The organism is Corynebacterium glucuronolyticum DSM 44120 (assembly GCF_030440595.1).
Lineage (GTDB): Bacteria > Actinomycetota > Actinomycetes > Mycobacteriales > Mycobacteriaceae > Corynebacterium > Corynebacterium glucuronolyticum.
The window spans coordinates 807,403-865,073 of the sequence record NZ_CP047452.1 but is presented as its reverse complement, the minus strand read 5'-3'; the positions used below and the strand labels follow the sequence as shown (position 1 = coordinate 865,073).

Annotated in this window: 46 protein-coding genes, 1 tRNA gene and 3 rRNA genes (1 of these 50 running past the window's edge); 23 read left to right on the top strand and 27 right to left on the bottom strand. The window is 59.3% G+C overall.

What is annotated here, in order from left to right:
* Positions 1–522 precede the first annotated feature (522 nt).
* Entirely contained in the window at positions 523–2,160 is a 1,638-nt protein-coding gene (gene pgi, locus CGLUCO_RS04095; RefSeq protein ID WP_005395783.1) for a glucose-6-phosphate isomerase, read from the top strand.
* A 70-nt stretch (positions 2,161–2,230) separates the two neighbouring features.
* On the opposite strand, the gene CGLUCO_RS04090 is transcribed toward pgi, so the two are convergent.
* A complete protein-coding gene (locus CGLUCO_RS04090; protein WP_005391733.1) occupies positions 2,231–2,644 on the bottom strand; it encodes a YccF domain-containing protein in 414 nt (137 codons plus the stop codon).
* Between the two features lie 123 nt (positions 2,645–2,767).
* On the opposite strand from CGLUCO_RS04090, the gene CGLUCO_RS04085 reads away from it, so the two are divergent.
* Positions 2,768–3,403, top strand: a complete 636-nt coding sequence (locus CGLUCO_RS04085; RefSeq protein WP_084035928.1) for a DedA family protein — start codon at positions 2,768–2,770, stop codon at positions 3,401–3,403.
* Here the strand turns inward: CGLUCO_RS04085 and CGLUCO_RS04080 are convergent.
* Together CGLUCO_RS04080 and CGLUCO_RS04075 are read right to left on the bottom strand one after the other, a co-directional pair.
* The gene (locus CGLUCO_RS04080) at positions 3,395–4,216 is read right to left on the bottom strand and encodes a DNA-formamidopyrimidine glycosylase family protein (protein WP_232621874.1); all 822 of its coding nucleotides are present in this window, start codon (positions 4,214–4,216) and stop codon (positions 3,395–3,397) included. The two genes, CGLUCO_RS04085 and CGLUCO_RS04080, sit on opposite strands and share 9 nt — an antisense overlap.
* Positions 4,203–9,158: an Lhr family ATP-dependent helicase gene (locus tag CGLUCO_RS04075; RefSeq protein ID WP_005395777.1), complete on the bottom strand. Its 4,956-nt coding sequence runs from the start codon at positions 9,156–9,158 to the stop codon at positions 4,203–4,205. Before CGLUCO_RS04075 ends, CGLUCO_RS04080 begins: the two co-directional genes overlap by 14 nt.
* Before the next feature lie 34 nt (positions 9,159–9,192).
* On the opposite strand from CGLUCO_RS04075, the gene CGLUCO_RS04070 reads away from it, so the two are divergent.
* From CGLUCO_RS04070 to CGLUCO_RS04055, 4 genes are read left to right on the top strand one after another with little or no spacing between them, the layout of a single operon-like run.
* Entirely contained in the window at positions 9,193–9,951 is a 759-nt protein-coding gene (locus CGLUCO_RS04070; RefSeq protein WP_005395775.1) for a 3'(2'),5'-bisphosphate nucleotidase CysQ, read from the top strand.
* Positions 9,952–9,987: 36 nt separating this feature from the next.
* Entirely contained in the window at positions 9,988–10,788 is an 801-nt protein-coding gene (locus CGLUCO_RS04065; RefSeq protein WP_005391726.1) for a thymidylate synthase, read from the top strand.
* Complete coding sequence (locus CGLUCO_RS04060; protein ID WP_005395774.1) at positions 10,788–11,291, top strand: dihydrofolate reductase; 504 nt, start codon at positions 10,788–10,790, stop codon at positions 11,289–11,291. The genes CGLUCO_RS04065 and CGLUCO_RS04060 overlap by 1 nt, the downstream gene beginning before the upstream one ends.
* Positions 11,288–11,548 (top strand): mycoredoxin, encoded by a 261-nt coding sequence (locus CGLUCO_RS04055; RefSeq protein ID WP_005395773.1) that lies wholly within the window; start codon positions 11,288–11,290, stop codon positions 11,546–11,548. The genes CGLUCO_RS04060 and CGLUCO_RS04055 overlap by 4 nt, the downstream gene beginning before the upstream one ends.
* A gap of 44 nt (positions 11,549–11,592) precedes the next feature.
* Here the strand turns inward: CGLUCO_RS04055 and cobF are convergent, their stop codons facing one another.
* Positions 11,593–12,318, bottom strand: a complete 726-nt coding sequence (gene cobF / locus CGLUCO_RS04050) for a precorrin-6A synthase (deacetylating) (protein ID WP_005391707.1) — start codon at positions 12,316–12,318, stop codon at positions 11,593–11,595.
* Positions 12,311–12,589, bottom strand: coding sequence for a cg0963 family protein (locus CGLUCO_RS04045; RefSeq protein ID WP_005391706.1), 279 nt, complete (start codon positions 12,587–12,589; stop codon positions 12,311–12,313). The genes cobF and CGLUCO_RS04045 overlap by 8 nt, the downstream gene beginning before the upstream one ends.
* Positions 12,590–12,724: 135 nt before the next feature.
* On the opposite strand from CGLUCO_RS04045, the gene CGLUCO_RS04040 reads away from it, so the two are divergent.
* Positions 12,725–12,797 (top strand) — tRNA-Arg (locus CGLUCO_RS04040).
* Positions 12,798–12,961: 164 nt separating this feature from the next.
* Here CGLUCO_RS04040 and CGLUCO_RS04035 read toward each other — a convergent pair.
* From CGLUCO_RS04035 to CGLUCO_RS04010, 6 genes are all read right to left on the bottom strand, one after another.
* Positions 12,962–14,353: an ABC transporter ATP-binding protein gene (locus CGLUCO_RS04035; protein ID WP_005395772.1), complete on the bottom strand. Its 1,392-nt coding sequence runs from the start codon at positions 14,351–14,353 to the stop codon at positions 12,962–12,964.
* The gene (locus CGLUCO_RS04030) at positions 14,350–15,036 is read right to left on the bottom strand and encodes an energy-coupling factor transporter transmembrane component T family protein (protein WP_005395771.1); all 687 of its coding nucleotides are present in this window, start codon (positions 15,034–15,036) and stop codon (positions 14,350–14,352) included. Before CGLUCO_RS04030 ends, CGLUCO_RS04035 begins: the two co-directional genes overlap by 4 nt.
* Complete coding sequence (locus tag CGLUCO_RS04025) at positions 15,029–15,625, bottom strand: MptD family putative ECF transporter S component (RefSeq protein WP_034989546.1); 597 nt, start codon at positions 15,623–15,625, stop codon at positions 15,029–15,031. Before CGLUCO_RS04025 ends, CGLUCO_RS04030 begins: the two co-directional genes overlap by 8 nt.
* 36 nt (positions 15,626–15,661) lie before the next feature.
* The gene (locus CGLUCO_RS04020; protein ID WP_005395767.1) at positions 15,662–17,410 is read right to left on the bottom strand and encodes an ABC transporter ATP-binding protein; all 1,749 of its coding nucleotides are present in this window, start codon (positions 17,408–17,410) and stop codon (positions 15,662–15,664) included.
* On the bottom strand, positions 17,407–19,194 hold the full coding sequence (locus tag CGLUCO_RS04015) for an ABC transporter ATP-binding protein (RefSeq protein ID WP_005395765.1): 1,788 nt from the start codon (positions 19,192–19,194) through the stop codon (positions 17,407–17,409). The genes CGLUCO_RS04020 and CGLUCO_RS04015 overlap by 4 nt, the downstream gene beginning before the upstream one ends.
* Positions 19,195–19,279: 85 nt before the next feature.
* The gene (locus CGLUCO_RS04010; protein WP_141759675.1) at positions 19,280–19,957 is read right to left on the bottom strand and encodes a recombinase zinc ribbon domain-containing protein; all 678 of its coding nucleotides are present in this window, start codon (positions 19,955–19,957) and stop codon (positions 19,280–19,282) included.
* Between the two features lie 135 nt (positions 19,958–20,092).
* On the opposite strand from CGLUCO_RS04010, the gene CGLUCO_RS04000 reads away from it, so the two are divergent.
* On the top strand, positions 20,093–20,953 hold the full coding sequence (locus tag CGLUCO_RS04000; RefSeq protein WP_232622038.1) for a DUF1906 domain-containing protein: 861 nt from the start codon (positions 20,093–20,095) through the stop codon (positions 20,951–20,953).
* Between the two features lie 496 nt (positions 20,954–21,449).
* Here the strand turns inward: CGLUCO_RS04000 and CGLUCO_RS03995 are convergent, their stop codons facing one another.
* The 4 genes from CGLUCO_RS03995 to CGLUCO_RS03980 all read right to left on the bottom strand — a co-directional run bounded on the left by CGLUCO_RS03995 (position 21,450) and on the right by CGLUCO_RS03980 (position 25,564).
* Positions 21,450–22,508, bottom strand: a complete 1,059-nt coding sequence (locus CGLUCO_RS03995; protein ID WP_084035930.1) for a Cj0069 family protein — start codon at positions 22,506–22,508, stop codon at positions 21,450–21,452.
* 72 nt (positions 22,509–22,580) lie between these two features.
* The gene (locus tag CGLUCO_RS03990; RefSeq protein WP_084035948.1) at positions 22,581–23,975 is read right to left on the bottom strand and encodes a cation:proton antiporter; all 1,395 of its coding nucleotides are present in this window, start codon (positions 23,973–23,975) and stop codon (positions 22,581–22,583) included.
* Positions 23,976–24,022: 47 nt separating this feature from the next.
* The gene (locus CGLUCO_RS03985; protein ID WP_084035932.1) at positions 24,023–24,712 is read right to left on the bottom strand and encodes an enoyl-CoA hydratase-related protein; all 690 of its coding nucleotides are present in this window, start codon (positions 24,710–24,712) and stop codon (positions 24,023–24,025) included.
* 3 nt (positions 24,713–24,715) lie between these two features.
* Positions 24,716–25,564: an aldo/keto reductase gene (locus CGLUCO_RS03980; RefSeq protein ID WP_005395754.1), complete on the bottom strand. Its 849-nt coding sequence runs from the start codon at positions 25,562–25,564 to the stop codon at positions 24,716–24,718.
* Between the two features lie 68 nt (positions 25,565–25,632).
* On the opposite strand from CGLUCO_RS03980, the gene CGLUCO_RS03975 reads away from it, so the two are divergent.
* Entirely contained in the window at positions 25,633–27,123 is a 1,491-nt protein-coding gene (locus CGLUCO_RS03975) for a carboxyl transferase domain-containing protein (RefSeq protein ID WP_084035934.1), read from the top strand.
* Between the two features lie 12 nt (positions 27,124–27,135).
* Here the strand turns inward: CGLUCO_RS03975 and CGLUCO_RS03970 are convergent, their stop codons facing one another.
* On the bottom strand, positions 27,136–27,504 hold the full coding sequence (locus tag CGLUCO_RS03970; RefSeq protein WP_005391686.1) for an FKBP-type peptidyl-prolyl cis-trans isomerase: 369 nt from the start codon (positions 27,502–27,504) through the stop codon (positions 27,136–27,138).
* A 114-nt stretch (positions 27,505–27,618) separates the two neighbouring features.
* Entirely contained in the window at positions 27,619–28,926 is a 1,308-nt protein-coding gene (locus CGLUCO_RS03965; protein ID WP_005395752.1) for a citrate synthase, read from the bottom strand.
* Between the two features lie 408 nt (positions 28,927–29,334).
* On the opposite strand from CGLUCO_RS03965, the gene serC reads away from it, so the two are divergent.
* The 3 genes from serC to CGLUCO_RS03950 all read left to right on the top strand — a co-directional run bounded on the left by serC (position 29,335) and on the right by CGLUCO_RS03950 (position 32,273).
* Positions 29,335–30,450, top strand: coding sequence for a phosphoserine transaminase (gene serC, locus CGLUCO_RS03960; protein WP_232621875.1), 1,116 nt, complete (start codon positions 29,335–29,337; stop codon positions 30,448–30,450).
* A 114-nt stretch (positions 30,451–30,564) separates the two neighbouring features.
* The gene (gene sepH / locus CGLUCO_RS03955) at positions 30,565–31,398 is read left to right on the top strand and encodes a septation protein SepH (RefSeq protein ID WP_084035937.1); all 834 of its coding nucleotides are present in this window, start codon (positions 30,565–30,567) and stop codon (positions 31,396–31,398) included.
* 2 nt (positions 31,399–31,400) lie between these two features.
* Positions 31,401–32,273, top strand: a complete 873-nt coding sequence (locus tag CGLUCO_RS03950) for a DUF6928 family protein (RefSeq protein WP_084035938.1) — start codon at positions 31,401–31,403, stop codon at positions 32,271–32,273.
* Positions 32,274–32,386: 113 nt separating this feature from the next.
* Here CGLUCO_RS03950 and CGLUCO_RS03945 read toward each other — a convergent pair whose 3' ends face one another.
* The 4 genes from CGLUCO_RS03945 to CGLUCO_RS03930 all read right to left on the bottom strand — a co-directional run bounded on the left by CGLUCO_RS03945 (position 32,387) and on the right by CGLUCO_RS03930 (position 37,422).
* Entirely contained in the window at positions 32,387–33,904 is a 1,518-nt protein-coding gene (locus CGLUCO_RS03945) for a peptide MFS transporter (RefSeq protein ID WP_084035949.1), read from the bottom strand.
* 67 nt (positions 33,905–33,971) lie between these two features.
* Positions 33,972–34,802 (bottom strand): TrmH family RNA methyltransferase, encoded by an 831-nt coding sequence (locus CGLUCO_RS03940; RefSeq protein WP_005391678.1) that lies wholly within the window; start codon positions 34,800–34,802, stop codon positions 33,972–33,974.
* Between the two features lie 51 nt (positions 34,803–34,853).
* The gene (locus CGLUCO_RS03935; RefSeq protein ID WP_070739550.1) at positions 34,854–36,332 is read right to left on the bottom strand and encodes an NCS2 family permease; all 1,479 of its coding nucleotides are present in this window, start codon (positions 36,330–36,332) and stop codon (positions 34,854–34,856) included.
* Positions 36,333–36,606: 274 nt separating this feature from the next.
* Positions 36,607–37,422 (bottom strand): DUF3027 domain-containing protein, encoded by an 816-nt coding sequence (locus CGLUCO_RS03930; protein WP_371326111.1) that lies wholly within the window; start codon positions 37,420–37,422, stop codon positions 36,607–36,609.
* Positions 37,423–37,615: 193 nt separating this feature from the next.
* Between CGLUCO_RS03930 and CGLUCO_RS03925 the strand changes: the two genes are divergently transcribed.
* Positions 37,616–38,290, top strand: coding sequence for a glutaminyl-peptide cyclotransferase (locus CGLUCO_RS03925; RefSeq protein WP_005395741.1), 675 nt, complete (start codon positions 37,616–37,618; stop codon positions 38,288–38,290).
* Positions 38,291–38,316: 26 nt separating this feature from the next.
* Positions 38,317–38,829 (top strand): DUF2771 family protein, encoded by a 513-nt coding sequence (locus tag CGLUCO_RS03920; protein WP_005395739.1) that lies wholly within the window; start codon positions 38,317–38,319, stop codon positions 38,827–38,829.
* A 98-nt stretch (positions 38,830–38,927) separates the two neighbouring features.
* Here CGLUCO_RS03920 and CGLUCO_RS03915 read toward each other — a convergent pair whose 3' ends face one another.
* Positions 38,928–39,317: a cold-shock protein gene (locus CGLUCO_RS03915; protein WP_005391669.1), complete on the bottom strand. Its 390-nt coding sequence runs from the start codon at positions 39,315–39,317 to the stop codon at positions 38,928–38,930.
* A gap of 490 nt (positions 39,318–39,807) precedes the next feature.
* Between CGLUCO_RS03915 and CGLUCO_RS03910 the strand changes: the two genes are divergently transcribed.
* Positions 39,808–40,452 (top strand): resuscitation-promoting factor Rpf1 domain-containing protein, encoded by a 645-nt coding sequence (locus CGLUCO_RS03910; protein ID WP_005391668.1) that lies wholly within the window; start codon positions 39,808–39,810, stop codon positions 40,450–40,452.
* A gap of 247 nt (positions 40,453–40,699) precedes the next feature.
* Here CGLUCO_RS03910 and CGLUCO_RS03905 read toward each other — a convergent pair whose 3' ends face one another.
* On the bottom strand, positions 40,700–40,927 hold the full coding sequence (locus CGLUCO_RS03905; protein ID WP_005391667.1) for a hypothetical protein: 228 nt from the start codon (positions 40,925–40,927) through the stop codon (positions 40,700–40,702).
* A 67-nt stretch (positions 40,928–40,994) separates the two neighbouring features.
* Here CGLUCO_RS03905 and CGLUCO_RS03900 point away from each other — a divergent pair, with 67 nt between their 5' ends.
* The 7 genes from CGLUCO_RS03900 to CGLUCO_RS03870 all read left to right on the top strand — a co-directional run bounded on the left by CGLUCO_RS03900 (position 40,995) and on the right by CGLUCO_RS03870 (position 49,613).
* On the top strand, positions 40,995–43,304 hold the full coding sequence (locus tag CGLUCO_RS03900; protein ID WP_084035939.1) for a helicase-associated domain-containing protein: 2,310 nt from the start codon (positions 40,995–40,997) through the stop codon (positions 43,302–43,304).
* 71 nt (positions 43,305–43,375) lie between these two features.
* Positions 43,376–45,043 (top strand): DNA repair helicase XPB, encoded by a 1,668-nt coding sequence (locus CGLUCO_RS03895; protein ID WP_005395733.1) that lies wholly within the window; start codon positions 43,376–43,378, stop codon positions 45,041–45,043.
* Between the two features lie 2 nt (positions 45,044–45,045).
* Positions 45,046–45,675, top strand: coding sequence for a DUF3239 domain-containing protein (locus CGLUCO_RS03890; protein ID WP_084035940.1), 630 nt, complete (start codon positions 45,046–45,048; stop codon positions 45,673–45,675).
* Between the two features lie 235 nt (positions 45,676–45,910).
* Positions 45,911–46,114, top strand: a complete 204-nt coding sequence (locus CGLUCO_RS03885) for a heavy-metal-associated domain-containing protein (RefSeq protein WP_005391663.1) — start codon at positions 45,911–45,913, stop codon at positions 46,112–46,114.
* 27 nt (positions 46,115–46,141) lie between these two features.
* Entirely contained in the window at positions 46,142–48,394 is a 2,253-nt protein-coding gene (locus CGLUCO_RS03880; protein ID WP_084035941.1) for a heavy metal translocating P-type ATPase, read from the top strand.
* Complete coding sequence (locus CGLUCO_RS03875; protein ID WP_005391661.1) at positions 48,391–48,696, top strand: metal-sensitive transcriptional regulator; 306 nt, start codon at positions 48,391–48,393, stop codon at positions 48,694–48,696. The genes CGLUCO_RS03880 and CGLUCO_RS03875 overlap by 4 nt, the downstream gene beginning before the upstream one ends.
* Positions 48,697–48,704: 8 nt before the next feature.
* Complete coding sequence (locus tag CGLUCO_RS03870; protein WP_005395726.1) at positions 48,705–49,613, top strand: cation diffusion facilitator family transporter; 909 nt, start codon at positions 48,705–48,707, stop codon at positions 49,611–49,613.
* A gap of 688 nt (positions 49,614–50,301) precedes the next feature.
* On the opposite strand, the gene rrf is transcribed toward CGLUCO_RS03870, so the two are convergent.
* The 4 genes from rrf to CGLUCO_RS03850 all read right to left on the bottom strand — a co-directional run bounded on the left by rrf (position 50,302) and on the right by CGLUCO_RS03850 (position 56,437).
* Positions 50,302–50,418, bottom strand: a 5S ribosomal RNA gene (rrf, locus tag CGLUCO_RS03865).
* A gap of 136 nt (positions 50,419–50,554) precedes the next feature.
* Positions 50,555–53,650, bottom strand: a 23S ribosomal RNA gene (locus CGLUCO_RS03860).
* 378 nt (positions 53,651–54,028) lie between these two features.
* Positions 54,029–55,553: ribosomal RNA gene (locus tag CGLUCO_RS03855) — 16S ribosomal RNA — on the bottom strand.
* The 16S, 23S and 5S rRNA genes sit together here, the layout of an rRNA operon.
* Positions 55,554–56,071: 518 nt before the next feature.
* On the bottom strand, positions 56,072–56,437 hold the full coding sequence (locus CGLUCO_RS03850) for a YbaN family protein (protein WP_084036563.1): 366 nt from the start codon (positions 56,435–56,437) through the stop codon (positions 56,072–56,074).
* A 137-nt stretch (positions 56,438–56,574) separates the two neighbouring features.
* Between CGLUCO_RS03850 and CGLUCO_RS03845 the strand changes: the two genes are divergently transcribed.
* Positions 56,575–57,671, top strand: the 5' portion of a protein-coding gene (locus tag CGLUCO_RS03845) for a solute carrier family 23 protein (protein ID WP_084036564.1). Its footprint extends 826 nt past the window's final position; only the first 1,097 of its 1,923 coding nucleotides appear in the window; it begins with the start codon at positions 56,575–56,577; its stop codon lies beyond the right edge, outside the window.

Here is a 57,671-nt window from a genome sequence, read left to right as displayed (position 1 = left end):
CTCCTCAGATACAACCATTGACTTAGATACGGATGGGCAAATCGCAGTGGGCACCACCGTTTCTATAATTGCTGCGCTCGGACTCGTCGGTGGATTTCTCTCCCAGATAAACCCGGAGTGGCTGCCGATGCAACTGCGTCTTGTCCTCGCCCCTGTTTTCCCCAACTTGGCACCACCCGCACCGGCACCAGCGCCACCGGCACCGCCTGCACTGCCTGCACCCGCGCCGAAACCACAACCACGCCCGGCTCCGGTCATCAGGTACCGGCCTCCGGCACCCGTGCCGGTACCACAGATTCCCAAGCCAGCACCTGCGCCTGCACCGCGCCCGGTGATTCCCGCCCCGAAACCAGTTCGTCTTCCGAAGGTACACATTGACATCAGGACGAACGGGCCGTTTCCGGGCTAAAGTAATAGGTCATAGGTCTTCTTCGGAAGGCTGGTGTCGGATTACACCACACAGCCAGGCGAGGTAAGGCCGCTGACCAGTGATTTACGTAAAAAAACCACGAAGGAGCGTCCATGTCCACGGATATCAGTACCACGCACGAGTGGAAAGATCTCGAAGCACACCAGACGGAGATGAGCGAAACAAACCTGCGGGAACTGTTCGCCAGCGATCCGGACCGCGCATCCCGGTTCACCTTTGATGCCGCGGGCCTCCACGTGGATCTGTCCAAGAACCTCATCAACGAGGACACGGTGGACAAGCTGGTAGCACTCGCCGAGGCAGCGGGCCTGAAGGAAAAGACCGAGGCCATGTTCACCGGCGAGCACCTGAACAACACCGAGGACCGCGCCGTCCTGCACACGGCGCTGCGCATCCCGGCTGAAGAAGACCTCACCGTCGACGAGCAAGATGTTGCCGCCGACGTTCACGAGGTTCTCGGCCGGATGCGTGATTTCGCCTCGGGGCTGCGCTCCGGTGAATGGCTGGGTTACACCGGCCACACCATCAAGACGGTGGTAAACATCGGTATCGGCGGTTCTGATCTGGGCCCTGCAATGGCCACCAAGGCCCTGCGTAATTACGCGGTCGCCGGTATCCGGGGCAAGTTCGTGTCCAACGTTGACCCAGCGGATCTCGTCGCCACCCTCGACGAGCTCGACCCCGAATCCACGCTGTTCATCATCGCCTCGAAGACATTCACCACGCAGGAGACTCTCGCCAATGCGCACGCCGCCAAGCGGTGGCTCGTGGAGAAGCTCGGCAGCGAGGAGGCTGTGGCGAAGCACTTCGTCGCCGTGTCTACCAACGCCGAGAAGGTCGCGGAGTTCGGAATCGACACGAAGAATATGTTCGGTTTCTGGAACTGGGTCGGTGGCCGCTACTCGGTAGATTCCGCCGTGGGTCTCGCCCTCATGTGCGTTATCGGGCCAATGGACTTCATGCGCTTCCTTGAAGGATTCCACGCCATGGACGTACACTTCCGCGAAACTCCGCTGAAGGAAAACGTCCCCGCCCTTATGGGCCTGCTCGGCGTGTGGTACTCCGATTTCTTCGGCGCTGAAACGCACGCGGTGCTCCCCTACTCTGAGGATCTCTCCCGCTTCCCCGCCTACCTGCAGCAGCTGACGATGGAGTCGAACGGTAAGTCCGTGCGCCACGACGGCACGGTGGTCACCACGAACACGGGTGAGATTTACTGGGGCGAGCCGGGCACCAACGGCCAGCACGCGTTCTACCAGCTCATTCACCAGGGCACGCGACTGATCCCGGCAGATTTCATCGGCTTTGCTCGTCCGGCACAGGATCTCCCCACTGCTGACGGCACAGGTTCAATGCATGACCTGCTGATGAGCAACTTCTTTGCCCAGACGAAGGTTCTTGCCTTTGGTAAGACGGCTCAGGAGATCGCGGCTGAGGGCACCCCGATCGAGCTGGTCAACCACAAGGAGATGCCGGGTAACCGCCCGACGACGACCATTCTTGCGGAGGAGCTCACCCCCCGTGTTCTCGGTGCGCTCATCGCTCTCTACGAGCACATCGTGTTCACGCAGGGTGTCATCTGGGATATCAACTCGTTTGACCAGTGGGGCGTGGAACTGGGCAAGAAGCAGGCCGGCGATCTCCTCCCCGCCGTGACGGGTGCGGAGAAGTCCGATTCCGGCGATGTTTCTACCGACGGTCTCATTGATTGGTACCGCGCCAACAAGTAACCCTGTAACGGGTAACCCCTGTAACAGGTAACCCTGTATAGCTTGTCGACGACCCGTGGTTGAGGTTTCTTTACATCTTGACCACGGGTTCGTAGCCTGCGGGGATATGGTCAGAATCCACGATCTTTTTCCCAAACGGGAAGCACGTAACGGGGATGAGCTTGAGGTTTGCCCAGGCCATGGGGAGGCCAATAATTGTCACGGCGAGGCTCGCCGCTGTAGTTAGGTGCCCGACGGCAAGCCACAGTCCGGCGACGAAGAACCAGATCACGTTGGACACGCCACTTAGCGCACCGGACCCATTGACAGGTTGTACAAGAGTGCGACCAAACGGCCAGACGACGAAGCTCGCCATTCTAAACGATGCCACACCTGCGGGGATTGTGATGATGAAGATGCAGGCGAGGAGTCCAAAAAACACATAGGCGATGGCGAGCCAGAGTCCTGCGAAAAGAAACCAGATGATGTTCAGCAGCGTTTTCATGGTCCCCAGTGTAGCGAGCCATGCCCACGCACTGACGAACGTTTTGGTGCAAAACGTTCCGCCGCTTCTTTGCTATAGTGGCTAGCCACGTCATACACCAGATAGTGGATTGGATTTTATTTGATGCTTGATGCGATAACCACGTGGGTCACCTCACTTATGGAAACGCTGGGAGCACCTGGCGTGGGAATCGCCATCTTCCTGGAATCTGCCTTCCCACCGATCCCCAGCGAGCTTGTCCTCCCCCTGGCGGGCTTCACCGCCTCGCAGGGCTCCATGAGTCTCATCGCCGCCATGGTGTGGGCGACTGCGGGCTCTCTTCTGGGCGCTTACCTGCTGTATTTCGTCGGCCACGCCGTGGGTGCCGAACACCTCCGCAAGGTGGCGGACTGGATGTGGCTGACGGAGGCGGAGGATGTGGACAAGTCCATCGCCTTGTTTGACAAATATGGCTCGGCCTCGGTGTTCATCGGCCGGATGGTGCCGGGGATCCGCTCCCTCGTCTCCATTCCCGCCGGCATCGACCGCATGGGGCTAGTCACCTTCACCGCGTGGACTGTCCTTGGCTCCGCTATCTGGAACATTTTGCTCGTATACCTCGGATTTACGCTCGGGGAAAACTGGCACCGCGTGACGGAGTATATGGAGGAATTCTCCTTCATTGTGAAGATCATCCTCGTCGTCGCCGTCGTGGCGCTGACGGTGTGGCTCGTCCGCCGACAGAGCAAGAAGAAAAACACGCCGCCTGCGTCACAGTAGTGGCTGGCAGTGTGGGCACCACCAGATGACCCGTTCCAGCTCATCCGCGTCGCCCCCGCGATCAACTCCGCCAAGAAATCCCTTCTCAATAAGCGTCCCACAGCGCCTACACGGCTTGTTGTTGCGGCCAAATACGTAACTTGTCTCCCCCACCTTGCGTACCCCCGTGGATACGCGGATGGGGGAGTTTCTGTTTTCCCACATCAGGCGACGGGTCACCGCCAGAATGTCGTGAACTTTGTCGGGGCCGAGCGCCGCGACAGGCGTTGCAGGGTGGACACCGGCGATAAAGCAGATCTCCGCCCGGTATTCGTTTCCCACCCCGGCAAGGTTTTTCTGGTCAAGAAGCGCGGTTCCGATTGGCCTGTCCGGGCGGGCGAGGATCCTTCTGGCGGCCTCGTCTTCATCCCAGTTACCGAGTACGTCCGGGCCAAGATAGCCTACCCTGTGGGCATACTCCACGGTAGGGAAAACCCGCACCAGCCCCAACGAAAAGCCCACCACCTCGATGGGACGCGGGTGCGGGGCGCCCTCCAAACGCAAGACGACGCGGGCTGTAAAACCGGGCTTTGTCCACCTCTTCCCTGCTGGATGCACCGACCACGTCCCCTCCATCTTCAGGTGCGTGTGCAGGATTTTCTCGCCGAACTGCATGAACAAGTGCTTACCGTAGGGCCACACGTTATCGCACAGGCTGCCGTCGAAACGCTCCAGTGCGTAGGCGGGGACGCGCAGCTGCGAATAGAGGACTTCCCTTCCCCGCATGAACTGGAGCCGCGTGGCGAGCTGGTAGACGGAATCACCTTCTGGCACGTGGGTATCCTCCCCTTCTGCGCGTGCGCACAAGAGGCGCATCGTCGGTCTCGTCGCGATCGGGTGCCCGGCGCGCGGTGCCGACGCGACCGCCGATCCGGATACCTTTCGGGGTGATCCCCGCGCCCGCTATGCGGAAGGCCTCCACCAGTGACGAGGTGAGCGCCGTGTCGCCGTCAATCTTCTCCACGATAAACCGCGTACTGGACACGGACTCCAGCGCCTCCACGAGCCGCGCAACAAGCGTTTCCGGCGGCTCGGGAAGACCGTCAAAGAAGGTGGTGAGGACGCGACCGCCACGGGTGAGGTGAGCAATCAGAAGGCCGTCGACAAGCACAACGAGAGCACCCGCAGCCCGGGTGACATGCGCGCCTTCCGGCCACGGGAGGGCCGCGCCGTACGGGTTAGCGGGATCGGCGGCAGCAACCACGTACGTGAGGGGCTCCGTCGTGCCTGAAGGCCAGCCGGCGATATCGGGGGAATCAGCGTGACTGCGGATGCGGTCGATGACGGCGGGCGTAGAAAACTGTGCCGCACCCAAGCCCTCGACCACATAGCCGCGCATCGCCTTACCGGACTCCTCGAACCCACTGAGCACCTTATAGGCGAGGGCGAAGCCACCGAGGACATTCTCCGTCACCACACTGCCGCGGGTGACAACACCGTACCTATCCAGCCACGCCTCGCCATGGGCGACGGACCGGTTGGTGGGGTCGGTCTCCGCCGGTGGGGTCAGCGACCACCGCCCCTGCATATCAGGCGGCGTAGTCGGCTGATTAGCCTGGGCAAAGCTCGTCCGCCCCATCCGTAACCGGGAGCGCCGTGGCCGCCGCTTCGCCTTGTGGGCGGTACTCCCGGCGCGAGCCGACCCGTTGAGGCGGGCGCGCACAGGCTCGAACGTGTCGGGGGAAACGCGCCCCAGCTCCACAAGCCCCCACATCGCCTCGCGCAGCTCCTCGGCAGACACCGTGTGAGACAACCCCAGACCCAACTCCGAACCGGTGACCTCCGATAGAAGCTGCGGGAAGAAGAAACCGCCACCCCGAGACAAGACAGCAAGCACGGATTCTTGCACGGCAGACAGACTCGGCTCCTCCACAGCATCCGGCAGCAGCTGCGAGGCGTACTCCGTCGGGAGGAGCATGATCCACGGATCCTGCGCCCCAGCGGCACCGGCACCCACAATCATCACCTCACCATCTGCGGTCAACGAATCCAAAAAGGCCGGTTCATAGTAGCCCACACGTGACGGGAAGACGAGGGATTCCCACGCGGAAGCCGGGAGGCGTACCCCTGCCAGTTGCTCGATGACGGCGTAAACACCGTCTTCCCCGCGCAGCACGGGGGTCTTCCCCACCTCGGCAACCTGCTGCCACGGTGGCAGGAAACGGGCATATGCCGAGTGGCTCACCGGCTCCGCCTCCGCCCGCGCTGCGGCGAGGCTGCGCGTACGGATCTTTCGGAGAACCTCCGTCGCGCAGTATTCAAGGTCCTCGATCCCCTCACGGAAGTGCCCCTCGACCACTTTCTTCTCATGGACGAGAGTCCGCACCACACCGTGCACCACAGAGACACCCACTCCGAAGGCGGAGGCGACGTCCCGCACGGTAAACGGCCCACGCGACCGGGCGAACCGGCTGACAAGCTGCTCAAGCGCGTCGGGCACCTCGTCCCGTTTGGCGGTCACCCCGGCGGGGATCGGCACGCCCAGGCCGTCCCGGATCAGCGCCGCATCCTGTGACAGCGCGATATGTTCCCGGCCCCCGAACCGAATTTCCATCACGCGCCCACCCACCGTCTGGCGGATAAGCTGCAGAATCTGCTCGGCATCCCGACCGTCCCCGAACTCTACATAGGCTGGCACATTGTCCACGGGGATGGGGCCAACGAGGCGCAGTGTGTCCGTGAATTCGTCCGGAGTGCGCGCCCGCCTTCCCTCTGCTGTCCGCTGCAGCTCGTCGTGCACCTGCGCGATAATCTCCTGGCCGAGTAGCTCACGAAGCTCGACGGTGCCGAGGAGCTTGGCCAAAAGCGACGGATCCAAGGCGAGGGCAGCCGCCCGCTTCTCGGCCAGGGGCGTATCCCCCTCGTACATGAACCCGCCGGTGTAGTTGAACAACAGCGATGAGGCGAATGGACTCGGCTGATCTGTTGTCACCTCGGCAATGCGCACCGTACGCAGCCCGAGATCCTTATGTAGCTGTTTCAGTGCAGCAATGTCGTACACGTCCTGCATGCACTCGCGGACTGTCTCCAAGATGATGGGGAAGCTCGGGTACTTCCGGGCAACGTCGAGCAGCTGCTCAGCGCGCTGCCGCTGCTGCCACAGGGGTGCCCGCTTGCCGGGGTTGCGCCGTGGCAGCAAAAGAGCACGCGCGGCGCACTCACGAAACCGGGAGGCAAAGAGCGCTGAGTTGCCCACCCTTTCCGTAACGATCTGCTCGATCTCGTCGGCGTCGAATAAAAACAGCTCACTGCTCGGCTCCTCATCGCCCTCGGGCAGACGCAGAACAATGCCGTCGTCGCCGGCCACCGCTTGTGCATCCATCCCCGTCAGATCCGCCACCCGGGCACCGACGGCCAGCGCCCACGCCGCGTTGACACCACGCCCGTACGGCGAGTGCAGCACGATGCGCCAATCGCCAAGCTCGTCGCGGAAACGCTCAAGCACGAGTGTTTTCTCATCGGGGACGACACCGGTGGCTTCCTGCTGCTCATGCAGGAACGCCAACAGATTATCCTCTGCCCGCGCGTCCAGCCCCAGGCCTTCGACCCGCGCGCGGTCGCTGACAGCTTCTCGACGAAACTCCCCCACCGCCCGGCCGAGCTCCGCCGGCCGCCCTTCCTGCCCACCAGACCAAAACGGCAGGCGCCCGGTATGCCCCGGCGCGGGCGTAACAAGCACCTGGTCGCGGGTGATCTCCTCAATCCGCCAACTCGTCGCCCCAAGGGTAAACACGTCCCCTACTCGGGACTCGTAGACCATTTCCTCGTCTAATTCGCCCACGCGGCGAGGCGCTGATCCCTCGCCACCACCAACAAGGAACACGCCAAACATGCCCCGGTCGGGGATCGTGCCACCACTGATGACAGCAACGCGCTGCGCGCCGGGGCGGGCACTCAGCATGCCACTTACCCTGTCGTAAACCATCCGCGGTTTGAGGTCCGCGAAGTCCGTCGACGGGTAGGCACCGCTGGCGAGATCAATGACAGAGTCGAACACCTCCCGGTCAAGGCTTGTGTACGGGTAGGCCCGACGGACGACATCAAACCAGTCGTCGGCGGAAATGTCATTCTGTGATACGTGGGCAACCGTCTGCTGCAGGAGTACGTCCAGCGCATTTTGCGGCACGGTGAGCTCTTCAATGAGCCCAGCGCGCATGCGCTCCACGGTGACAGCGGTTTGCAAGAGGTCGGCGCGATGCTTGGGGTAAAAGGACCCCTGCGAGACGGCTCCCACGGCGTGGCCTGCGCGGCCGACGCGCTGCAGACCGGAGGCCACCGATGGTGGGGATTCCACCTGGATCACAAGGTCGACCGCACCCATGTCGATGCCGAGCTCTAGCGAGCTGGTTGAAACAACCGCCTTCAATTCGCCGGACTTGAGCATGTTCTCTGTTGCTGCGCGCTCGTCTTTGCTCACCGAGCCGTGGTGCGCGCGGGCAATGACCGGTGCTGCAGTTCCCACGATGTCCGTGTGCTTCATAAGCTGGGCGGGGTCACGTCGCCCACGGGCGTTGAGCGCCTCCGGGTCGTGCTCCTGTGTGTAGAGCTCGTTGAGCCGCGAGGTCACCCTCTCGGCCGTTCGCCGCGAGTTCACAAAGACGAGCGTGGAGTCATGGGACATCACTTCGGCGTAGAGGTCCTGCTCAATGAACGGCCAGATAGAGTTCGACGTGGGCAGCGCCGAGTCCTCCGCGAAAGGATGCGACTTCGTCGCATCCTGGTCAATCGTCGCATCCTGGTCAATCGCCGCATCCTGATCAATCGCCGCATCGTCAACGACGGAGATGAGGGGCGTAGGGGCGGGCTCGCCCGCCGGGCTGTGCGGAACCGGACCACGAGTAAACGGGGACTCCCCCTCCTCCACCGGGGTGGTGAGATCGAGGGGATCGTCGACAAGCGACGCACCGATAGTAGAGCCGACCTCAGGCGTCGGCAGATCGCTCATATCATCAACCGGGACGTGAACATCCAACTGCCACCGCTTCTCGGCCCCCGGGGCCACAATCGACACCGGCTCCTTACCACCGAGGAAGCTTGCCACCCGCTCCAGCGGACGCACCGTCGCAGACAGACCAATGCGCTTCACATGCTGCGGAGCAAGCTCCGCCAACCGTTCCAGCGACAACGCCAGGTGAACCCCACGCTTCGTCCCAGCCAACGCGTGAATCTCATCCACAATGACCGTATCCACACTGGTCAAAATATCCTTCGCCTTACTCGTCAACATGAGATACAGCGACTCCGGCGTCGTAATGAGAATGTCCGGAGGATTGCGCACCTGCCGCGAACGCTCCGACTGTGGCGTATCTCCACTGCGCAAACCCACCGTGATCTGCGGCGCAGGCTCCCCCAAACGCTGCGCCGTACGGGCGATGCCGAGCAGTGGCGCATGCAGATTCGCCTCCACATCCACGCCCAACGCCTTCAGTGGTGAAATGTACAACACACGCACGCCCGCGCCCTTGTCCTTTTTCGGCACCGAGCGCTCACCCGTGGCATCCAAAAGCAACTGCCCCGAAGGCACCACAAGCGCGTTGATCGCCCACAAAAAGGCCGCCAACGTCTTACCCGAACCGGTAGGGGCCACAACGAGGGCATTATTTCCGTCCGAAATCTCCCGCCACGCTTCCTCCTGGACGGCCGTCGGCGCTGCGAAAACGTCGGTGAACCACGTGGAAACCTGCGGGCGAAAACGTGAGAGAACGGAATCTGCCATGCCCTTAATCTAGTGGAGACCGTATTATGTAACCATGACTGCTCACTTGGACGACGCAACACTCACCCACCGCCTCGCCGTAGGCACCTCCGAAATCCTCAAAGGAATCCGCGGCGTGGGATTACTGCAAGCCCTCAACCTCGGCGATGCCGGCGACGACCTGGCCCAAAACTGGATCGCCCGCGTCCTCGCGCAGCACCGCCCCGACGACGGCTTCCTCTCCGAAGAGGCAGCCGACAACCCTGCCCGCCTGAACAAGAACCGCGTCTGGATCATCGACCCCCTCGATGGCACGAAGGAATTCGCCACCGGCCGCCAAGACTGGGCCGTCCACATCGCGCTCGTAGAAAACCACAAGCCCATCTATGCCGCCGTCGGCCTGCCTGACATCGGAGTCACCTTCTTCTCCGACGAAGCCCGCGCCGTCCTCGGCCCCAAGTCCGGCAAGATCATTGTCTCCCGCAACCGCGCCCCCAAGGTAGCTTCCTTTGTCGCCGAGCGCACCGGCTCAGAAATTACCGAATATGGCTCCGCCGGTGCCAAGGCCATGCGCGTGCTGCTCGGTGACGCCGATGCCTACATCCACGCCGGTGGCCAGTACGAATGGGACTCCGCCGCACCTGTCGGTGTCGCCCAGGCTGCAGGGCTCCACTGCTCCCGCCTCGACGGCTCCGAGCTGTCCTACAACAACAAGGACCCCTACCTCCCCGATGTCCTTATCTGTCGCCCTGACATGGCAGACGAGATCCTCGCCCTATGCGCCGAGTACAAGGAAGCAAACGGCAGCTACTAAATAATCCCCCGGTTGCCCGGACGGTACACTAGCTGCATGACCATCCCGACACCGTACGAAGACCTCCTCCGCGAAATCCTGGAGGAGGGGGCGCACAAAGACGACCGCACTGGGACAGGCACAACCAGCCTGTTTGGCAAACAGATGCGGTTCCACCTCGCCGAGGCGTTCCCGCTCATCACCACGAAGAAGGTGCACTGGAAGTCCGTCGTCGGTGAACTTTTGTGGTTCCTGCGCGGCGATTCCAACGTCGCCTGGCTGCACGAAAACGGGGTATCCATCTGGGACGAATGGGCCGACGAAAACGGGGAACTCGGCCCCATCTACGGCGTGCAGTGGCGCAGCTGGCCCACCCCCAACGGCCAACACATCGACCAAATCGCCGGGGCCCTCGAACTGCTCAAAAAGGATCCGGATTCACGCCGCAACATCGTCTCTGCCTGGAACGTCAGCGAGCTGGACAACATGGCGCTCCCGCCCTGCCACCTCCTTTTCCAACTCTATGTCGCTGACGGCAAACTCAGCTGCCAGCTCTACCAGCGCTCGTGCGACATGTTCCTTGGCGTTCCCTTCAACATCGCCTCCTACTCCCTCCTCACCCACATGTTCGCCCAACAGGCCGGCCTAGACGTGGGCGACTTCGTCTGGACAGGTGGCGACTGCCACATCTACGACAACCACCGCGAACAGGTGCGTGAGCAGCTCAGTCGCGAACCACGCCCCTACCCCCGCCTCGACCTCACCCGCGCACCGAGCATGTTCGACTACACCTTCGAGCACATCAACCTCGTGGGCTACGATCCGCACCCCACGATCAAGGCGCCGGTGGCTGTCTAATGAAGGCAATCTGGGCACAATCACGCGACGGGATCATCGGCGACGGCTCCACAATGCCGTGGCACCTGCCCGAGGATCTCCACCACTTCAAGAACACCACCATGGGTGAGGACATCCTCATGGGGCGCAAAACGTGGGAATCCATCGGCTCCAAGGCCCTCCCCGGCAGGACGAACCTCGTCCTGTCCACCCGCGAGCCGGGCGACTGGTCCGCCGGTGCCACCGTTGTCTCCTCTGTTCCGGCCGACTTCGACGGCTGGCTAATCGGCGGAGGCTCGCTCTACCAGTCCTTATACCCCCGGCTTTCCCGCATCGCCGTGACGCTTGTCGACGTCCTCCTCGACGGTCTCCTTGCAACCCCCGTCACCGTCCCCTCCGTCACATCGGATCCGGCGTTTTCGCACACGGTCGACGGCATCTGGCAGACCTCTGCCAAGGGGTCCTTCGCGCATACTGACGGCCCCGTGCACTACGCGTTCCACGAGTACACTCGTAAGGCATGAGTACCCAACACGCCACTATTTACATGACGGACTGGTGCCCCTACTGCGCCAAGCTCCTCAAAGCACTGGATCGAACCGAAACCCCATACACCACCATCAACGTGGAAGAAGACGACAAGGCAGCCGTGTTTGTGGAATCCGTCAACGACGGAAACCGAGTTGTCCCCACCGTCCACTACTCCGACGGAACAACAGAAACCAACCCGCCGGCAAGTGCTGTGCGAGCCAAACTCAAGGAACTTGAGGGCGAACAATAAAAAATACTCCCACCGTTCCAGTTCACAGTACGGTGGGAGTATTTTTATGCTCTCTCGCGGAGCAGGTAGATATCCATGATCCACCCGTGCTCCATGCGCAAGTTGGCCTTCAGCTCGGCGAGCTCATCGCCAATGTCTGTGACGTAACCGTGCCGAAGGACCTCATTTTCGGTGCCTAAGTAGGCGCCCCACCAGATGTAGGTGTTCTCGCCAACATTGGCCTGCCAGGCACTATGGCCGTCAAGCATGACGACTGTGTTGTCGGGCGGGGACGAGGCCGCCTCCAACTGCCGGCCGGTCGTGATGGTGATCGGCCCACCAATCTTGTTCAGGACGAGCCCGAAAGCGGCGGTCAACGCTTGAATCGACGTGATTCCGGGGATGACGTGGATATCTTTCTCACCCATCCGCTCGAGGATCCGCAGCGTGGAATCGTACAGGTTCGGGTCACCCCAGACGAGGAACGCAATTGTTCCGTCCGGCATCGCCGCCGCGAGCCTTTCTGCCCGCGCCTGGTGCCACCGCTCCACTTCCGCCTTGTAGTCCACCGGATTGCGGTCGCGTTCCGGGTCCTCGACGGTTATCAGAGGTGTGCCCGGGGCATACTTCTCTAGCAGGTACGTCCGCAGGCCAAGGAGGTCAGCTTTAGCATCGCCCTTATCCATTGCCATCACCGCGTCGGCGGATTTCATGGCATTGATAGCCTCAACGGTGAGGTGTTCGGGATTACCGGCCCCGATGCCGATGACAAGTATTTTGTGGTTAGTCATTCGCCGGGCCGAATAGCTGAAGCATCTCCTCCGGGGACAGCGTGGAGCTGTCCTTGGCAAAGGCCGCCGAGAAAATCGTCTGCAGGTACAGCTCACATGCGGCCGAGAGCTTCTTGGCATCGAACTTGTTCAGCAGCATGACGCGCTTACGCGTGCCATCCTCCTTGATGCGGTCAACAGCGAGGACCAGGACACCGTCCTTCTCCACCTGCTCGCAGATGAACTCGCGTCGGTTAACGTCAGTAAATGTAGGATTCAATTTCTCACTCATGGAAGTGCCATCCTTAGGGAAACTCGGTTATAGTTACACTCCAGCCTAGAGGTATCGGAGGGGAAAATCTCGTTTGTGGGGGCAATTTTTTTAAACCCCTCCCCGAATGTTGTACTCTATACAAGGTTTATCCCTGCCCCAGTAGCTCAGGGGATAGAGCACCGCTCTCCTAAAGCGGGTGTCGGAGGTTCGAATCCTCTCTGGGGCACCGTCATCGGCTCCACTTAGACGTCGGATTTGATAAGTACCCTTTTGCGTTAGCGAGTATCGCTTAGGGGGGTGTGAAAAATCGCTTGCGTTAGCGAGTGTATAGCGCGTTTGCCCTGACCTGCGGAAATGCTTTCCTCTCTTTCGACTGAGCGAGCGTTTGCGTTAGCAGGCGTTGATTTGGTCGAGGCGGACGCTATGGTCGGCGGCTTCGGTAACGAGTTCAGCGTCGTGGGTGATGACGATGACGACGGCACCGGTATCAGCGAGTTTGCGCATCACTTGTGAGATCGCGACGAGGTGCTTGTAGCCCACACCTGATGTCGGCTCGTCGAAGATGTAGACCTTCTTGTTCGCAGCAAGTGCTGTGACGATGACAAGGCGTTGGCGTTGCCCACCAGACAGTGCTTGCGGATGATCGGACTCGTGGTCGGTGAGGTCGAGTTCTTTAAGGATCGCGTGGGCGTCGATGTGTTGTTTTTCGACTCTGGTTGCCCCGAGCGTAACTTCGTCAATGACTGTGTCTGAGAATAGCTGCCGGGTGGGGTCTTGCATGACAAGGTATGCGTCCCGGCTGGTGAATTTTTGCCCATTGAGTGTGATGGATGCACCTTTGGCTTTTTCGAGTCCGCAGATGATGCGTGCCAGTGTTGATTTGCCTGACCCGCACGGGCCTAACAGTGCGGTGATTTTCCCTGCCGGGAAGAGCAGATGGCCGATGTTGAGAACCGTGTTTCCGTGGCGGTAGGCGAAGGTGAGGTTGTCAATCTCAAGCCCATCTCCTGCCGGTTCCGGAAGTTGTGGCATAGGCACAGTCACTAGGGATCGCAGCCCAAGCTGTTTACGCTCCTCATCTGGCATGACATAAAACTCCTCGCCGGTTGCGGTGAGGGCGATGTTGCCTTTGTCGAAGCAGTAGACACGGTCAGCAATCCCGGAAAGGAAACTTAGCCGGTGTTCAGCAATGATGATGGTGTGTCCGTCTGCTTTGAGCCTGGCGATGAGTGTGGCGAGTTGGTCGATAACGTCAGCGGACAAGTTCGCGGTCGGTTCGTCGAACACGATCAGCGACGTGTTGTTGCACATGGCGACGGCGCAGGCCACGCGTTGCATCTGCCCACCCGACAGTTGTGTGACGCGGGATTCCAACAGGTCGGCGATACCTAACTCGGCTGCAACCTCGTCAATGCGGGCACAAATCTCTTGAGGGTCGCGGCCGAGGTTTTCTGGGCCGAAGGCGAGTTCTTGGCGCACGTGGGTGGTGTAGAACTGGGTGCGCGGGTTTTGAAACACTGTCGAACAGTGGTGGGCAAGCTCTGATAGATCTACTCGTGCCACGTCAATGTCGTCGACTGTGACGCTTCCGGTGAGGTCGCCGTCGTGGAAGTGCGGGATGAGCCCGTTAAACAGCCGTAGCGCGGTGGTTTTCCCCGACCCTGACGCGCCACACAGCAAGGTGACGGTTCCAGGTGTGATGGTGATGGTTGCGTCATTGATTGAGGGGTGGTCTGCTCCCCGATAGGTGAAGGTGACCCCAGTTGCTTGGGCTGTTGTCATAGGGTGATTCTCCATATCGCGAAGCTGATAACGATGAGCAGAATGACCGCGTCGATCACACGGAATTTCACGACCGTGACTGAGGTGGGCTTTGCGGTTCCGCCCAGTCCGCGTACAAGGGCGGCCGATGCCAGTTCGTCTCCGCTGCGTACCACGGTCGATAGCAGCGGGATTGTGAAGTACTGGGCCGAACGCAGGGAAAGCGCGGACATGCCGCGTAGTTTCATGGCATCTGAGATCGCTTTAACTTCGTGGCCGATCACGGGCAGCACCCGTAACGCGACTGAGATCGGGATCGTGAAACAGGTCGGGATTCGTGAGCTGGCGAGTGCTTTTTGCAAGGTGGCAGGTCGGATCACGCCGATCGCGTAGGCTCCCATTCCTGCGCTGACACTGAATCGCCACATCCACTGTAAAAACAGCACGAGGAACGCGCTGGCCGTTGACTTCCACACCAGTGGTATCACGAAGACGAGTGTGCCGAGAGCCGCAAACGTGGCCAGATAGACGGCCACCCAGCTCGGGCGCACGAGCGTGTTGGGGTTGATCGTAGCGCTCGCCAGCATCACGGCGGCGAATCCGCCCAGAGCACACACGAACCACGGCGAGTAGGCACTGTAGATCGTGGTGGAGACGATGACGAGCGCTACGATAATCGTGCGCGGGTCGGGAAGTTTAGACAAGACCGGCCCGTTCAAAGTGTTTGCGCGCCACCCGGGTTCCCAACAGACCAGCAAGCCAGCCAACGATGAGCATCACGACGAAGAAGCCCAACAGAATCGGAATCGTGACAACCTGCGCCATCTTCGCCGCATACTCGGCACCCATTTGTTCGGCGATCTGCGACATATATGCGTCTTGGTTCATAAATAGCGGAATCCACGGGGAAACATAGATCGGCAGGATAAACAATGCATATGCCAGCGGGACGCGAACTTTCACGCTCTTCGGCCCCTTGGTGATCACCAAGTCAGCGAGCAGGCCGAACACAGCGGCGATCGCAATTCCTCCCACCCAGTGACCCGTTACGAAGAAGAGGGCTTCGATGAGGATCAGCATGATGGTCAATGCCCCCATCTTCGGAGTGCGGGCAGTAAACAGCGCGAACACGGTGCCGTTGACGAGAATGGAGAGTAAGAAACCGGCATACATGGCAGCCGGAATGAACCCGAGCATTCCGAATGCAAACACGATGACAAACATCAAAGCGGTGAAGACGCCGATATTGATGAAGTCGCGCGTGTTTAGGCGCGAGGACGTGGGTGTGGACATAGTTATTCCTTTCATGATTGTAAACAGTGCTGTGTTTTAGACGAGTTGCCATCCGGCGGCGTTGATGCGCTCTTGCCAGAAATCGCGGTATTGACCTGGCTGGTTGACCAGCTCGTCGTGGCACCCGCGCTGGGCGATACGCCCACTGTGGGAGAGCACAATGATTTGGTCAGCTTGGCGAATGGTTTCAAGTTTGTGGGCGATCACGATCAGTGTGGAGTGCTTGCGTAGCTCGTTCATCGCCGCAACAATGTTGGCTTCATTTTCCGCATCCAACGCGCTGGTGGCCTCGTCAAACAGCACGATCGGGGCCTTCTTCACCAAGGCGCGGGCGATAGAGACGCGTTGGCGTTCCCCACCTGACAGTGCGCGCCCGCCGGCACCCGCCAATGAATTCCAGCCGTCTGGGAGCCGGTTGACGATTTCGGTCACGCCCGACAGGTCAGCGGCCCACCTGATTTCTTCATCGGTAGCTTCGGGGTTGCCAAGGCGAATGTTGGCCTCGAGCGTGTCATTGAATAAATAGACGTCTTGGAAGACCAGGGATATCTGGCGCATCAAATCTTCGGTGGTCTGCTCGCGCACATCAACCCCGCCAACGCGTACGCTGCCGGACTGCACATCCCAGAAACGTGCAACCAACCTCGCGATTGTGGTTTTTCCGCAGCCGGAAGGGCCAACCAGGGCACACATGCCGCCTTGCGGGACATGGAAGGTAATATCACGGAGAACCGGGGTGTCCGGATCGTAGCCGAAGGCGACGTCCTCGAAACGAACATCACCAGGAGCACTCACCGGTGTGGAGACATCGGGTTCGGACAGTTCGGGAGCGTCCATGATCTTGTCGACGTGATTCATCTGCTGGCGGCGTTCTTCCAGCCCGGTCATGCAGCCACCGATGTCTTGGAGCATGGTGGTGAACCGCAGGCACATGCCGATGGTGACCACAGCGTTCAACGCATTCATCTGCCCGCCGAGGGCGAGTTGGGCGGTCAGCCAAATCATTACCACGACAAGGGCTTGGACGAACATTCCGTTTATCAGGTTCGCTAATGTTTCGATCCACAATGCTTTGCGGCTTTTGCGGTCAGCCTGTTTGAATGCCCGATCAAGGGCCGGGTAGTCGTCGGCGACGTGACAGGAGCGCAGCGCGCCTTGGCAGGTGGCGAATTCGACCATGCGAGCCGCCAACTCTGACTCGGCTGGTTCGGAAACCTGCTTACCTTTATCAAGAAGCACACGGGAAATATGAAGGAAGGCGAGCATGATCGGGAACGCGATCGTCAAGGTTAGACCCAGTCGCCAATCCCAGAACCACGTGCCCACAGTGACTACGAGCACGGCCGAGAGTTTTTGGACGAGGGCGAAAATGAAATGTGCCGCCGACTCGCCCAAGTTCATCATTTCCTGGGTGACCATGCGCGACAGCCGTCCAGAACTACCCGAATCAAACACTCCCAACGGTAGGCGGGCTACCTTGTTGCCGACCGCTTGGTGGACGTCGTGAATGAACCCGAGGGCCCCGATATAGCCGGTGCGCATGCCATAAAACTCCGTGCCCACGCCCAGCACCGCGATTACCGCCAAGGCGATGAGCCATCCCCAAAACGATAACCCCCACACCGGCATTCCGGTCGCTAGGGCACTTGCTGCGGGAAGCAGAGTCAGCAGGGCAAAGCCGTGACACAGTCCTGAGACCGCACCCCACGCTTGACCGACCGAGAGGTCTCGCCACGAGGCGGGTTCCATCAAACGCTTAAAGCGTGGCAGCAATAGTTGATTCATCGTGTCATCTCCTCGCATGCACCTTGGGCAAGAAGTGCCTGATAGTGCGCATTACCCAACAGCTCGTCGTGTTTACCGACCACAGCAATGCGCCCGCGTTCCATGACGACGATTTGCTCTGCCCCTCTGATCGAGGCCAGTCGGTGGGCGATCACAATCACGGTTCTGCCTTTGGCAAGAGTCGAGAGAGCTTGTTGGATTTTCGATTCCGATTCCGGGTCCGCCATCGCCGTCGCCTCGTCCAAGACCAACACTGGGGCATCAACCATGAGCGCCCGGGCGATCGCGATACGGGCTGCCTGCCCGCCCGAAACGTGGGTATCCTCACCCAACACAGTGTCGTAACCATCTGGCAGGCTCATGATGAACTCGTCGATCTGCGCCGCCCGCGCCGCCTGCCGCACCTGATCCAAGGTTGCGTCTGGCGCGCCAAGAGCGATGTTGTTTCGAATGGTGTCGCGAATAAGCTGTGCATCTTGCAGGACGAATGCGACCGTCGAATACAACACATCCTGGGAAATGCTCTTTAGATCAACCCCGCCGATGGTGATCGTGCCAGCATCCGGGTCATCGAAGCGGGCAATCAAACTCGCCAACGTCGACTTCCCCGCGCCCGAAGGCCCAACCAGCGCGGTCACCGTGCCTGCCGGAATTCTCAGGCTCACTTCGTCTAACGCTTGGGTCTCGTCATAGGCATACGACACACCCCGAATCTCGATATCATGACCGTGTGGTGTCTGCGGCGCATCGGGCTGACTCAACGCCGGTAGCTCCATGACGTTCACCAGCCGTACTGCCGCAGACCCTGCGAGCTGGTACGACCAGGCGATGGTTGCGACTGCCATCAACGCTCCCGGCAACACCAAGGCGATCAACGTCGTCGTTATCACCTCGTAGATGCTCACCCAACCGGCGTTCATCATCAACGCGCCACCGCCAAGGTTCACGATCAACAACACCGGGATCGACACCCACGAAAATGAGGCGACCGACATCGACACCAGCGGCATGCACCACGCCCGGTAGAACTTAGAAAACTCGTTAGCTGCATCTAAATAGGCTTTATGTGCTTGGCCGACCTTGCCGAACGCTTTCACCACTGAGATACCGGCAACGAACTCGGCCATCGTTGCCGAAACCTGAGCGAGCTTGGTGTCCATTTGTGCGGTCTTCTCATTCATCCCACGCATCGACATGCCATACATGCCCACATAGATCGGAATCGTCGCGATCGACAGCAGAGCGAGTCGCCAATCCACCACGAACGCATAGGCCAACAAGGCGAGCGGGGATACGATCGCGTTCAGTTTCTCAATCGGCCCGTGCGCGATCACTGTGTGCACCGTGGCCGTATCATCCTGAATCGTCTTGCGGATCTTCCCCTCACCCTCGCGGGTAAACCACGACAACGGAGCAGTCGACATGCGGGCGGCAATCTGGCGGCGCATCTGGTTACGCAACGACAGGTCAATAAAATGCGTCACGCCCAACGCAACAAAATACAAAGTCAACCGGGCCATGTAAGCAGAAACAAGGAGCATCACGATCCAGTTCACCCGCGCCGGGTCCACCCGGTCTTGCATCAGCGCAGCTCCCAGCTCCACCAAAGCCACATAGGGTGCGATAGCCAACACACCAGAGGCGAACGCTAAGACCTGCGCGACAAACAGCTTGCCTTTCACCGGCTGCGATAGCTGACGAATCGCGTTCTGGCCAGCGACAGATTTTTCCTTCGCCGACCCATACTCGCCTTCAACAACCTGATCAATTACACTATCGTCCACGCAAACACCATCCTTATTAGATAAGGGTAACCTTACTTTATTTCTGGGAGGTGTACCTAACCGTGCACGTCAACTGATATGAGCATCACCCTTTCAGGGCAATCCTCACCTGTTCACCGGTGCGGAACACGAACCGGATCCCGTCCTCGTCTACGATGGCGTGGTCGATGAGAGCGCTCCACTGTGAGGGGCGGAACTCGCTCACAGGTTCGCCCGTCAAATCGCCTAGGGCTGTGGTGATGGCGGCGTGCTTGGCGGTGTTCGCTGCGATATCTGCTTCCAGGCTTGTTTTACGTGCGAGCGTCTTACGGTAGATAGTATCGAGTTCGGTGTAGCGGGCTTGGTAGGCGTCCTGGTTGAGCGCACACCGCTGGTTTTCCGCAATCAGCGCCTCGATCTGCTCGGTCAGCTCCACGATTTTTGTTTGGCAGGCAGCGGCCTGTTCTTCCAAACGGCTCGTACCGAACATGTCGCCAAGCACCTGCGGTAGCTGGCTTTGCTGCGGACGGCGGGCGATCAGTTGATTGAGCGCTTGCACGAAAGAATCCTTGATCTGCTCGTCTTTCACCGTCGCGCTGCTGCAGGGATGTTCGTCTGTGTATTTGTGGTTGCATTGCCAGACTGTGTACTTGTATTTCGTGTTCGACGCCCACGTCTTACGCCCATACCACACCCCACACCGAGCACATTTGAGCCGGGTGGAGAACAAGCCGACTTTCGCTGACGATATGTTGCCATGCCTGGTGGCGAGCTCGTATTGCACTTGATCCCAGATGCGTGGAGCAATAATCGGCTCGTGGTTGCCTCTCTGGGGCACGAGTGACAAACGCTTCGCTGAAACTTCGGCGGAGCGTTTTTCGAGTCACCATTTGTGACAATTGTTGCTATTGTTGCAACCATGGATCGTCGCACCTTCATGAAAGCATCACTGCTTGCAGCCGCTGGCACTGTAGTCGCTGCTCAGCCGGCGGCAGCTCTCGGCCCTGTTTTAGGCACCGTCATCGACTATTCCGGGGGTGTCCCCTCGGCAGCAAGTGTCCGCGCCGCAGGACATCTCGGCGCTGTGCGCTATGTGTCTGAGCGCCGGCCAGGGGCTGACTGGATGGTTGGCAAACCGGTTTCTCGAGGGGAAACCGCCGACTTCGCAGCGCATGGGCTCGGGGTAGCCTCTGTCTACCAGTTTGGTCGCGCGCAAACTGCCGACTGGCTTGCCGGTGCCGCTGGTGCTGCGCAGCACGCACCTAAAGCCATCGCTTTGCACGCTGCTGCAGGTGGCCCCGCCGGTCGACCCGTGTACGTGGCCATTGATGATAACCCCACGTGGGACCAGTACGCCGGGCAGATCCGACCCTACCTGCAGGGATTCAAGAGGGCTCTCGAGTTAGCTGGACTTCGTCTCGGTGTGTACGGCAACTACAACGTCATCGAGTGGGCTGGCAACGACGGCCTCGGGGAATACTTCTGGATGCACGACTGGGGCTCCGGCGGTCGCATCCACCCCAGGACCACCATCCATCAGCCCGCCAAGCGCACGGCGCTTATCGACTGCGTGACCGTCGACGTCAACAACGTTTACTCCCGCGATTGGGGCCAGTGGAACGCTTCTACGTCTGCTCCCCTCATCCCCGGCCTCGACACTGCGCTTTCCTCGAGATTCATCAACATGGATGCTCCCATCACCATCCCTGGTATCTCACTACCTTTCCCGCTGCCCACGCCACGGGAGATTCTGCAGACAGGAACTGCCCTTTCCAGCTAGCGACGGTGGCCTACCCTGCTTTGTTCTGCGGGGTCTACCCCGCCGTGGTCTGCTGGGGTCTACCCCGCCGTGGTCTGCTAGGGTCTACCCCGCCTTATGAGGCCAGACCAGGGTCGGCGGACCAACGAATACACAACCAACCCCATGCGTCCGAGGGTATATACCCCACCAGGGCTCTTTTTAGGCGTGGGTGGTAAGCCAAGCAAAACGTGTGTCTGAAGGAAAGCTAGATCTTGTGAACACCCCATGAGCTGGGGTGACATTGACATACGCACCCACTCGGGCGAGTTGAGCGGCACAACGTGTGCCCACGGCGGTACGACACTCCCCCACCACGAGCGCCACAAAACAGAAAAAGCACCCTCCCTGGGCGAAGGGTGCTTAAAAGGTGTGGGGTTAAGCGTGCTTGAAAGGTGTGGGGTTAAGCGTGCTTGAAAGGTGTGGGGTTAAGCGTGCTTGAAAGGTGTGGGGTTAAGCGTGCTTGAAAGGTGTGGGCTTAAGCGTGCTTTTCTTCGACGCGCTTGATGGCCTCTTCGGCAACGAGATCCTGGATGCCCATGTGAAGCTCAGAGGTGAAGCCGACACAGGAGCAGTTGATCTCGCCGAGAACGTAGGTGTCGCCACCGTCTTCGGCATCCGCGAGCATAAAGTCTGCAGTCCAAATCAGCGGGATGTTGTCGCCGCCGAGCTTCTCGGCGATAACGGGGCGGGCCTCAGCGAACATGTCAATGAGCTCCTGCCAGTTCTCGGGCTTGTCGTAGGTGTACTTTGCACCAGAGAACAGGGTTGCGGAGAAGTTGTCGCCACCCTCGGCAGGCTTCTTGTGAACGACGAAGACGGGGTGCGGACCGACGAGCAGGATGCGGATCTCGCCCTCGACGATTCGTGGCATAAAGCGCATGTCGACGAGCATGCCGTTATCGCCCTCAATGTACTGGTCGCAGAAGTCCATAAAATCCCCGAGCTCACGCTCTTCGGTGTGGTTGTCCACGGCCTCGGTGCACTTGATTTTGGTGTCGAGGGGAAGGGCCGTGCCGGGCTCGACGGTCTCAGCAAGGTTCTTGTCTGCAAGCTGCACGCGCCAGATACCGGAACCTGTGGAGCCACGGTTCTGCTTGAGAACGCGCTCACCGTACGACAGGGTGGTCGGGAACGTCTTATGGAAATCCTCCACCTCGTAGTAGGCGGCGGTATCGGAAGGCACAAGGTCCGTGTCGTTGAGCTTAACCAGGGCATCCTTTGCACCATATGCCATCATCTCGGCAGGAGTAGACATGCCGACAAGGCCCGCCTCGGAAAGCTTCGAAAGCAGGTCGAAGTAGCCCTTCTCGCCACCGGGAATGTTGCCCGGGTTGACGCGGGAGATGTATGCGTCGAACTCGGAGGAAACGCGGTCAAAGATCTCGTCGGCTTTGTCCGGGTGGAAGTAGATAACCTCAGCGTCCCAACCTTTGTCCTTAATGGAGTTGACGATGGGCATCGTGTCCTTGCGGTGCCCGTCATCGCCCTTGTCGCTGCCACCTTCAACTTCGAATACAACAATTGCCTTGTGCATGGTTCTCCTTGATATGGGTGTAATGAGTGACCTGTTTAATTATTCCATTACAAGCACCACACCGCTTGGCAATTACCCCCGCGATTTCTTGGGCTCAGTCTTGATTTGTTCGTCGGTTTTCAGCTCTCCCAGTTTTGTCCCCTCCTCGAGATGTCCACTGTCTTTCTCCTTCTGCGCAGCGGTGCGAACATCCGACGGTGGCACGGCGACGCGGATCCACGCGTAGTTGGGTTCGGGAGTGCCAGAATCTTCAGCCAACGGGTTGTACCGCTCCAGCGTCGAAGCGAGCATCGGGAACAACAAGACGGTGGCGGCACCGCCACACACGAGCAAGTTAGCTGCGTCGCTGGTGATGAGCTCACGGGTCTGAGCGATATCTGTGACGGCGACGATGATCGGAAGCGCTGTGGCACCGTAGAGGCCTAGCTGCAATCGTTCGTTTACATTCTCGATCCCAGAGTGGGTGGGCAGGAGCTGCTCCGAGAGGAAGATCGGCAGGCCACGGGCAATAAAAATGACGATGACAATGGCCGCAAACATCCAAGGGTGATTGAAGATGACCATGGGGTCGATACTCATCCCGGAGGTGACAAAGAAGATGGGGATGAGGAACCCGTAGCCCACGGCATCGAGGCGCGCGTTCATTGTCGCTTGGAATTTCTTCGGGACCAGTGCTTTGAGGATGATACCCGCAGCGAACGCACCGAGAACGATGTCTAGTTCGAAGACGGCGGCCAGTGCCATCAGGGCGGTAAGCAAAACCATCACTGACCTCAAGACTGTCTGGGATGTCTGCGAATGGCCGTCGAGAAGCGCTCGTTCCACCCAGGGCATGAGGGCGCGAACCGTGCGCGGAACGAACGCGATGATGATCGCACCGACGAAAAACAATACGAGGATCGTGAGCGTCAACCACGTCGCACGGGTGGAAAGCAAGAGGGCCATTGCGAGGATCGGGCCGAGCTCGCCCACCGCGCCGTGCTGCATGACGGCGCGACCGACGGGACGATGATCGATGCCGTTGTCTTTTGTGATCGGCAGGAGTGTGCCCATCGCCGTGGATGACACCGCGATGGCCAAGACGATAGCCTGCAACACATCGGCGCGGTCGAAGATAAGCCAGGCGGCGAGAAACGCAACGGTGATGGATGCTGCCCAGGTCCCGATGGCGACGCGTCCCGACCGGCCTCGCATAGCTTGCATGTCGATCTCCCAGCCGGCGAGGAGGAACAGCATGCCGAGCCCCAATTCGCGCAGAAGGCTGACAGCACCCTCGGCTTCAGCAAGCCCAAGAACATGGGGCCCGATAAACACGCCAAGCACAAGCATGAACACCACGCCGGGGACACGCTTGCCGGTGGCAAAACTCAGCAGAGGGCTAAGGAGTCCTGCGATCATGATCCACATTACTGACAGGATTTCGCTGGTGATGACGCTATGATCCACGAGGCACCGCCCTTTCCACATTGGGAGGGTGCGCGTATGGGGCACACCCGCGTTGAAGTAGTGGAAGTTTACCAGGGTGCGCGGGCTGCTGCCCAAGCCGCGTCGAAAAGCTGTTGGTGTTCAGGCGATAGTTTATGTGTGTAGCCGCCGTCGTTGAGCACCGCCTTGAGTTGGGCAATTCCCCTTGGGGGGAAGGAGGCGATGCGCGCGCACAGCTCGCGGGCGGTGTCGCAGTCACCGAGGTTGTGAGCGAGGCCTATGTCCATCGCGCGCTGGGCGGACACGCGCTGGCTGGCGAGCAGAATGGCGCGGGCGTGGCCCAACCCGACGATGTCGGCGAGCCGACGGATGGACCAATTGTCGAGGGCGAAACCGAGGCGCGCCGGTGGGAGTTCGCACCAAGCATCGGGTGCCATGATGACAATATCGCTGGCGAGGAGGAGCTCCATACCTGCACCAACGGCCGGGCCGTGCGCATAGGCGACGACGGGCCGGGAGTTGCTCACGAGCGCATCCAGCATGGAGAACAAGCCCGCGTGGAATTCCTCGGAGGCGGCGGCAACGCGCAGATCCGCACCCCCGCAAAAAGCCGGCCCCTCGCCGCGCAGCAAGATCACGCGCACATCAGCGGGAAGCGCGCCGACGAACTCCGCGATGGCAGTAACCATCTCCGTCGTCAGCGCGTTCCTTTTCGCCGGACGGTCCAAGCAAATATCCGCAAGGGGGCCGTCGATCGTCAGCGATAGGTTCTCCTTCACCGGCTAGCTTTCCAGCTCAGGCCACTCGCGCGGGTCATTGTAGGAGCGTCCTCCGTCCGCATCGAGTGCGGTGATAGCCTCGATCTGGGCATCAGTGAGGGCCACGTCCAGCGCAGCAAAATTCTCCTCAATGCGGGCCTTCGTACCCGATTTGGGGATGACGATGTTGCCCAACGCCAGGTGCCACGCAATAACAACCTGCGCCGGTGTCGCACCTACTTCCTCGGCGACACGCGTGACGGCCTGCTCGTTGAGGCTATCGCCGCGCCCCAGCGGAGACCATGCCTCCGTGAGGATCTCGTGTTCGTCGTGGTAGGCGCGCAACGAAGCCTGGGAGAAGCCAGGGTGCAGCTCCACCTGGTTCATGACGGGCACGACACCCGTCTTTTCAAGCAGCTCGTCGAGCGTTTCCTCGTAGAAGTTGGCTACGCCAATGCTACGCACTCGCCCAACGCCCTGGATGCGGATGAGATCTTCCCACGCCCTGACATATGCGTTCTGTGCGGGGAACGGCCAGTGGATGAGGTAGGCATCCACATAATCAAGCCCCAAACGAGTAAGGGATGCCTCGAAGGCCTCCGGCGCCTTGTCGTGGTCGTCGTTCCACAGCTTGGTGGTGATAAACAGGTCCTCGCGCTCGACATCCCCTGCTGCGATGGCATCGGCTACGGCGCGTCCAACGGGTTCCTCGTTGTCATAAATCCTGGCGGTGTCTATGTGCCGGTAACCGGTGTCGATGGCCGTGCGTACTGCGGTGTAGCAGTCATCGCCGCGGAGTTTCCATGTGCCAAATCCGAGCTGCGGGATGGTGTTTCCGTCATTGAAGGTCACGTACTGAGAGGGGTTAGTCATACCCCCATTCAACACTATTTTGAGGGGTTTAGGGCATCTTTACTCACATTTTTGACTACCGTTGCCCTATGGCACACACATCGGCACATGAATTTTTACGCATCGTCTTGGATGCGGACAGCAATATTTCCTGGGATACTCCACCCGAGTACGGGAACATTTCGGAGGATTACGCGGCTTCACTTGCCCGGGCTCGAGACCGTTCGGGGGTAGACGAGGCGGTGATTACCGGCGAAGGCACGATCGGTGGGCGTCCCGTCGCTTACGTCGTCAGCGAGTTTGCATTCCTCGGTGGCTCCATCGGTGCGGCAACAGCAACCCGCATCATCGAGGGCATCCACCGCGCCACGGAGCGTCGCCTTCCGCTTATCATCTCCCCATCCTCGGGTGGTACTCGCATGCAGGAGGGCACAAAGGCGTTCACCCTCATGATTTCGATCACGACGGCGGTGTATCGGCACAAAGACGAGAAGCTGCCGTTCTTGGTGTATCTTCGCAATCCAACGACGGGCGGTGTAATGGCGAGCTGGGGATCGTCGGGACACATCACATTCGCGGAGCCGCACGCGCTCCTCGGGTTCTTGGGTCCCCGCGTCGTCGAGCTGGTGACGGGCATGCCGATGCCGGAGGGAGTACAGACGGGTGAGAATCTTGCGAGAGTGGGGGTTATCGATGGTGTGGTTCCTGTGGATCAGCTCAACGAGACCGTTGCTCAACTCATCGATATCCTCACTCCCAGCTCCACCGATGCCAACCGACGCGAAGATCCGGTCATCTACGATGGCTCGCGTCTGACCCCAAAGGATGCCTGGGAGGCGATCGTCACCACGCGTGACCCCGCGCGTCCAACCGTCAATGACCTTTTGACGATGCTCCCCCGCAACACCATCATGCTCTCTGGTTCGGGCGATGGCCGCCGTTCCGACGCGGTGAAGGTGGCGCTGACGCAGATTTCCGGGCGTCCGGTCATGCTCATTGGCCAGGACCGCTCCGTGAGCGAGCACTTGGGTACGAGCGCCCTGCGCATGGCCCGGCGCGGCATTGGCCTGTCTAAGGCACTCAACCTGCCACTCGTGTCCATCATTGATACAGATGGCGCTGAGATGACTAGGGCGGCGGAGGAAAAGGGCATGGCCGGTTCTATCGCGCGGACGTTGGGTGAGCTTGTCGACGCAGATGTGCCCACTGTTTCTGTCATCCTCGGCCAGGGCTGTGGTGGCGGTGCACTCGCTATGTTGCCAAGCGACCGCGTGCTCTGCGCGGAAAACGCCTGGCTGTCACCCCTGCCCCCAGAAGGTGCATCAGCCATCTTGTACCGCGACACTGACCATGCCGCAGAGATGATGGAATACCACGGTGTAAAAGCCACGGACCTTCTTGCCGAGGGCATTATCGATGGCATTATCCCCGAATTCCCCGATGCAAAAGACGAGCCTGCGGACTTCCTTGCCCGCGTTCTCTCTGCCATTGAGGCGACGCTACAAAGTCTGCACACTGCTCCCGACCGGGTCGGGAGGGAGCAGCGGTTCGCCCATTATGAGCGACTAGCCTGCAACTAGTTGGGCGCTTCTCTAGCCTTTGACTTCGATGAGGTCGATGACGAAGACGAGGGTCTTGCCTGCCAGCGGGTGTGCTCCACCGGCGGGGCCGTAAGCGGCCTCCGGAGGAATGATCAGTTTACGGCGACCACCCTCGCGCATCCCTGGGATGCCTTCTTGCCAGCCGGCAATGAGGCCATTCAACGGGAACGTAATAGCTTCGCCCCGGTCCCAGGAGGAGTCGAACTCTTCGCCCGTGGCAAAGTCCACACCAACGTAGTGGACGGTGACGGCGCCACCAGCGAGGGCCTCTGCCCCCGTGCCAACGGTAATATCCTCGACGACGATGTCCTCGGGCGCGAGGCCGGTGGGAACGTCAATGACGGGTTTCTGGTCAGTCATGAATGTTATCTCTCCTTGTAAGTCCTAAGTGCTGTTCAGTTTAGGTGACATACCGCGTACGTAGTCAAACCCCCTCTTTTCACATAGGAGTAAAAAGAGGGGGCGACTCTGCACTTACTTGCGCTCAGAACGGGGAACCCATTCGCGCTTCTGGTAACCGGTGTAGACCTGCCGCGGGCGGTAGATCTTGGAAGTGGGATCCTCCACCAACTCACGGTACTGGGCAATCCAGCCGGGAAGGCGGCCGATAGCGAAGAGGACGGTGAAGAAGTCCTCGGGGAAGCCCATCGCACGGTAAATAAGACCCGTGTAGAAATCGACGTTCGGGTACAGCTTGCGCTCGATGAAGTAGTCATCTGCAAGCGCGATCTCTTCGAGTTCGAGTGCAAGATCCAGGGTCTCATCGCCGCCGAGCTTCTCTAGAATCTCGTGGGCGGTGGACTTGATGATCCGGGCACGCGGGTCGTAGTTCTTGTACACGCGGTGACCGAAGCCCATGAGCTTGACACCGTCTTCCTTGTTCTTCACGCGCTCCATGAACTTCTTGGCATCGCCACCGTCTTGCTTGATTCGCTCCAGCATGGCGAGTACAGCTTGGTTGGCACCGCCGTGCAGCGGGCCGGACAGTGCGTTGATTCCGGCGGCAATTGCAACGAACATGTTGGCGTGAGAGGAAGCGACCATCCGTACCGTGGAGGTGGAGCAGTTCTGCTCGTGATCTGCATGGAGAATGAGTAGCTGATCGAGGGCTTTCACCATGATCGGATCAACCTCGTAGGGCTCCGTGGGGAAGCCGAACATCATGCGCAGGAAGTTCTCGCGTGCATTGAGGGAGTTATCTGGGTACATGTACGGCTCACCGTTGCGGGCACGCTGTGCGTATGCGGCCAGCATTGGCACCTTCGCCATGAGGCGAACGGTAGCCTTGTCCAGGTGCTCGGGGTTCATCGGGTCGAGCGTGTCCTGGTAGTAGGTAGACAAAATGTTAAGCGACGAGGCAAGGATGGCCATCGGGTGTGCATCTCGCGGGAAAATGGAGAACGCCGCTTTGAAATCTTCATCCAACAGCGTGTGGTGGCGAATGGAATCGCTGAACACCTCGAGCTCGTGCTGGGTGGGAAGCTCGCCGTGGACGAGCAGGTAGCTGACCTCGTTGAAGGTAGCTTTCTCCGCCAGGTCCTCGATGGAGTAACCGCGGTAGCGAAGAATGCCGTTCTCACCATCGATGTACGTGATGGCAGATTTTGTGGAGCCGGTGGACTGGTAACCCGGGTCGTAGGTGACAAGCCCCGTCGATGTGCGCAGCTTGTTGATGTTAATTCCGCTTTCGCCCTCGGTAGCGGGGACGATATCCATTTCGTATTCCCCACCCGGGTAGTGGAGTACGACTTTGTCCTTTTTTTCGGATGCTTCGGATGTCATTGTGTTTACACCTTCCTACTTTTCGTGCGACTTCGGCCGCCATACATATGTCTCCCCATGGTACGCGGAAAATCTATGCGCCACGGCCGTTTTGCCACAATTTGAAAGCACAAAGCTTCTCAAGTCTTCTGCGCCCGAATTTTACCAGGGCCACCCCGATACCGTACGTCTGTACCGTTTGTCGATTGATGAACAATCGCTGTTTAAGGCTATAACCAAGGTTTTTAGTCACACCATGGGTGAAAAATCCCATTACCCCCGCAATTCCCCCTTAATGCCACCGGATACCACCCCCGTTTGCGGTGACCTCAATCTACCTACCAGTCAGAAAATAGTCGCATTTTTTACACGCATATGCAAATTATGCTCTATAGTCCTTGTACACACTCAGAGATGCAAGGAGAGGATATGGCTATCACGATTCCCACGGATTTACTTCCAACCGACGGGCGTTTTGGCTGCGGACCATCGAAGGTTCGTCCCAGCCAGGTTGAAACAATCACCACACATGCACGGGATATCCTCGGCACGTCCCACCGCAAGCCAGGTGTGAAAAATGTGGTCGGGGATATCCGGGACGGACTTACGTCCTTCTTCTCGCTGCCCGAAGGCTACGAAATTCTCCTGTCGCTCGGCGGTGCTACAGCGTTTTGGGACGCAGCAACGTTCGGACTGATTGAGAAGAAGTCCGGCCACCTCGCTTTTGGAGAGTTCTCCACCAAATTCGCCACCGCCTCTGCTGCTGCCCCGTGGCTGGAAGAACCCGAGATCCACAAAACTGATCCTGGGACCTCCCCCACTCCAGTGGCGATGCCCGGCTGCGATGTCCTGGCCTGGGCGCACAACGAAACGTCTACGGGTGCGATGGTGGAGGTCATCCGGCCCGAGGGGGCTGACGATGCGCTCATCGCCATCGATGCCACCTCCGGTGCCGGCGGATTGCCGGTGGACATCACCCAGACCGATGTTTATTACTTCTCCCCGCAGAAATGCTTTGCCTCGGACGGCGGCCTCTGGCTTGGTGCTTTCTCTCCGCGCGCAATCGAGCGCATTGAAAAGATCGCGGCCAGCGACCGCTTCCAGCCTGCTTTCCTGTCATTAAAGAAAGCGCTGGATAACTCTCAGAAGAACCAAACATACAACACTCCCGCAGTGGCCACTCTCCTCATGCTTGCGGATCAAATCCGCTGGATGAATGAAAACGGAGGCCTGGACGGAATGGTCGCGCGCACGCGCCAGTCCTCTTCCATCCTTTACTCGTGGGCTGATGCCCACGAGTTGGCAACTCCTTTCGTCGCGGATCCTGCGGGACGATCGCTTGTGGTGGGAACCATTGACTTCGCGGACACAGTGGACGCGGCTGCGCTGGCCTCCGAGCTGCGTGAAAACGGCATTTTGGATGTCGAACCCTACCGCAAGCTCGGCCGGAACCAGCTGCGCATCGGTATGTTCCCGGCGATCGAGCCGGATGACATCGCCCAGCTGACACGCTGCATCGACTACGTCCTTTCTGCCATGATTTAAGACCTTCGCCCCGGCGCGTTACTCTCCACCGCCGGGGCGGAGCTACACCACAATTGGTGGTCAAACGGTTAGGCTAGAGGGAACCGGTTGTTCTTTTGTCAGAGGAGTGTGCCCATGCGTGAGCTTCGGCTTGTCCCCGCCGAGTCGACTGCATCGTCGTTGGTTTTTACCACGGACGATTCCGAGGAGTTCTTCGTCGAGGTTACCTCCGAGCTACGGGAGATCCTGGATAAGAAGGTAGAAGAAGCAGCAGCGCCCGAACCTGAGACATCGTACGCGGCTCCGCTCAGCCTGCGTCCGCGGGAGATCCAGGAGCGTATTCGCGCGGGCGCGTCTGTGGAAGAACTCGCCGAGGACATGGGGGTCACACCGGCACGTATCGAATCCTTCGCGCACCCTGTGCTTACGGAGCGCCACCGGATGGCCGAACTAGCCCGGGCAGGCTACCTCCAGGCTCCTTCTACTCCGGGTGCGCCCACGGTGGGAGAGCTTGTTGCCCAGGCTTTTTCGCGCCATGATTACGACCTTGAGCGCGCCACGTGGGATGCGTATCGCGATAGCACAGGCACGTGGATTGCAACCGTCACGTGGACAGCGGGCTTCACCGAGTATGTTGCCGAGTGGTACGTCACCCTCAAGCAGACGGGTCCGACCATTGTTGAGCCGAAGAACTCCACGGCAACTGACCTCATTTCTCCCCGGTCGTCTCTTTCCTACGACGAGCCGGAGCAGATGGAGGAGGAGCCGGAGACCCCAGAGCCGGAAGACGAAATGATCACTGGAGAGCTGTCAGGAGACGACAGTTTCCTGCAGAACCCGCCGGCCGAGAACCGTCGACGAGCGGGAGAACATCGCAAGAGGAAGCGGAGGAAGTCGAGCACACCTCACTGGGAGGATGTCCTCCTCGGCGTGCGCGCAACGCGTCCGCCCAACGGGGGTAAGGACTAGAGATGGCTGTCGTTGTCACGCTGTGGTTCGTCTCGACCGCCGATGTGGCTGCGGTGTTGGCGACGGAGCCGGCTCCGGACCGCGGCTTTGGCAGAAAGTTCCTCAGCCAGCTGGACTCGTCCAAGCCAATAACCATGATCGGTACGTTCCCCTTGAACCGTTCGACGGTGCCGGGAAAGGACGAGTTCTACATCGGTGGATTCCCGGGCATCATCGTTGTGCAGATGCTTGTCGACGAGCTGACCAAGCTGTCGGCGCTCCCCTCCCGCCTTACTACCGCTATCAATAGCCCCGACCTCTATGTCTTCGCCGAGGACACGGAGTCCACCTTCGCGGGTATCGCCCACTTCCAGGGCGACAAGTTGCGTCGCAGTTTCTGCGCCACCCGCTCGCGCGTCTACGAGGACAAAGGGCTCCCCGAGGGGTTCGAGTACGGCTTTTGGTCCGGCCACTCCGAGGGAATCGATCTGCCCTTCGCACCGAAGGATCTCGTCGCCGGTGCGGAGCGCGGCTGGCTAGGTGTACCCATCAGTTCTTCTGGCCCGGATATTAACGTCGTGGGCTACGCCACCGACGGGCGGAAGGAACCCCGGATCGAGTCCCACGCGCCGTCACCCCCGCTCAGCGAGGTCGTTGTTACGAGCTCCACAAAGCTCGGTTTCTCCGCCACCAACCCCGATTACGACGATTACGAGGCACACAATGAACCCGGCGTAGGCGCTGAGGTGGATGACGCACCCGGCACGGAGGTGGCCAAGATCGCCCGCGATGTCGCGCATATCGGGTGGTTAACGGGCAAAAAACTCTTCCGTCTCACCAGAAGCAAGGCCGCGGCGGCGAAGGAGCGTCTGCGACACCTTGACAGAGAGAAATAGCACAAAGGACCGCACGGCAACCATGCGGCCCTTTGCTTGTTGTTACTAGCGGATTTCGGTTACTACCCGATATCGTTTGCTACCGGATATCGGCTACTACCTGATATCGGTGACTACCGGATATCGACGAACTTCTTGAGAATCCATGTGCGCAGGAAGAACAAAACTGCGCCGAGGATCACCGAGGCCACAGACAGGGAAATGAAGAACGTGTTCTCTGAGCTGGCGCTCGTCGGATCGTAGTAGGCAGCGAGGCTACCGGCAAGAGCCGTGCCCATTGCCACGGCCATCATCCACATCGCCATGGAACGGGAGGGGAACGCCTCCGGTGCAACCTTGGTCGCCAGCGAGTTGCCCACCGGTGACAGGAGCAGCTCACCCATGGTGAACAGGAACAGGATCCAGGCGAGTGCCCACATCGGGGTGGTGTTGTCCGCGCCGCCGGAGAACGGGACGAAGAACAGCAGCGACAGGCCGATGGTGACGTTCGCCGCAGCGAACTTCACGGGCACAGACCACTGGCGGTCCCCCAGACGCGTCCACATCCCCGCGAAAACGGCGGAGAAAGCGCAGATGAACAGCGGGTTGAACAGCTGTACAAGTGATGGCGGGATTTCCACTCCGAACACCACACGGTTCAGGCGGGACTCGGAGTAGAAAGCCAGAACGGTGAACTGCTGCTGGAAGATGGCGAAGAACAAGACACCGGAAATGAACATGGGGATGAAGCCCACGAGGCGGGACTTTTCCTTCGCCGTCGTTAGCGGCGAGTAGTACATCTGGCACCACAGGCCAATGGCGGAGATGAGCGCCACGACTGTGACGATGTTGGACAACCAGACAACCTTGACGATGCCGGAGACGACGAGCCAGACGCAGACAATGACGAGGACTGCCGCGCCTCCCAACCAGACCGGGTAGGCCTTTGCGGGCAGCGGGTTCGGCGTTTCATGGCCGGCTCCCTTGATAGTTTCTTTCCTCATCAGCGTGTACTGCGCCAGGCCGAGGAACATGCCGATGGCGGCGATTCCGAAGCCCCAGTGGAAGCCTTTCCAGCCCCAGACCGCAGACGTGAGGGCGGGGCCGAGGAGAGCACCGATGTTCACACCCAGGTAGAAGATAGTGAAGCCAGCATCGCGACGCGGATCGTCGCGGCTGTACAGCTGGCCCAGCACCACGGAGGCGTTCGTCTTCACGCCGCCGGAGCCGATCGCGATGAGCACGAGCCCCAGGGCGAGACCCGAATAGCCGGGCACGAATGCGAGGGCGATGTGCCCGAACATCACCATGATTGCCGAGTAGTAGAGGGTGCGCTCTGAGCCGAGCATGCGGTCAGCTACGAGAGCTGCGGCGAGGCAGGCAAGGTACACAAGGCCGCCGTAGGCCCCCATGATGGAGGCTGCGGATGCCTGGTCCATGCCCAGGCCGCCGCGGGTGACTTCGTACCACATGTAGTAGATGACGATGGCCTGCATACCGTAGAAGGAGAAGCGTTCCCACATCTCCACCCCGAAGAGGTTCGCTAGACCACGAGGCTGCCCGAAGAAGGTCTTTTCCTTCGGTGCAGCCTCTTTAGCGTCTGTTACGTCGCGCTGATTTCCTTCTGTTTCTAGAGGACTGAGGTTAGACATAGAGGGCATCGTACCCGTGCCTGTCTGACCTCTCGCACATAGGTACTCTCTATGGGCCGTGTCACATTCACTGTCGGTGGCGCAATGCCTCGTAAAAACCAATGGCAGCGGCGGTCGCGACGTTGAGCGAATCGGTGCCCGGCTGCATGGGAATGCGGGCGCGCACATCGGTGGCGCGCATGGCGTGCTCAGTCAGTCCGGGGCCTTCGGCACCGACGAGAATCGCCGTCTTCTTCGTCGGGTCGATGACGTCCTGCAGGTTCGCCGCCTCGGGATTGGGTGTCAACGCGATGATCTGGAATCCCTTCTCCTGCAGGTAGGCAAGGCCGTGCTGCCAGTTCGTTGTCTTTCCCTCCATGTGCGCGTAGGGCAGGCGCAGGACATGCCCCATGGACACGCGCACGACGCGCCGGTACAGCGGGTCGGCGCAACCGGCGCCGAACAAGACACCGTCGATGCCGAGCCCTGCGGCGTTGCGGAAGATCGAGCCGATGTTTTCGTGATCCCCCACCCCCTCGAGGATGCACAGCGTAGAGGCACCATCTACGACTTCTCCAACGCTGTATTCCGGTGCGCGGTCGGCGGCTGCCACGAGCCCGCGGTGCATGTCGAAGCCAGCGACCTCGGCCAGCACCTCGCGGGTGACCTCGTAGACGGGCACATCGTTGGCACCTGCGTCGCCCAGCGCCGCCAACAGGGAATCCAGTTTGGGCTGGAAGCCGAGGATGCTGCGCACGGGGAACCGCGACTCCAGCAGCCGCGGGATGACGAGTGACCCCTCCGCGATCACGAGCCCCTTGCCACCTGGCAGGTCCGGGCGGGTATCGGAGTGGTTGAGGTCGCGGTAATCGTCGAGACGCGGGTCGTTCGGGTCGTCAATGCGGATGATGGAGGTCACTGTGGGGGTTCCTTTGCTGGTGCTACTTGTTCTGCTGCTTCGAGGTAAACGTTAGCCGTGAACCACGTTCATGATCGGGTCCATGCCAAAGTACACGAGGAACAGCGCGGCGATGAGCCAGATAAGCCAGTGCACCTTGCGGGCACGGCCGGACAGCAGCATCATGGCTGCGTAGGCAACGAAGCCAACGCCGATGCCGTTGGTGATCGAATACGTGAACGGCATGACGATCATCATGAGGAAGCTCGGCAGGGCGACAGCGAAGTCCGAGAAATCGATGTCCACGACCTGGCCCATCATCATGCAGCCGACGATGACGAGGACGGGGGCTGCCGCCTCAATCGGAACGACCTCGTACAGCGGCGTGAGGAACATGGCTGCCAGGAAAAGGCCACCGGTGACAATGTTGGCCAGGCCGGTGCGCGCACCGTCGGCGATGCCCGCCGCGGAGTCCACAAAGACCGTATTCGAGGAGGAGCTCGCGGCACCACCAACGATGGCACCGCAGCCCTCCACGACGAGGGCTTGCTTCATACCTGGGAGGATGTCGTTCTCGTCGGTGAGTCCAGCCTGCTTGCCCAGTGCCGTCATTGTGCCCATGGCATCGAAGAAGTTTGCCAAGACCAAGGAGAAGACGAGAAGCGACGCGGTGATCGCGCCGACGCGGGCGAAGGCCCCGAAGGGATCGACGTTGCCCACAAGGGACAGGTCCGGGATGCCCCCGATGGAATCGGGAAGTGCGGGGACGGCGAGGTTCCAGCCGGCGGGGTTGGGCTTGCCGTCGACAAAGCTCGGGCCGGCACCGGTGACGGCCTCGATGATCATCGCGATGATCGTGTTGACTACGACGCCGATGAACAGCCCACCGGGGACGTTGCGGGCGATGAGGAGCCCGCAGATGATGAGTCCGATGACGAAGGTGAGGGTGGGCCAGCTAGCAATCGAACCATCGATGCCCAGCCCGACGGGGACCGTCGTCCCGGCGGCATCGGGGACACGACGAACGAAGCCTGCGTCGACAAGCCCAATCATTGTGATGAATAGGCCGATGCCCACACTCATCGCGGCCTTGAGGGAGCGCGGGATAGCGAGGAAGACGGCGGTGCGGAAGCCCGTGAGCCCGAGGATGACGATAATAATGCCGTCGATAACGATGAGCCCCATCGCCTCCTCCCAGCTCAGGCCCTCACTGGCGACGAAGGTGACGGCGACCATGGTGTTGATGCCGAGCCCCGTGGCGATGCCGAACGGGTACTTGGCAAAGATGCCGAAGAGGATGGTCATGACGCCGGCGGCCAGCGCCGTCACGGATGCGACCTGGGGGATGCCCAGCGCGTGTCCGGTGAAGTCCTCCGTCGTACCGAGGATGAGGGGGTTGAGGATGACGATGTAGGCCATGGCGAAGAAGCTCACCAGACCCGCCCGCACCTCCGTCCCCACGCTGGAGCCGCGCTCGGTGATGTGGAAGAAGCTATCCAGTCGGCCAACCGGCCGCGTGCGTTTTGGTTCGGTTTGTGTCCCGTTTTCCATGAAGTTATATGTCCGATTCTCTCGATGTGTAGTTTTTTGGCTTGTCGACGCTCCGGGGAACGCTCGTCCCCTGCCGTCACGGCCACCTGTAGCTAAGGTCTCCTCCGTGAGACTCGGCGGATGTCGCATGTGAACGCACTGGAAGTCATGCCACACCTGAGGTCAGTTCGAGGTTCCACAGCCCAAGCTAAATGTAGGAGGTGAACCCGTAAATAGACAAATACGCTCCGGCGCGAACCGGGGCGCCGGGGCGGGGACCACCCGAGAGGTAGTGCTAGAGACGGATCTCCTTCTCATCATCAAAGGGGGAGGCAACACGCTGGCCAAGCGTTTCCATGGGAGGGGTATCCGAGTGGGCACCGCAGCCAAAGGATGCATGCACGACGTGTCCGTCGGCGGAGTACTCGTTGGCGCACACGCCAAAGGAGTCGCTTACCTCGGAATCCAACGGCAGGTAGAACGCGCACGTTATGCAGCTCAAAGCAGCCTTTTCCGCGAACTCGCTTGTCGGCCCGTACGCCCCCTTACGCCAGCGGGCGAGCGTCTCGTTCAACCCACGGCGCGTGATGTCCTTTCCCTTCTTCGCCTTTCCACGAGTGGTGCGAACTCCTGTGAAGCTCACGCCTTCGCCGGCATCGGTGAGCCGCAGATCTCCTTCGGCCGGGGGCAGCTGCCCACCAGGGGTAAGGTCACCGGGCTGGACGCGTTCAGAGTAGGGCACCCACCGTGGTGCACGAAGCGCATCACGGCCAGGCATGAGAGTCACTTCATTGACGGTGACAAAGGTGGACCCATGGGCCACTGCTACTACAACGTTCCATTCCCAGCCGCGATAACCGGGGACGTCCGCAGCGAAACGGTGGATGGCTACTTCGTCATCAAGACACTCCACCCCAATATGGGCACCGACCTTTCCCTCCCCCATCTCTGTGGCCGCACCCCGCGCGATCTTTTCAGCGATAGAGCTGACAAGCGGACTGTTGTCTCCCTGCGGGGTCCCCGCCGCCGTCGACTCGGCACGCTCCGCGTTAGCGCCGGTGTGTCCCCCACGAGCACCGGCTCGTCTGTTACTTTCTTTCCTTCTTGTCACACCCCTATTATTCAGCATTCCTGGCACAATAGTGCACATGGGGCATTTCCTTCCTGCTTTCAGCGCACTCATCTGCTGTTTCGCGCTGCTCGGTTGCTCCCCTACTCCGCCGAGTGGAACCGCCACGACCTCGTCGTCGGGCTCATCCACGTCGGTGGCTCCCGTGAGCAATGTCGAACGGCTCAGTGTAGAGGTGGTTGCCACGCATCCCTTCGACCCGGAGACGTTCACGCAAGGGCTCGAGGTAGACGAGGACGGCACGCTGCTTGTCTCCCACGGAACCTACCGCCACAGTGGCATCTATCGGCGCACGCTGGACGGCACGGCCACGGTATCCTCAGCGATTGGCGACGAGTACTTCGGCGAGGGGCTGACGCATGTGGGCGACACCATCTGGATGCTGACATGGAAGGAGCACACGGCCTTCCGCATCGATCCACAGTCGCTGAAACCCATCGACACGGTGAGCTACCCCGGCGAGGGGTGGGGACTCTGCAGCACGGACTCAACCATCTTCATGTCCGACGGCACCTCCACACTGACTGAACGGGATCCGCAGACGTTTGAGGAACTGCGGCGCGTGAACGTCACGCTTTCCGGCGCGCCCGTCTCCAAGCTCAACGAGCTGTCCTGCGCACCCGACGGTTCTATTTATGCCAATGTGTTCCTCACCAACGAGATTGTGCGGATTGACCCTGCCACCGGGACGGTAACGGGGCTTATCGACGCGTCAGGGTTGCGGCCTGTCGATGCAACCGACCCCAACGCTGTCCTCAACGGCATCGCTCATATTCCAGGGACGGATCGGTTCTATCTCACGGGCAAGCTGTGGCCGATCATGTATGAGGTGCGATTCGTACCGGAGTAGTCTCTCGGGAAGTAGAATGCGTAACCATGGCGAGAAGGAAGAATTCACTCAAGAAAACGGCGCTCATGGTCGGCGGGTTTATCCTCGCCGTCCTCGTCATCCTCGGCGTAGTAATGGGCGTCAGTGCGTGGCGGGAGCGCGCTTCCTATGTCGATCCGGCCTCTCTCACCACCACTGTTCGCATCGACGGCGTTGATACAACGGTGTCGCCGTACGCGGTTTGCGAAGTCGGCGCACCGGCGAATGATTGCGATGGCTCCGTTTTCACCACAGACCTCAATTCCGGCGAGACGGTGACAATCACGGTGCCGGAAGAAGTTGGTGACCATGATTGGTCGCTCCTAGCTATTTACGACGACCCGGCGAAAAACGACGAGCATTACTTCCGCTCGGCGGATCCGCGGGACGTTGAGATCCCCGTAAAAAAGGACACGGCCGCACTGATGATGGTGGAAGTGAGCTCCATGCAAGTCCAACGCGTCGACGGCACCGAGACCCCGGTCGTTGTTACCTGGTCCATTGCCGACGACCAAGCATAAAAGGCCCATTGCCGACGACTAAACATAAAAGGTCCATTGCGGACGACCAAACAAAAGAACAAAAATAAAAGGGCCACGCGGACCCTTTTTCTCTTTCTTTACTTATCGAGTTCCTTCGCCACGACGCGGAGGATCTCGGCCACCTGGCGCCCGGCTTTTCTATCCGGCCACCGTCCCTTTTGGAGATGGGGCTGGACGCTGTCCTCCAGCAGCGTCATGAGATCACCGACGATGGAATTCAGCTGCTCTGCGGTGTACTTGTGCTCCGGCTTGCGGGGCCTGCGCGGCGGATCCACGAGCCGCATGCGCAGGATCTGGGGACCGCGCCCACTGGCAGCGAAATCGAACTCAATGCGCTGGCCAGGGTGAAGAGTGTCCACTCCTTCGGGGAGAACGGACTTCGAAATATGAACGTCCTCCTGCCCAGGATTGGAGGCAAACCCGAAGCCCTTGTCCGGGTCATACCACTTCACTTTGCCGATCGGCATGGTTAACAACCACCTTTCATCATGAGGCGTCGCCTATTCACTACGTTGCCTTCTTCACTGTCTATAGACTGCTCCAGTCTACACGGGGCAGCCTCGCCCATACCTTATTAATAACGCCCCGCTCACCCGTTTCATTCCCCGTCGGTAACCGTGCAAATGATCCTTCAAAGGCCCAAAAGTCACATTTGTGACCAATCACACAATCGCGAATTTGACCGCCAGACGCTGGAGCTTTGCCGACAAACACGGCCGGAAATCCCGTCGATGGGGCTCAAAATGTGACTATTTCGTTACCATTGCGTTATATTTGAGCGCATGCATCGCAGGGTGCCGGTTCGTCCGCATGCCGTAAGCGATGAAGTAAAGGTGCAAAGAGCCAAAGCACCAACAGAAATTTGAACAACACTGTTTTCCGCGCCACCGCTGTGGCACAGAGTAAGGGTGGCTCGCACCTTTTACTAACGCAGATCTTGAAAGGATACTAATTCAGATGGCACGACACTCCGCGCCGAAGAAGACCACCTTCGCAAAGATTGCAGCTTCCGCAACCGCTGTTGCTGCAGCAACCACAATCGCTACCCCGGCAGCGCAGGCCGCTCCGGACTCCGATTGGGACCGTCTCGCACAGTGCGAGGCAGGCGGCAACTGGTCCATCAACACGGGCAACGGCTACCACGGTGGCCTTCAGTTCAGCCCGAGCACGTGGTCCGCTCACGGCGGTCGCGAATTCGCCCCCTACGCCTACCAGGCAACGCGTGAGCAGCAGATCGCCGTCGCTGAGCGCATTCTGGCCTCGCAGGGCTGGGGCGCTTGGCCGGCCTGTTCCGCCCGCCTTGGACTGAATTCCGCTCCGACACCGCGCAATGCACCGAGCAACGAGTCCTCCGCACTCGAGTCCACGGAGAATATCGTCGAAGAGGTCGTCCAGTCCTCCTCCGATGACAAGCTTCCCGTTGACGTTCTGTTCAACCTCGTTGTCAACCGTCTGGCTGCCGTCGGCATTCAGGTACCGGCTGAGGTTCACGGGATGTACGATTTCCACCGTCAGGATATCCAGAACTTCTACGCAGCCAACGCACAGTTCATTGACGCTAACCTCCCCCAGGTCAGCGCAGCAGTAAAGAACGCACAGTAGGTCGGCGTAGCGACCGCCAGTGGAGCCCCTCCACCTGCGGTCTCATTCGCAGGGCCCGCACACAATGCCCCACGGAGATTTCCGTGGGGCATTATGCGTTGAGACGAGCCTGACAGCCGTCACCGTGCACCCCCGTCACCGTGCACAGCCTCGGACGGCAACGGGTCGGCGACGCCGACATCCGGCCGAACCACATGCGGGCATGCCAAAACGCCCCGTGTCTAGGCGGGGCGTTCGACCAGCTTAATTAATGGTTAATGTTGGTGACGGGGTGGACGTAGCCTGTCTCCTCGTACGGACGAGGGAAATCCGTCTCGTTACCGAACGGGCTCATCGCACCGTTCACCGTGGCGATAATCTCCGTTACCGGGTGCTGGCCCGGTGCGTGGTCGCCCCAACCTGGATCAACGTATCCCTTTTTGGCGGGCTTAACGGCCTTTGTCTGGCGGTCCGCCTTCTTCACAGTCTTAGCCATACACTCATTGTTCCAAATTTCTGCAGAAAAAGTCACACGCATAATCACGGTAGAATGAGTTGGTGTTATGACTCCTCGAACCATTGATACGGCTCCGCAGCTTCGTTTCATCGATTGGCTGGCTGCACGTTCCGATAGTGAGCTGGAAACGATTCTGAGCCGTCGTCCAGACACGGCACTGCCTCTGCCACCGAGTTTCCGGTCTCTCGCTGCCAGACTCCATGTGCGCGAGTCCGTCTCACGGGCGCTGGCAAAGCTCACCGCGACGGAGTTAGCGACACTGGAGGTAGCCGTTGGATGCGGGGCAGAATTCAACCCTTGTGCCTACCCCGATGTGGTGGATTTTATCCACGATTCCGCCCGCAAAGCAGGCATTAACGCGAATCAGCAGCCAACGAAGGCAACAATCCGCGCAGCAATTGATTCGTTGTTTTCGGCAGCTCTCATCTATGGCGAGGAAGACGGATTTCTGCTCTCACCTGAGGTAGTCAATGCTCTCCCCCATGGCTTCCAGGTGCTTCCCCAGGGTCCTGTTCTGTCGGAGGAAGTCGTCTCCTCACGCCTGGCTGAGATGTCGGCTACACAGAAGAAGATCGTATCCACGCTCCTATCCGCCGGAGGATCAGGTCGCACCCGTGATGCCGCGCCCGACGCTGATCCCGCGCGCCCCATCCCGCAACTCATCGAGGAGGGAATCCTCGAACGTGTCGACGATCATTCCGTCCGCCTATCCCAGGTGGCAAAGTCTCTGCTGACGGGAACACTGCCCACCCCGATTCCACTCGTGGAACCGGAGCCTCAATCGACAGAGGATGTTCCTGTTGGGGCCACCGATAACCAGGCGACCGCCCAGGGACTCGATGTGGTCAGGCTCATCGAGGAGCTTATTGACGCCTTGTCGGTCGCCCCAGCCTCTACTCTCAAGCAGGGGGCTCTCGGTGTCCGGGTCCACGCGCGTCTCAGCGAAGCGCTCCATGCCGATGAGGAGACAGTCGCCCGTGTGACGTCCCTCGCCTTCGCAGGAGGACTCATCTCCCGCGGAGTACCAGATCCACTTCCCGCAGACGACGATGGCGGAGATTACGTTGCCCCGACCCCCGCCGCTGACGCCTTTGTTGCGCAGCCGCTGGCTCAGCGGTGGTCGACGGTGGTTCGCGCATGGTGTGACTCCCCGTTTGCGCCGTGGAAAGTGGGCGAGGAAGACACCAAGGGCAAACCCGTCCACCTCCTTTCCCCGGAAACGAAAGTGGGCATCCTTCCCGGTGTGAAGCGGGACCTGCTTGCTGTTTTGGGGCGTAGCTGGCAGCAGCACTCCCCCGCAGAGCTCGAGGCGCTGTACGTCTACCACCACCCGATCACCAGCCGCCGCGTCACTCGCCAGACACTCACGAGCATCATTGAGGAGGCCCAGTGGATTGGCGTGATCAGTGGCTCCGTTAACGGAGCTCTCTCCCCCACCTCACTCATCATCGAGGATGATCTCGATGCGGTGACCGCCTCTCTTACTCCCGACTACACAACGCAGCTCATTGCCCAGGGCGACAACACGATTGTTGCTCCCGGCCCGGTGACCTCGGATATGGCCGCTACGCTCAGTGAGCTTGCCGACGTCGAGTCTCCTGGGCTCGCCGCTGTCTATCGCGTCACGGAAGCCTCCATCCGGAGGGGCTTGGACGCAGGCTTGTCGGCATCTCACATGCTCGCTTTCCTCCACGAACACGTGGTCGGCGGCACCCCCGAAAGCATCGAGTTTCTAGTCAATGATGTTGCCCGCCGCCACGGCACACTGCGGGGCGGACCCGCGTCCAGCTACATCCGCTGCGACGACGAGACCCTGCTGCTCACCGCATGCCGGACAGCCGAGGCCGAATCGGTGGGGCTGCGCGTCATCGCTCCCACAATTGCCATCGCGCAGGCACCTCTGATTAAGGTGATTGAGGCGCTGCGCAAGGCGGGCTTCCAGCCCGTCGCGGAGGGCGCAGACGGTGAGAGCCTCGACCTACGGCCACGGGCAACGCGCGTCACAACGTCGATAAGCTCCCTCACCCCGGCGGCAGTCCAGGCGCGCACCGCCCGCCTGTCCCCCGAAGACATCGCGGCGGCAGTCACGGCGATCAGGAGCACAGATTCCGCCGAAAACCGAGCGAAATCAGGCAACGGAATCACCGGGTCACACGACATCCTCACCGCAGTGACCCATGCCGCACGCGGTGGCGCAACCATCACTATTGGTTCCGTGGATAAAAGTGGCATTGCCAGTCATCGGGTGGTCAAGCCACTCACGGTCACCGGTGGCCAGATGGACGCGCTGGATGTAGCCACCGGTTCCGTCCGTCGCTTCCTCCTGCACCGGATTACAGAGGTGTTCGTGGACTAACCAGCGCCCGTTAGCCGTTACTACAATAAGAAGCTTCGAGGAATATACGACGCATAAAGGAGTAACGGAAAATGGGTTTTGGCGACGGTCCGCTCATCGTGCAGTCGGATAAAACTGTTCTGCTGGAGGTAGACCACCCCAAGGCGGACGAGGCACGGGCGGCGCTTGCCCCCTTCGCCGAGCTCGAGCGCGCACCCGAGCACGTCCACACCTACCGCATCACCACGCTTGCGCTCTGGAATGCACGAGCGGCAGGCCACGATGCCGAACAGGTCATCGACGTACTCGACTCCTACGCCAAATTCCCACCGCCGCAGTCCCTGCTCATTGACATTGCCGAAACTATGTCCCGGTATGGGCGGGTGCGCCTGACCAAATCCCCGGCGCACGGATTGCTCCTGGAATCGGACGAGAAGCCGATCCTCGCCGAACTATCGCGGCACAAGAAGCTCAAGGGAATGCTCGGCGAGCAGATCGATGACAACACCATCGTCGTCCATCCCTCCGAGCGAGGACGGCTCAAGCAGGAGCTGCTCAAAGTTGGCTGGCCGGCAGAAGACCTGGCAGGATACGTCGACGGCGAAGCGCACCCCATCGAGCTCTCCACCGAAAACGGTGACTGGGAGATGCGCGATTACCAACGCTACGCCCGCGACTCCTTCATCGCCGGCGGCTCCGGCGTTGTCGTCCTTCCCTGTGGCGCCGGCAAGACCATCGTCGGCGCTGCTGCCATGGCTAAACTCAAGACCACCACTCTCATCCTCGTCACCAACACGGTGGCCGGGCGCCAGTGGCGTGACGAGCTGCTCCGCCGGACGACGCTGACGGAAGACGAGATCGGCGAGTATTCCGGTGAGAAGAAGGAGATCCGCCCCGTCACCATCGCCACCTACCAGGTCGTGACCCGGAAAACCAAGGGCGAGTACCGCTCCCTGGAGCTTTTCGATTCCCGCGACTGGGGCCTCATCATCTACGACGAGGTTCATCTCCTCCCCGCGCCGGTGTTCCGCATGACTTCCGACCTCCAGTCCCGCCGCCGCCTGGGGTTGACCGCCACGCTCATCCGCGAGGACGGCCGCGAAGGCGACGTGTTCAGCCTCATCGGCCCCAAACGCTACGACGCGCCCTGGAAGGACCTCGAAGCCCAAGGATTTATTGCTTCCGCAGAATGCGTCGAGATCCGCGTGACCATGACCGAATCGGAGCGCATGGTGTACGCAACGGCGGAGTCCGCCGACCGCTACCGCCTGGCGACCAACGCCAGTGGCAAGATGAGTGTGCTCAAACAGCTGGTGAAGATGCACGCAGACGAGCCAACTCTGATTATCGGTGCCTACATCGACCAGTTGGAGGAGATCGGCGAAGCCATCGGTGCACCCGTCATTGAGGGCAAGACCTCCACGAAGAAACGGGAGGAGCTCTTTGACAAGTTCCGCAGCGGGGAAATCACCACGCTCGTGGTGAGCAAAGTGGCCAACTTCTCCATCGACCTGCCGGAGGCCTCCGTCGCCATCCAGGTATCCGGAACCTTCGGATCCAGACAGGAGGAAGCCCAGCGCCTCGGCCGTCTGCTGCGTCCGAAGGCCGATGGGGGGAGTGCGACGTTTTACTCGATTGTCACCCGCGATACGCTAGATGCACACTATGCTGCACATAGGCAGCGGTTCTTGGCGGAGCAGGGCTACGCCTACCGGCTGCTTGATGCCGCCGACCTGCACCTGCTAGAGGAAAAGGACTAACCGTGTTTTCGTTCACCGTCGACCCTGAGCACAACAGCAAGCACAACGAGCTGTACCGCGACTCCAGTCGCATCGGCCGCGCCGCTTTCATCTTCGCTGTCGTGCTCCTCGTCTTCGCTTTTATCATCACGCGCGTCTACCAAGGCGTGGGCTATCTCATGGCATCAGGACTGGTCATCATGGCGATCATCAGCGTGTTCATGGGATTTACCCTGCCCAAGAAAATGGGCACCCCACAGGAGCTGTATGACCAGTTCCCGCTGTGCCCCGCCATCATTGCCGAGGTCAACGGCAAGGACATCACCCTTCTTGCTCTTGTTAATCAGGCCGTGAACCAGGAGGCGAAGCCCATCTGGGCGCTGGCCGCACGGGTTGTGCAGGGGCTTCCCGGCCACGAGATCCGTGTGGGCGAGCGCGTGCCGTCCGTCGCAGTCGCGGGCCGCAGGGGCATCACGTCCCAGGAACTCCACGCGGAGATATCCCCCATGCCGATCTGCTGGGGTACCCCGGACCCCGAAGTTATCGCCGCCGCTAAGAAGGAAATCCCCGCAAACCAGTGGCGCCGCCTGGATGCGCTGCGCTCGCGCCTGGAAGATGTGAAGGCTACCAAGGAACAGCTCCTGACCTTGTAGGCCAACCACCTCTCTGCCCCTGCACATCTTGTGCAGGGGCTTTTGTACATCCACCACCGTGTATCCACATGTATATCCACCGCTGTATATGCACCTCCACCGCCGTATACCCCACCTCCACCGCTGTATATCCACCGCATTCGTGCGCTCTTGTCGGGATACACCTCTTGACCTATACCCATAGGGGGTATAGGTTTAGAGGGGTACAAGATAACCGACCGAAAGGAACACACTCATGGCAACGACAACGTACAAGGTTGAGGGCATGACCTGCGGACACTGCAAAAAGGCAGTGGAGGAAGAAGTGGGCGCTATCGACGGCGTGACCGCCGTGGAGGCCAACGTTGAGGCCAAGAACGTCACTGTCACCGGCGACAACGTCTCCGAGGATGCCGTAGCCACCGCCGTCGAAGAGGCCGGCTACACCCTGGTCAAGTAACTCATTCTCCCGTAAGAAAGGTTCCCCATGACTCAACCGCAACTCCTCCACGTGGATTTGGGCGTGACCGGCATGACGTGCACGTCCTGTTCTTCCCGTGTAGAGAGAAAGCTGAACAAGCTGGACGGTGCGGAGGCGACGGTGAATTTCGCCACCGAGTCCGCATCCGTCTCCTACGACCCGGCCAAACTCTCTCCGGCTGATCTCATTCAGACCGTGGAGAACACCGGGTACGGCGCGTTTGAGATGGGGAACACTGACACCTCTGACAGCTCCTCTGCTGTAGAGGACCCGACCTCCGCTGTCGATGCCGCGCGTGAACGCGAGGCAGACGACCTCAAGCGGAGGCTGATTATTTCCGCCGTGCTCGCTGTACCGGTCATGCTCATCTCCATGATTCCGGCGCTGCAGTTCATGCACTGGCAATGGGCAGTCCTCACGATGGCCACGCTTGTCTACGTCATCGGCGGGGCCCCCTTCCACAAAGCCACCCTGACAAACCTCAAACACGGCGCGTTCACCATGGACACGCTCATCTCCATGGGCACGACCGCCGCCTACCTCTGGTCCCTGTGGGCATTGTTCCTCGGCAACGCAGGCATGCCCGGCATGAAGATGGAGATGCACCTTGTGGCCAGCAACTCCACCATGGACGAGATTTACCTCGAATCCGTCGCCGTGGTCATCGCCTTCCTGCTCCTCGGGCGCTGGTTCGAAACGCGCGCCAAGGGGCGCTCATCCGAAGCCCTACGTGCCCTCCTCACGATGGGGGCCAAGGATGCCTCCGTGCTCCGAAATGGCAAGGAGGAGCGTGTGAGCGTGGATTCTCTAGCCGTTGGCGATATCATCGTCGTCCGCCCCGGAGAGAAAATCGCCTCCGACGGCGTCGTTACTGAGGGCGCATCCGCCGTCGACGAGTCCATGCTCACCGGCGAATCCGTACCCGTCGAAGTAACAACCGGCGATACCGTCACCGGTGCCACGATCAATACCTCTGGTCGCCTGCTCGTCCGCGTCACTCGAACCGGCACGGATACGACCCTGTCCCAGATGGCGCAGCTCGTCACCGATGCGCAGGCGAAGAAGGCGCCCGTGCAGCGCCTCGTGGACAAGATCGCACAGGTCTTCGTCCCCGTCGTGATTGGTGTCGCGCTTGTCACCCTCGTCATTCACCTCCTCGCCGGATCCGGCCTGGCACCGGCGTTCACCTCGGCTGTTGCCGTTCTCATCATCGCCTGCCCATGCGCCCTCGGGTTGGCAACGCCGACAGCGCTGCTCGTCGGCACCGGACGTGGCACACAGCTCGGCCTCCTCATCAAGGGACCAGAAGTGCTCGAGTCCACCAAGAAAGTCGACACCATCGTCTTGGACAAAACCGGAACCGTCACAACCGGCGAGATGTCCGTCCACGATGTCACGCCCGCTGCAGGTGTGGAAGACAAAGAACTGCTCGCAGTGGCGGGCGCAGTCGAGGCTAACTCCGAGCACCCCATCGCTGCAGCAATCGCACAGCATGCGGCAAGTATTGGCGAGCTTCCCGCTGCACAAGACTTTTCCAACAAGCCCGGCGTGGGCGTGGAGGCGACCGTCGACGGGCGACGGGTGCGCGTCGGCAAGCCAGAAGAAGAGCTTGGAGCACTCACCGCAACCTTTGAACACGCCCAGGAAACCGGCGCAACGCCGGTCGTGGTAACGATCGACGGCACCGTCGCGGGCATCATCAGCGTGCGCGACACTGTGAAAAAAAGCTCCCCTACCGCCATCTCCGGCCTGAAGGACCTGGGGCTTACCCCCTGGCTTCTCACCGGCGACAACAAGGGCGCAGCGGATGCCGTGGCGCGCGAAGTAGGCATTGACCCCGCACACGTCATTGCCGGTGTGTTACCGCAGGACAAGGTCACCCACGTGGAAAAGCTCCAAACCTCAGGACACAACGTTGCCATGGTCGGCGACGGTGTCAACGATGCTGCCGCACTCGCGCAAGCCGACCTCGGACTGTCGATGGGGGCCGGTACCGACGTGGCGATTGAGGCCTCAGACATCACGCTCATGAACAATGACCTGGTCTCCGCCGTGGACGCCATCCGCCTGTCGCGGCGCACCCTGCGCACAATCAAGGGGAACCTTTTCTGGGCGTTCGTCTACAACGTCCTGCTCATCCCCGTCGCTGCCTTCGGCATCCTCAGCCCCATGCTCGCCGGGATAGCGATGGCGTTCTCCTCCGTTTTCGTCGTCACCAACTCCCTGCGCCTGCGCAACTTTGAAAGGACACACCAGTGAACCACGACAACTGCGATCACAGCCACTACGGCTACATCCAAGAAAAAGCCCGCTACCTCGCCCGCCTCAAGCGCATCGAGGGGCAAGTTCGCGGGATCCAACGCATGATCGACGAGGACAAATACTGCATCGATATTCTCACCCAGGTCAGCGCCGTCAACTCCGCGCTCAAGGGTGTCGGCCTCCAGCTACTCGACGACCACATGCGCCACTGCGTGAAAAACGCGGTGAAGCAGGGCGATGAGGAGGCAAACGAAAAGTTCAAAGAAGTCTCCGACGCCATCGCGCGTTTCACACGATAGGACCCACCATGCACTCCCACGACCATTCCCATGACCACGCTCACGACCACGCGCAGAACGCCTCCCTCACAGCCCTCACCGTCTCCTTCGCAATGACCGCAACCATATTCATTGCGCAGGTCATCGGCGGACTGATTTCTGGATCGCTCGCGCTCCTCTCCGATGCCATGCACATGCTGTCCGATTCCACGGGCATGGTCATCGCCATCGTGGCGCTCCTCATCGGCCGGAAAGCCGCCACGGCAAAGGCAACATTTGGGTACCGGCGCGTGGAAGTCATCGCGGCAATGATCAACGCACTCGTTGTGACGGGTGTCGTGGCAACCATCATCTACAACGCCGTCATCCGGCTCGGCTCTGAGTATGAGATCCAAACAGTAACCATGCTCGGCGTTGCAGTAGTCGGCCTTATCGCAAACGCCGTCAGCGCGCTCATCCTCATGCGCCGCCAACATGACTCCCTCAACATGAGGGGTGCCTACCTCCACGTCCTTTCCGACCTTCTGGGATCAGTCGCTGTCATCATCGCGGGCATCATCATCTGGCTTACCGGCTGGACCTATGCAGACTCCATCGCCTCCTTCATCATCGCCGGCATGGTGCTCCCCCGTGCGCTCGGACTGCTCCGCGACTCGGTGTACGTGCTCCTCAACCGTGTGCCCTCCTCCATTGACACGGTAGCGGTGCAGCGCACCGTGGAGGCTCTGCCGCACGTCGCCGCCGTGCACGATCTCCACGTGTGGTCTACCGACGGAACAGAGCCCCTGGCCACGTGCCACGTCGTCGTCGCCGAGGGGATCCATGCCGACTGTGAGATCCTCGATGCCGTCCAGGCTGCGCTCCGCAAGTTTGGGATCGACCACTCGACCATCCAGATTGAGCGCCCCTCTCACATCGACCATGAGGTCGTCTGCTGATCTCATAGCATCGCCCCCTTCCCCCGCCCGGCTTCCAGCCGGGCATTTTCTTTGTCCCGCTCTTGAATCAGCTCCCCTCCGCGTATGTGAGACGACCTCTACCAAACGGAGAGGTGCCATCGCCTCTTGCTTGTCCGCCGGCGCAGCAGGCGATCACACGGTCACGTGTGGATTCCCAGGAGACCTCAGCATGGGCTTGCAGTACGCTTTCTGTCCACGCTCAAACCATGCCGACAACCACACGTCCCGATCATTGGCCACGAGTAGTTTCAGTTGCATATAGAACCCGACGACGACTCTCCCGCACGCCTTGTCTAGAAGCATTATCCGCGACGCTGAAAAGCCGGAACAGTCGATCTCCAACTAGCACCATCGCAGGTCAGACAGAAAAGAATTGCTGCGTAACCGTAACGTTTTGCGAGGCAGAATCAGAAAACTCATAGCGACGATTGGCGGTTACATCCGTTACTGGTGAACAGAGCAGGCCAAGCACAGGGAGGCATTGATGAACGAAAAATTCCGACTCAGTTGAACACATTCCATGTGTAAGACATGTTCCAGAGCTGGCTATAAAAGGCGATAAGGAGGAGCTGGCGGGGGCGGGCGCGCACGTTTGGGTGCGCGTTTGGGCGCATAGCAGAAGACCGGCCCGCGAACTGGTGTTCGTGGGCCGGTCTTTTATGTTTGTGGTCGGCGGTGTCCTACTCTCCCACATCCTCCCGGGTGCAGTACCATCGGCGTTGGTTGGCTTAGCTTCCGGGTTCGGAATGGGACCGGGCGTTTCCCAACCACTATCGCCACCGACACGTCTTATTTTGGGCGTGTTGTTTTCATTTATCTTTTCGTCGTCGGCGTCAGCCGACGGTGTGGTGTGTCTGATATTGCATAGTGGACCACGTGTGATTCGTTGTTCGCGTTTAGTGTTTGTAGCAGGTTATAGTGTTTTTTAAAAGTATGGTTATTAGTACCAGTCACCTTCGGTGGTTACCCACCTTCCAATTCTGGCCTATCAACCCCATCGTCTATAGGGAACCTAAGAAACCTTATCTTGAAACAGGCTTCCCGCTTAGATGCTTTCAGCGGTTATCCTTCCCGTACGTAGCCAACCAGCCGTGCCACGGGCGTGACAGCTGGCACACTAGAGGTACGTCCATCCCGGTCCTCTCGTACTAGGGACAGCCTTTCTCAAGTTTCTTAACGCGCGCGGCGGATAGAGACCGAACTGTCTCACGACGTTCTGAACCCAGCTCGCGTGCCGCTTTAATGGGCGAACAGCCCAACCCTTGGGACCTACTCCAGCCCCAGGATGCGACGAGCCGACATCGAGGTGCCAAACCATCCCGTCGATATGAACTCTTGGGGAAGATCAGCCTGTTATCCCCGGGGTACCTTTTATCCGTTGAGCGACACCACTTCCGTACATCGGTGCCGGATCACTAGTCCCTACTTTCGTACCTGCTCGACATGTCCGTCTCACAGTCAAGCTCCCTTATGCACTTACACTCTAAACACCTGATTGCCAACCAGGCTGAGGGAACCTTTGGGCGCCTCCGTTACATTTTGGGAGGCAACCGCCCCAGTTAAACTACCCACCAGGCACTGTCCTTGAAACCAGATCATGGCCCGAAGTTAGACATCCAATCCGATCAGAGTGGTATTTCACCTTCCGACTCCACGCGCACTAGCGTGCACGCCTCAACGTCTCCCACCTATGCTACACAAACCGAACCGAACACCAATACCAAGCTATAGTGAAGGTCCCGGGGTCTTTTCGTCCTGCCGCGCGAAACGAGCATCTTTACTCGTACTGCAATTTCACCGGGCCTATGGTCGAGACAGCAGAGAAGTCGTTACGCCATTCGTGCAGGTCGGAACTTACCCGACAAGGAATTTCGCTACCTTAGGATGGTTATAGTTACCACCGCCGTTTACTGGGGCTTAAATTCTCCGCTTCGACCACAAAATGATCTAACAGGTCCTCTTAACCTTCCAGCACCGGGCAGGCGTCAGTCCGTATACATCGAATTAACCTTCTTCGCACAGACCTATGTTTTTGGTAAACAGTCGCTTCCCTCTATTCTCTGCGCCCCACAACCGCACTAGTTGCTGTCAGCAACGGTCATGGGTCCCCCTTCTCCCGAAGTTACGGGGGCATTTTGCCGAATTCCTTAACCATAGTTCACCCGTTCGCCTTAGTATTCTCAACCTGACCACCTGTGTCGGTTTGGGGTACGGGCCACACTTGCACTCGCTAGAGGCTTTTCTCGACAGCACAGGATCACCACCATCACCCTTTAACAGGCTACGCATCACGCCTCACACATAAATGAGAACGGCATTTAACACGTCCTCGTGCCACACGCTTACACCACAATCCACTAAGTGGCGCGGCTACCCTACTGTGTCACCCCATCACGTGGCTACTACCACATCAGGTCCCACACACAAAAAACAACACCCCACATCAAAAATGCAGGAAAACGTTGATCTCCATGGGTGGTTAGTATCAATGATTCACCATTTGTCGCACATGCGCGGGTACCAGAATATCAACTGGTTATCCATCGACTACGCCTGTCGGCCTCGCCTTAGGTCCCGACTCACCCTGGGAAGACCAGCTTCACCCAGGAACCCTTAGTCATCCGGCGGGTAGGATTTCCACCTACCATTCGCTACTCATGCCTGCATTCTCACTCGCACACACATCCACCAACCGTTACCAGCAGGCTTCACACAATGCACGACGCTCCCCTACCCAAAAACAAAAAACATTCTTGCCGCGGTTTCGGCGGTGTACTTAAGCCCCACTACATTGTCGGCGCACAACCACTTAACCAGTGAGCTATTACGCACTCTTTCAAGGATGGCTGCTTCTAAGCCAACCTCCTGGCTGTCATCGCGATTACACATCCTTTTCCACTTAGCACACCCTTAGGGGCCTTAACCGGCGATCTGGGCTGTTTCCCTCTCGACTACGAAGCTTATCCCCCGCAGTCTCACTGCCGTGGACCATACATACGGCATTCGGAGTTTGGCTGACGTCACTAAGACAAAATCCCGCTCAATCAACCAGTAGCTCTACCTCCGCAGCACTACCAACGACGCTGCACCTAAATGCATTTCGGGGAGAACCAGCTATCACGGAGTTTGATTGGCCTTTCACCCCTACCCACAACTCATCCCCGCAGTTTTCAACCTACGTGGGTTCGCGCCTCCACAAAGTCTTACCCTTGCTTCACACTGGCCATGGGTAGATCACCCCGCTTCGGGTCCAGAACATGCCACCAACACCCTACATTAGGATTCGGTTTCCCTCCAGCTACCTACAACAAATAGTTAACTTTAAAGCGACATGCCGCTGACTCGCAGGCTCATTCTTCAAAAGGCACGCCATCACCCCATTAAAAGAGGCTCTGACGGATTGTCAACACACGGTTTCAGGAACTATTTCACTCCCCTCCCGGGGTACTTTTCACCATTCCCTCACGGTACTCATACACTATCGGTCACAAGCAAGTTATCAGACTTACCGGACGGTCCCGGCAGATTCACAGCAGATTCCACGAGCCCACTGCTACTCGGGGACACCACGCACACCCAAGCACACACATTTCACGTACAGGACTCTCACCTACTCCGGCAGGCGATTCCACACCACTTCCGCTACGCATGCGCTAAAGGCTGGTGGCAAAAAGGTTGACCACCAACGCAGACCCCACAACCCCACACACAACACCCCAACCAAGGCATCACGCTGCATGCAGTTTAGTCAAAAATTCGCTTTCGTTCGCCACTACTCACAAAATCACAATTGTTTTCTTACACACCAGGTACTAAGATGTTTCACTTCCCCGGCCACTCCCGCACAACTATGAATTCATCATACGGTAACCCCCATCACTGAGGGCTAGGTTTCCCCATTCGGACATCCTCGGATCAACGCTCATACGGCAACTCCCCGAGGCTTAACGCAGCCCACCACGTCCTTCATCAGCTTGCCATGCCCAGGCATCCACCGTGTGCCTAAAAAATAAAAAACACAAACACAATGCCACAATCAAAAAACTAAAACATGAACAAAAAAGAAATCACACGCGTCCACTATACAATTCACACACACCACACCACCACAACCAAAAAACAAGAAAACAAAAACCCTGTCTTTCAACCATGGTGACCAAAAGGAACAACACATATTGCCCCAGACACCCAACAGCATGCCAATGCACCACCACATGTTTTTCACGTTCAACACAATCCTTGCAGCACCCACATATTGGGCGGCTCACCCGTTTTGCATCCACGCTGGATTCAAAACTTTAGGCGCGGTCACACCTGCGGCGACACAAACACCTGCATCCCCTACCAACCATGAGTGCCAGTAGAAGAAAAAAATAATAAATAAAACTCCTTAGAAAGGAGGTGATCCAGCCGCACCTTCCGGTACGGCTACCTTGTTACGACTTCGTCCCAATCGCCAATCCCACCTTCGACCACTCCCCCCGGAAAACCGGTTGGGCCATGGGCTTCGGGTGTTACCAACTTTCATGACGTGACGGGCGGTGTGTACAAGGCCCGGGAACGTATTCACCGCAGCACTGCTGATCTGCGATTACTAGCGACTCCGACTTCATGGGGTCGAGTTGCAGACCCCAATCCGAACTGAGACTGGCTTTCGCGATTAGCTCCACCTCACGGTGTCGCACACGCACTGTACCAGCCATTGTAGCATGTGTGAAGCCCTGGACATAAGGGGCATGATGATTTGACGTCATCCCCACCTTCCTCCGAGTTAACCCCGGCAGTCTCTCACGAGTCCCCACCACAACGTGCTGGCAACATAAGACAAGGGTTGCGCTCGTTGCGGGACTTAACCCAACATCTCACGACACGAGCTGACGACAACCATGCACCACCTGTAAATGAGCCACAAGGGACGAACTATCTCTAGCCCAATCTCACATATGTCAAGTCCAGGTAAGGTTCTTCGCGTTGCATCGAATTAATCCACATGCTCCGCCGCTTGTGCGGGCCCCCGTCAATTCCTTTGAGTTTTAGCCTTGCGGCCGTACTCCCCAGGCGGGGCGCTTAAAGCGTTAGCTACGGCACAAACCCCGTGGAAGGGACTCACACCTAGCGCCCACCGTTTACAGCATAGACTACCAGGGTATCTAATCCTGTTCGCTACCCATGCTCTCGCTCCTCAGCGTCAGTAACTGCCCAGAGACCTGCCTTCGCCATCGGTGTTCCTCCTGATATCTGCGCATTTCACCGCTACACCAGGAATTCCAGTCTCCCCTACAGCACTCAAGCAATGCCCGTATCGCCTGCCAACCAAAAGTTAAGCCCCTGGATTACACAGACGACGCGACACACCACCTACGAGCCCTTTACGCCCAGTAAATCCGGACAACGCTCGCACCCTACGTATTACCGCGGCTGCTGGCACGTAGTTAGCCGGTGCTTCTTATCCAGGTACCGTCAAAAAAACTTCGTCCCTGACGAAAGGAGTTTACAACCCGAAGGCCTTCATCCCCCACACGGCGTCGCTGCATCAGGCTTCCGCCCATTGTGCAAAATTCCCCACTGCTGCCTCCCGTAGGAGTCTGGGCCGTATCTCAGTCCCAATGTGGCCGCACACCCTCTCAGGCCGGCTACCCGTCGCCGCCTTGGTAGGCCATTACCCCACCAACAAGCTGATAGGCCGCAAGCTCATCCCACACCAGAAAAACCTTTCCACCACACCAACCACGATGCGGTCCTATAGGGTATTAGACCCAGTTTCCCAAGCTTATCCCCCAGTGCAGGGCAGATCACTTACGTGTTACTCACCCGTTCGCCACTCGAGCACCCTTGCAAGCAAGGGCCTTTCCGTTCGACTTGCATGTGTTAAGCACGCCGCCAGCGTTCATCCTGAGCCAGGATCAAACTCTCCAACAAAAAATAAGTTGAACAAGCAAAAAACAGCTCAAACCAAAAAAAATAAAACGTTCCAAAAGAACAAAAGCGTAAAGAAAAAAGTAAACAAAAAACAATGATGGCCTCAACGAGAAAACCACCACCACAATGTCAACAAAATTCTTGAAGCGCCACATCCACCAAAACGAAACCAAAACGGAAACGCCTTGTACAGAGCCAGATGACAGCCCCCCAGCCACAAAACCAGAAAACCACACCCAACAAGCACCACAAAAACCTGTCAAACAAACAAAAAGTAGTACATCAACACACTATCGAGTTCTCACACAACATGCCGCACAAAATCCACGCTCGACCACATCGAGCCGCTTCAAAAGCGCGAGTTCACATATTAACCAGGAAGTAAACAAAAGTCAAAACCCAGTCAACAACCACACCAACAACCAAAACAACCAAAAAGCTTTTAGGCCCCCGATGCGGTGAAAACAACAATAAACCACACACCAACAAAACCACAAACCCGCAGGTAAAGTTGAGGTTTAAGGTTCCCGCATTCTCCAGATATGCGCGGATACGCAGCTCGCAACGGCGAAAAGGATGACGGGGACCCACCAGATCCCTACGACAACTCCGGTAATGAGCATGGAGATGATCATCGTCACCCACAGTGACCCGAGGGTTTTCTTCTTGGCGCTGCGCGTCATCTCCCCTTTTTCGTAGTTGGAGATGTAGGGCCCGATGACGGGGTGCGTGCGAACGTAGTTCTCGAATTTCGGCGAACTCCGGGCGAAGAAAAATACGGCGGCGAGGGCAAATGGCGTGGTGGGCAGGATCGGCAATGCAACACCGATAAGTGCGAGTGCCATGTTGATGACACCGCCGGTGAAGAATATTGCGCGCTTCATCGTCGCCTCCTGTCTGCGTGTTTTGCCGGCGACCAGGTGGGGGCGGTCCCCAAAAAAACAAATGGTGCTTTATGCATCGCGAGCATTACGCTAACAACTGTATCTTTTCGCCTTTCCGTGGTTTAGGAGGACCTTCCGTGGCTGAAGAAACCACAGCTCAGTTGACCCATCCGGTTGATGCTGTCCCGTCGGCACCGAAACTTGCCGCCCTTGGCTTGCAGCACGTGCTTGCTTTCTACGCAGGTGCCGTCATTGTGCCGCTGCTGATCGCCAGTTCGCTCAATCTCGATTCTGCGACAACGATTCACCTCATTAACGCCGATCTGCTGACCTGTGGCATCGCCACCATTATCCAGTCGGTGGGCATCGGCAAGCACGTTGGCGTGCGGTTGCCCATTATTCAGGGCGTGACAACAACGGCCGTGTCCCCCATTATCGCTATCGGCTTGGGCGCGACCAACGGTGAGGGCGGTGTCGCTTCGCTTCCCACCATTTACGGCGCCATCATCGTGTCGGGCTTGTTCACGTTCTTCGCGGCTCCCGTGTTCGGTCGGGTGCTGAAGTACTTCCCCCACATCGTTACCGGTACGGTGCTGCTGGTCATGGGTACTTCACTGCTTGCGGTGTCCACCAATGACTTCGTCAACTACGCCGAAGGTGTCCCGGCCACGCGCGATCTCCTCTACGGGTTCGGCACGCTGGCAGTTATCGTGCTTGTCCAGCGCTTCTTCCATGGTTTCCTCGCCACGTTGTCGGTTCTCATCGGCCTCGTCCTCGGCACTGCCGTGGCACTGATTCTTGGCGATACCTCCTTTGCTGATGTTGCAACGGCCAACGCATTCGGCATCACCACCCCCTTCTACTTCGGTATGCCCCGCTTCGATCTTGTTGCCATCTTCTCCATGATCATCGTCATGATCATCACCATGGTTGAGACCACTGGGGATGTCTTTGCCACCGGCGAAATCGTCAAGAAACGTATCCGCCGAGACGATGTTGTGCGCGCCATCCGCGCCGACGGTTTATCCACCTTCATCGGTGGTGTCATGAACTCTTTCCCGTACACGTGCTTCGCACAAAACGTCGGTCTTGTGCGCCTGACCGGAGTGAAGTCGCGGTGGGTCGCAACCACGGCCGCCGGGTTCATGATCTTTTTGGGTCTCTTACCCAAGGCAGGTGCCATCGTCGCGTCGATCCCTGCCCCGGTCTTGGGCGGTGCATCGCTTGCGCTGTT

Excerpts from the sequence above, each read along its gene's own strand:
- CGLUCO_RS04085 (WP_084035928.1), top strand. The coding sequence starts at position 2,768 with ATGCTTGATGCGATAACCACGTGGGTCACCTCACTTATGGAAACGCTG.
- serC (WP_232621875.1), top strand. The coding sequence starts at position 29,335 with ATGGCTATCACGATTCCCACGGATTTACTTCCAACCGACGGGCGTTTT.
- CGLUCO_RS03945 (WP_084035949.1), bottom strand. The coding sequence starts at position 33,904 with ATGTCTAACCTCAGTCCTCTAGAAACAGAAGGAAATCAGCGCGACGTA.
- CGLUCO_RS03965 (WP_005395752.1), bottom strand. The coding sequence starts at position 28,926 with ATGACATCCGAAGCATCCGAAAAAAAGGACAAAGTCGTACTCCACTAC.
- CGLUCO_RS03915 (WP_005391669.1), bottom strand. The coding sequence starts at position 39,317 with ATGCCGATCGGCAAAGTGAAGTGGTATGACCCGGACAAGGGCTTCGGG.
- CGLUCO_RS03905 (WP_005391667.1), bottom strand. The coding sequence starts at position 40,927 with ATGGCTAAGACTGTGAAGAAGGCGGACCGCCAGACAAAGGCCGTTAAG.
- CGLUCO_RS03980 (WP_005395754.1), bottom strand. The coding sequence starts at position 25,564 with ATGACTAACCCCTCTCAGTACGTGACCTTCAATGACGGAAACACCATC.
- sepH (WP_084035937.1), top strand. The coding sequence starts at position 30,565 with ATGCGTGAGCTTCGGCTTGTCCCCGCCGAGTCGACTGCATCGTCGTTG.
- CGLUCO_RS03895 (WP_005395733.1), top strand. The coding sequence starts at position 43,376 with ATGGGTTTTGGCGACGGTCCGCTCATCGTGCAGTCGGATAAAACTGTT.
- CGLUCO_RS04045 (WP_005391706.1), bottom strand. The coding sequence starts at position 12,589 with ATGAGTGAGAAATTGAATCCTACATTTACTGACGTTAACCGACGCGAG.
- CGLUCO_RS04070 (WP_005395775.1), top strand. The coding sequence starts at position 9,193 with ATGACTGCTCACTTGGACGACGCAACACTCACCCACCGCCTCGCCGTA.
- CGLUCO_RS03885 (WP_005391663.1), top strand. The coding sequence starts at position 45,911 with ATGGCAACGACAACGTACAAGGTTGAGGGCATGACCTGCGGACACTGC.
- CGLUCO_RS04035 (WP_005395772.1), bottom strand. The coding sequence starts at position 14,353 with ATGACAACAGCCCAAGCAACTGGGGTCACCTTCACCTATCGGGGAGCA.
- CGLUCO_RS04090 (WP_005391733.1), bottom strand. The coding sequence starts at position 2,644 with ATGAAAACGCTGCTGAACATCATCTGGTTTCTTTTCGCAGGACTCTGG.
- CGLUCO_RS03920 (WP_005395739.1), top strand. The coding sequence starts at position 38,317 with ATGGCGAGAAGGAAGAATTCACTCAAGAAAACGGCGCTCATGGTCGGC.
- CGLUCO_RS04060 (WP_005395774.1), top strand. The coding sequence starts at position 10,788 with ATGAAGGCAATCTGGGCACAATCACGCGACGGGATCATCGGCGACGGC.
- CGLUCO_RS04075 (WP_005395777.1), bottom strand. The coding sequence starts at position 9,158 with ATGGCAGATTCCGTTCTCTCACGTTTTCGCCCGCAGGTTTCCACGTGG.
- CGLUCO_RS04065 (WP_005391726.1), top strand. The coding sequence starts at position 9,988 with ATGACCATCCCGACACCGTACGAAGACCTCCTCCGCGAAATCCTGGAG.
- CGLUCO_RS04025 (WP_034989546.1), bottom strand. The coding sequence starts at position 15,625 with ATGTCCACACCCACGTCCTCGCGCCTAAACACGCGCGACTTCATCAAT.
- CGLUCO_RS04055 (WP_005395773.1), top strand. The coding sequence starts at position 11,288 with ATGAGTACCCAACACGCCACTATTTACATGACGGACTGGTGCCCCTAC.
- cobF (WP_005391707.1), bottom strand. The coding sequence starts at position 12,318 with ATGACTAACCACAAAATACTTGTCATCGGCATCGGGGCCGGTAATCCC.
- CGLUCO_RS03910 (WP_005391668.1), top strand. The coding sequence starts at position 39,808 with ATGGCACGACACTCCGCGCCGAAGAAGACCACCTTCGCAAAGATTGCA.
- CGLUCO_RS03975 (WP_084035934.1), top strand. The coding sequence starts at position 25,633 with ATGGCACACACATCGGCACATGAATTTTTACGCATCGTCTTGGATGCG.
- CGLUCO_RS03880 (WP_084035941.1), top strand. The coding sequence starts at position 46,142 with ATGACTCAACCGCAACTCCTCCACGTGGATTTGGGCGTGACCGGCATG.
- CGLUCO_RS04000 (WP_232622038.1), top strand. The coding sequence starts at position 20,093 with ATGGATCGTCGCACCTTCATGAAAGCATCACTGCTTGCAGCCGCTGGC.
- CGLUCO_RS03900 (WP_084035939.1), top strand. The coding sequence starts at position 40,995 with ATGACTCCTCGAACCATTGATACGGCTCCGCAGCTTCGTTTCATCGAT.
- CGLUCO_RS03935 (WP_070739550.1), bottom strand. The coding sequence starts at position 36,332 with ATGGAAAACGGGACACAAACCGAACCAAAACGCACGCGGCCGGTTGGC.
- CGLUCO_RS03990 (WP_084035948.1), bottom strand. The coding sequence starts at position 23,975 with ATGTGGAAAGGGCGGTGCCTCGTGGATCATAGCGTCATCACCAGCGAA.
- CGLUCO_RS03970 (WP_005391686.1), bottom strand. The coding sequence starts at position 27,504 with ATGACTGACCAGAAACCCGTCATTGACGTTCCCACCGGCCTCGCGCCC.
- CGLUCO_RS03995 (WP_084035930.1), bottom strand. The coding sequence starts at position 22,508 with ATGCACAAGGCAATTGTTGTATTCGAAGTTGAAGGTGGCAGCGACAAG.
- CGLUCO_RS03870 (WP_005395726.1), top strand. The coding sequence starts at position 48,705 with ATGCACTCCCACGACCATTCCCATGACCACGCTCACGACCACGCGCAG.
- CGLUCO_RS04020 (WP_005395767.1), bottom strand. The coding sequence starts at position 17,410 with ATGAATCAACTATTGCTGCCACGCTTTAAGCGTTTGATGGAACCCGCC.
- CGLUCO_RS03950 (WP_084035938.1), top strand. The coding sequence starts at position 31,401 with ATGGCTGTCGTTGTCACGCTGTGGTTCGTCTCGACCGCCGATGTGGCT.
- CGLUCO_RS03850 (WP_084036563.1), bottom strand. The coding sequence starts at position 56,437 with ATGAAGCGCGCAATATTCTTCACCGGCGGTGTCATCAACATGGCACTC.
- pgi (WP_005395783.1), top strand. The coding sequence starts at position 523 with ATGTCCACGGATATCAGTACCACGCACGAGTGGAAAGATCTCGAAGCA.